The sequence below is a fragment of the Isoptericola nanjingensis genome, assembly GCF_050311635.1.
GTDB lineage: Bacteria > Actinomycetota > Actinomycetes > Actinomycetales > Cellulomonadaceae > Isoptericola > Isoptericola nanjingensis.
This window is the reverse complement of record NZ_JBNOZL010000003.1, coordinates 169,873-220,585: the sequence shown is the minus strand read 5'-3', so window position 1 is coordinate 220,585 and position 50,713 is coordinate 169,873. Positions and strand designations below refer to the sequence as shown.

General features: G+C 72.5%; 38 protein-coding genes, 1 tRNA gene and 1 pseudogene (1 of these 40 cut by a window edge). 12 read left to right on the top strand and 28 right to left on the bottom strand.

The window, feature by feature from the left end:
* Nucleotides 1–109: 109 nt before the first annotated feature.
* Nucleotides 110–1,108, bottom strand: coding sequence for a site-specific tyrosine recombinase XerD (locus ACQP6G_RS06460; protein WP_429763417.1), 999 nt, complete (start codon nt 1,106–1,108; stop codon nt 110–112).
* Nucleotides 1,109–1,164: 56 nt separating this feature from the next.
* Nucleotides 1,165–2,199, bottom strand: coding sequence for a heme o synthase (locus tag ACQP6G_RS06455; RefSeq protein ID WP_429763416.1), 1,035 nt, complete (start codon nt 2,197–2,199; stop codon nt 1,165–1,167).
* 409 nt (nt 2,200–2,608) lie between these two features.
* Here ACQP6G_RS06455 and tkt point away from each other — a divergent pair, with 409 nt between their 5' ends.
* From tkt to pgl, 5 genes are all read left to right on the top strand, one after another.
* On the top strand, nt 2,609–4,744 hold the full coding sequence (gene tkt / locus ACQP6G_RS06450) for a transketolase (RefSeq protein WP_429763415.1): 2,136 nt from the start codon (nt 2,609–2,611) through the stop codon (nt 4,742–4,744).
* A 100-nt stretch (nt 4,745–4,844) separates the two neighbouring features.
* A complete protein-coding gene (tal, locus tag ACQP6G_RS06445) occupies nt 4,845–5,963 on the top strand; it encodes a transaldolase (protein ID WP_429763414.1) in 1,119 nt (372 codons plus the stop codon).
* Between the two features lie 78 nt (nt 5,964–6,041).
* Nucleotides 6,042–7,583 carry a glucose-6-phosphate dehydrogenase gene (zwf, locus tag ACQP6G_RS06440; protein WP_429763413.1) on the top strand — a complete coding sequence of 514 codons (1,542 nt, stop codon included), beginning with the start codon at nt 6,042–6,044 and terminating at the stop codon, nt 7,581–7,583.
* Nucleotides 7,584–7,680: 97 nt separating this feature from the next.
* Nucleotides 7,681–8,631: a glucose-6-phosphate dehydrogenase assembly protein OpcA gene (gene opcA, locus ACQP6G_RS06435; protein ID WP_429763412.1), complete on the top strand. Its 951-nt coding sequence runs from the start codon at nt 7,681–7,683 to the stop codon at nt 8,629–8,631.
* A complete protein-coding gene (pgl, locus tag ACQP6G_RS06430) occupies nt 8,628–9,416 on the top strand; it encodes a 6-phosphogluconolactonase (RefSeq protein WP_429763411.1) in 789 nt (262 codons plus the stop codon). Before opcA ends, pgl begins: the two co-directional genes overlap by 4 nt.
* Before the next feature lie 4 nt (nt 9,417–9,420).
* Here pgl and ACQP6G_RS06425 read toward each other — a convergent pair whose 3' ends face one another.
* The 15 genes from ACQP6G_RS06425 to uvrA all read right to left on the bottom strand — a co-directional run bounded on the left by ACQP6G_RS06425 (nt 9,421) and on the right by uvrA (nt 27,185).
* Nucleotides 9,421–10,317 carry a phenylalanine 4-monooxygenase gene (locus tag ACQP6G_RS06425; protein ID WP_429763409.1) on the bottom strand — a complete coding sequence of 299 codons (897 nt, stop codon included), beginning with the start codon at nt 10,315–10,317 and terminating at the stop codon, nt 9,421–9,423.
* A gap of 66 nt (nt 10,318–10,383) precedes the next feature.
* A complete protein-coding gene (locus tag ACQP6G_RS06420; RefSeq protein WP_429763408.1) occupies nt 10,384–10,749 on the bottom strand; it encodes an RNA polymerase-binding protein RbpA in 366 nt (121 codons plus the stop codon).
* Between the two features lie 136 nt (nt 10,750–10,885).
* Nucleotides 10,886–11,128, bottom strand: coding sequence for a preprotein translocase subunit SecG (gene secG / locus ACQP6G_RS06415; RefSeq protein ID WP_380326827.1), 243 nt, complete (start codon nt 11,126–11,128; stop codon nt 10,886–10,888).
* A gap of 195 nt (nt 11,129–11,323) precedes the next feature.
* Nucleotides 11,324–12,091 carry a triose-phosphate isomerase gene (tpiA, locus tag ACQP6G_RS06410; protein WP_429763789.1) on the bottom strand — a complete coding sequence of 256 codons (768 nt, stop codon included), beginning with the start codon at nt 12,089–12,091 and terminating at the stop codon, nt 11,324–11,326.
* A gap of 89 nt (nt 12,092–12,180) precedes the next feature.
* Complete coding sequence (locus tag ACQP6G_RS06405; protein WP_429763407.1) at nt 12,181–13,380, bottom strand: phosphoglycerate kinase; 1,200 nt, start codon at nt 13,378–13,380, stop codon at nt 12,181–12,183.
* A gap of 174 nt (nt 13,381–13,554) precedes the next feature.
* Nucleotides 13,555–14,559, bottom strand: a complete 1,005-nt coding sequence (gene gap, locus ACQP6G_RS06400; RefSeq protein WP_429729141.1) for a type I glyceraldehyde-3-phosphate dehydrogenase — start codon at nt 14,557–14,559, stop codon at nt 13,555–13,557.
* 282 nt (nt 14,560–14,841) lie between these two features.
* Nucleotides 14,842–15,822, bottom strand: a complete 981-nt coding sequence (gene whiA, locus ACQP6G_RS06395) for a DNA-binding protein WhiA (protein ID WP_429763406.1) — start codon at nt 15,820–15,822, stop codon at nt 14,842–14,844.
* A 63-nt stretch (nt 15,823–15,885) separates the two neighbouring features.
* Entirely contained in the window at nt 15,886–16,854 is a 969-nt protein-coding gene (locus ACQP6G_RS06390) for a gluconeogenesis factor YvcK family protein (RefSeq protein WP_429763405.1), read from the bottom strand.
* Nucleotides 16,851–17,786: an RNase adapter RapZ gene (rapZ, locus tag ACQP6G_RS06385; protein WP_429763404.1), complete on the bottom strand. Its 936-nt coding sequence runs from the start codon at nt 17,784–17,786 to the stop codon at nt 16,851–16,853. The genes ACQP6G_RS06390 and rapZ overlap by 4 nt, the downstream gene beginning before the upstream one ends.
* Nucleotides 17,783–19,930 carry an excinuclease ABC subunit UvrC gene (gene uvrC / locus ACQP6G_RS06380; RefSeq protein ID WP_429763402.1) on the bottom strand — a complete coding sequence of 716 codons (2,148 nt, stop codon included), beginning with the start codon at nt 19,928–19,930 and terminating at the stop codon, nt 17,783–17,785. The genes rapZ and uvrC overlap by 4 nt, the downstream gene beginning before the upstream one ends.
* Before the next feature lie 68 nt (nt 19,931–19,998).
* Complete coding sequence (locus ACQP6G_RS06375; RefSeq protein WP_429763401.1) at nt 19,999–20,898, bottom strand: carbohydrate ABC transporter permease; 900 nt, start codon at nt 20,896–20,898, stop codon at nt 19,999–20,001.
* On the bottom strand, nt 20,895–21,917 hold the full coding sequence (locus ACQP6G_RS06370) for a carbohydrate ABC transporter permease (protein WP_429763400.1): 1,023 nt from the start codon (nt 21,915–21,917) through the stop codon (nt 20,895–20,897). The genes ACQP6G_RS06375 and ACQP6G_RS06370 overlap by 4 nt, the downstream gene beginning before the upstream one ends.
* Complete coding sequence (gene ngcE / locus ACQP6G_RS06365) at nt 21,914–23,359, bottom strand: N-acetylglucosamine/diacetylchitobiose ABC transporter substrate-binding protein (protein WP_429763399.1); 1,446 nt, start codon at nt 23,357–23,359, stop codon at nt 21,914–21,916. The genes ACQP6G_RS06370 and ngcE overlap by 4 nt, the downstream gene beginning before the upstream one ends.
* A 263-nt stretch (nt 23,360–23,622) precedes the next feature.
* Nucleotides 23,623–24,141 carry an OsmC family protein gene (locus ACQP6G_RS06360; protein ID WP_429763397.1) on the bottom strand — a complete coding sequence of 173 codons (519 nt, stop codon included), beginning with the start codon at nt 24,139–24,141 and terminating at the stop codon, nt 23,623–23,625.
* A gap of 17 nt (nt 24,142–24,158) precedes the next feature.
* Nucleotides 24,159–27,185 carry an excinuclease ABC subunit UvrA gene (gene uvrA / locus ACQP6G_RS06355; protein WP_429763396.1) on the bottom strand — a complete coding sequence of 1,009 codons (3,027 nt, stop codon included), beginning with the start codon at nt 27,183–27,185 and terminating at the stop codon, nt 24,159–24,161.
* 149 nt (nt 27,186–27,334) lie between these two features.
* Here uvrA and ACQP6G_RS06350 point away from each other — a divergent pair, with 149 nt between their 5' ends.
* Nucleotides 27,335–27,631 (top strand): YciI family protein, encoded by a 297-nt coding sequence (locus ACQP6G_RS06350; RefSeq protein WP_429763395.1) that lies wholly within the window; start codon nt 27,335–27,337, stop codon nt 27,629–27,631.
* Nucleotides 27,632–27,689: 58 nt separating this feature from the next.
* On the opposite strand, the gene ACQP6G_RS06345 is transcribed toward ACQP6G_RS06350, so the two are convergent.
* The 4 genes from ACQP6G_RS06345 to coaE form a co-directional block, all read right to left on the bottom strand.
* Complete coding sequence (locus ACQP6G_RS06345; RefSeq protein WP_429763394.1) at nt 27,690–28,811, bottom strand: TerC family protein; 1,122 nt, start codon at nt 28,809–28,811, stop codon at nt 27,690–27,692.
* Entirely contained in the window at nt 28,808–29,827 is a 1,020-nt protein-coding gene (locus tag ACQP6G_RS06340; RefSeq protein WP_429763393.1) for a TerC family protein, read from the bottom strand. The genes ACQP6G_RS06345 and ACQP6G_RS06340 overlap by 4 nt, the downstream gene beginning before the upstream one ends.
* Before the next feature lie 216 nt (nt 29,828–30,043).
* The gene (uvrB, locus tag ACQP6G_RS06335; protein WP_429763392.1) at nt 30,044–32,158 is read right to left on the bottom strand and encodes an excinuclease ABC subunit UvrB; all 2,115 of its coding nucleotides are present in this window, start codon (nt 32,156–32,158) and stop codon (nt 30,044–30,046) included.
* Nucleotides 32,159–32,236: 78 nt separating this feature from the next.
* Nucleotides 32,237–32,869 carry a dephospho-CoA kinase gene (gene coaE, locus ACQP6G_RS06330; RefSeq protein WP_429763391.1) on the bottom strand — a complete coding sequence of 211 codons (633 nt, stop codon included), beginning with the start codon at nt 32,867–32,869 and terminating at the stop codon, nt 32,237–32,239.
* Between the two features lie 78 nt (nt 32,870–32,947).
* Here coaE and ACQP6G_RS06325 point away from each other — a divergent pair, with 78 nt between their 5' ends.
* Nucleotides 32,948–34,831, top strand: coding sequence for an ABC transporter ATP-binding protein (locus tag ACQP6G_RS06325; protein ID WP_429763390.1), 1,884 nt, complete (start codon nt 32,948–32,950; stop codon nt 34,829–34,831).
* A gap of 104 nt (nt 34,832–34,935) precedes the next feature.
* On the opposite strand, the gene rpsA is transcribed toward ACQP6G_RS06325, so the two are convergent.
* Nucleotides 34,936–36,417 (bottom strand): 30S ribosomal protein S1, encoded by a 1,482-nt coding sequence (rpsA, locus tag ACQP6G_RS06320; protein WP_429763389.1) that lies wholly within the window; start codon nt 36,415–36,417, stop codon nt 34,936–34,938.
* A gap of 194 nt (nt 36,418–36,611) precedes the next feature.
* Between rpsA and ACQP6G_RS06315 the strand changes: the two genes are divergently transcribed.
* A complete protein-coding gene (locus tag ACQP6G_RS06315) occupies nt 36,612–37,433 on the top strand; it encodes a class I SAM-dependent methyltransferase (protein ID WP_429763388.1) in 822 nt (273 codons plus the stop codon).
* Between the two features lie 96 nt (nt 37,434–37,529).
* Here the strand turns inward: ACQP6G_RS06315 and polA are convergent, their stop codons facing one another.
* Entirely contained in the window at nt 37,530–40,271 is a 2,742-nt protein-coding gene (polA, locus tag ACQP6G_RS06310; protein ID WP_429763387.1) for a DNA polymerase I, read from the bottom strand.
* On the opposite strand from polA, the gene ACQP6G_RS06305 reads away from it, so the two are divergent.
* The gene (locus ACQP6G_RS06305; protein ID WP_429763386.1) at nt 40,270–40,704 is read left to right on the top strand and encodes a hotdog fold thioesterase; all 435 of its coding nucleotides are present in this window, start codon (nt 40,270–40,272) and stop codon (nt 40,702–40,704) included. The two genes, polA and ACQP6G_RS06305, sit on opposite strands and share 2 nt — an antisense overlap.
* Nucleotides 40,705–40,747: 43 nt before the next feature.
* On the opposite strand, the gene ACQP6G_RS06300 is transcribed toward ACQP6G_RS06305, so the two are convergent.
* Nucleotides 40,748–41,515, bottom strand: a complete 768-nt coding sequence (locus ACQP6G_RS06300) for a GNAT family N-acetyltransferase (RefSeq protein ID WP_429763385.1) — start codon at nt 41,513–41,515, stop codon at nt 40,748–40,750.
* 225 nt (nt 41,516–41,740) lie between these two features.
* A complete protein-coding gene (locus ACQP6G_RS06295) occupies nt 41,741–42,367 on the bottom strand; it encodes an ANTAR domain-containing response regulator (protein WP_429729957.1) in 627 nt (208 codons plus the stop codon).
* Nucleotides 42,368–42,552: 185 nt separating this feature from the next.
* Between ACQP6G_RS06295 and ACQP6G_RS06290 the strand changes: the two genes are divergently transcribed.
* The 3 genes and pseudogenes from ACQP6G_RS06290 to ACQP6G_RS06280 form a co-directional block, all read left to right on the top strand.
* Nucleotides 42,553–42,626 (top strand) — tRNA-Leu (locus ACQP6G_RS06290).
* A gap of 299 nt (nt 42,627–42,925) precedes the next feature.
* Entirely contained in the window at nt 42,926–44,302 is a 1,377-nt protein-coding gene (locus ACQP6G_RS06285; RefSeq protein WP_429763384.1) for an exo-beta-N-acetylmuramidase NamZ family protein, read from the top strand.
* Nucleotides 44,303–44,436: 134 nt separating this feature from the next.
* A pseudogene (locus ACQP6G_RS06280) lies at nt 44,437–45,954 on the top strand (serine hydrolase domain-containing protein); the annotation flags it as partial.
* A 56-nt stretch (nt 45,955–46,010) separates the two neighbouring features.
* Here the strand turns inward: ACQP6G_RS06280 and pyk are convergent.
* From pyk to gltB, 3 genes are all read right to left on the bottom strand, one after another.
* Nucleotides 46,011–47,435: a pyruvate kinase gene (gene pyk / locus ACQP6G_RS06275; protein ID WP_429763383.1), complete on the bottom strand. Its 1,425-nt coding sequence runs from the start codon at nt 47,433–47,435 to the stop codon at nt 46,011–46,013.
* A gap of 94 nt (nt 47,436–47,529) precedes the next feature.
* Nucleotides 47,530–48,996, bottom strand: coding sequence for a glutamate synthase subunit beta (locus ACQP6G_RS06270; RefSeq protein WP_429763382.1), 1,467 nt, complete (start codon nt 48,994–48,996; stop codon nt 47,530–47,532).
* Nucleotides 48,989–50,713: the 3' end of a glutamate synthase large subunit gene (gene gltB, locus ACQP6G_RS06265; RefSeq protein WP_429763381.1), read on the bottom strand. The gene runs 2,844 nt beyond the window's last position; 1,725 of the gene's 4,569 nt are visible here — the last part of the coding sequence; the start codon falls outside the window, past its right edge; its stop codon occupies nt 48,989–48,991. Before gltB ends, ACQP6G_RS06270 begins: the two co-directional genes overlap by 8 nt.

The following is a 50,713-nucleotide window of genomic DNA, read 5'->3' as shown; positions in this document are numbered from 1 at the left end:
ACCGAGCCGCACCGAGCCGCACCGAGCCGCACCGAGCCGCACCGAGCCGCACCGAGCCGCACCGAGCCGCACCGAGCCGCACCGAGCATGCCGGAGTCGTGACGGACGTTCAGCCGAGGGCGCGGGGGTGCGCCGCGGCGTACACCTCGCGCAGCGCGTCGCGCGTCACCATCGTGTAAATCTGCGTGGTCGTCACCGAGGCGTGCCCCAGCAGCTCCTGGACCACGCGGACGTCGGCGCCGCCGGCGAGCAGGTGGGTGGCGAACGAGTGCCGCAGCGTGTGCGGCGACACGTGCTGCGTCAGGCCGGCGCGTTCCGCCGCGGCCTGCAGCACGGACCAGGCGCTCTGCCGCGACAGGCGCGCGCCGCGGGTGTTGAGGAACAGCGCGGGCGTGCCGCGGCCCGCCGACGCGAGGGGCGCCCTGGCACGCACCAGGTACGCCTCCAGCGCGGCCCTCGCGTACGAGCCGACGGGCACCACGCGCTCCTTGTCCCCCTTGCCGCGCAGCCGGACGGACCCTGCGCGCGGCACACCGTCCTGCCCGCCGTCGTGCCCGCCGTCGTCGAGCAGCCCGTCGACGTCGTCGACGTCGAGGCCGACCACCTCGCTGATGCGTCCGCCGGTGGAGTACAGCAGCTCGAGCAGGGCGCGGTCGCGCAGCGGCACCGGGCCGTCCCCGGTGCCGGCCGCGTCGAGCAGGCTGGCGACCTCGTCGACCGACAGCGCGTGCGGCAGCCGGCGCAGCGCGCTCGGGGCGTGCACCTGGGAGGCGGGGTCGGCGCTCGTCGTGCCCTCGGCGTGCGCGAACCGGTGCCAGCCGCGCACCGCGGCCAGCGCGCGGGCCGTGGACGACGGCGACAGCGGGGCGCCGCCGTCCGATCCCTGCCGGACCACCACGACGTACTCCTCGACGTCCCGCTCGCCCACGTCGTCGAGCCCGGACCGCCCCGTCGTGTGCAGGTGGCGCGCGTAGCGGCCCAGGTCCCGGCGGTAGGCCGCGACGGTGTTGGCCGACAGCCCGCGCTCGACGCCGAGGTGCGCGAGGTAGTCCTGCAACGCGGCCGCCAACGCGGGCGGGAGGGGCGGGGCGGACGAGAGGTCGGGCACCCGGACATCATGCCCCGAGGCGGCGACGGCCACGGCTGCCCGGGCCCCCGGAAGCGTCAGAAGGGCAGGAAGACGTCGACAGCGACGGCGATGAACAGCACCGTGAGGTACGTGATCGAACCGTGGAAGACCTTCATCGCGCCGAGCTTGCCCCGCTCGGGGTGGCCCGCGCGGCGGAGCATCGCGATCACGAGCCAGAGGAACCAGCCGCCCGAGGCCACCGCGACGGCCGCGTAGAACCACGACATCCCGGCGAGCGGGATCAGCGCGAGGGAGCAGGCGATCATCGCGGCGGTGTGCGCGACCATCTCGACCGCGACGCGGCGGTCCGTGGCCACAACCGGCAGCATCGGGACGCCGGCGTTCGCGTAGTCCTTCTTGAACTTTACGGACAGCGGCCAGTAGTGCGGCGGCGTCCAGAAGAAGATCACGCCGAAGAGCGCCACGGCGGCCCAGCTCAGCGACCCGGTCACCGCGGCCCAGCCGATGAACACGGGCATGCAGCCGGCGATCCCGCCCCACACGATGTTCTGCGGCGTGCGGCGCTTGAGGATCATCGTGTAGCCGACCACGTAGATCGCGATGGCCGCGAAGGTCAGCCACGCCGCCGGGACGTTGACCAGCAGGGCGAACCACAGCAGCGACACGACGCCGAGCACCGTGGCGAACACCAGGGCCGCCCGGGGCGTGATCTCCCCCGTGGCCAGCGGGCGCCGCTTGGTGCGGTTCATCACCTGGTCGATGTCGCGGTCCAGGTAGCAGTTGAAGACGTTCGCGGACGCGGCGGCCAGCGTGCCGCCGACGAGGGTGAGCAGGACCAGCCCCAGCGAGGGCAGGCCGCCCTGCGCGAGGATCATCGTGGGCAGCGTCGTGACGAGCAGCAGCTCGATGATGCGCGGCTTCGTCAGCGCGACGTACGCCCCGAGGCGGTCCCGCCAGCCGGTGCCCGGCGCCCCGCTCGCGCCCCCGCCCTGCTCCGCGTCCGCTCCGCGGCGGTCCGCCCGGTCCGCATCGGCACGCTCCCGCTCGGCGCGCGCGGCCGCGCGGGTCGGCGCCTGGGGGTGGGACGTCGTGGTGCTCGTGGTGCTCACGCGCGTGCTTGTCCGTTCTCGGCTGGGGGTCCGGGGAGCTCGGGCGACGTGGGACGGTCGCCGCCTCATCGTACGCCGAGGTCAGCGTCGCGGCGGCCCGGGCGACGGCCTCCCGGCTGTGAGAAATGCCCGCGCGGACGTCATCTCCCCGGACATCCTCCGGCGCGCACGGCGCCCGGCTCACCTGGTGGGACGAACCGTGCCGGGACGGGCGTGCCGGGAATGCTCGGCGCTAGGGTGGTGCTGCACAACGGTGAACAGCGGGCCGCCCACCCCGGTCGGCCCCTCGACGCCGTGCCCCCGCCGTCGCCTCGAGGACCCCGTGCGGCGTCCGACGCGACGGCGCCCCGTACCGGCAGAGCAGCAGCAATCACCCGGGGCTCGCTCCGGGCAGGAAAGAGGCACATCTGTGAACGCGTTCGACCCCGTCGTCGCCCCGCTCGAGTGGAGCTCGCTCGACGACCGCGCGGTGAAGACCATCAAGGCGCTGGCGGCCGACGCCGTCGAGAAGGTCGGCAACGGCCACCCCGGCACGGCGATCTCCCTCGCCCCTGCCGCGTACCTGCTGTTCGGCAAGACGATGCGGCACGACCCGTCCGACCCCCACTGGGTCGGTCGTGACCGGTTCGTCCTCTCCGCGGGCCACTCGTCGCTCACGCTGTACCTGCAGCTGTTCCTCTCCGGCTACGGCATGGAGCTGGACGACCTCGAGGCGCTGCGCACCTGGGGCTCGCAGACCCCGGGCCACCCCGAGTACCGCCACACCCCCGGCGTCGAGATCACGACCGGCCCGCTCGGCCAGGGCCTCGCGTCCGCGGTCGGCATGGCGTTCGCGGCCCGCCGCGAGCGGGGCCTGCTCGACCCCGACGCCGCGCCCGGCGAGTCGCCGTTCGACCACCACGTGTACGTCATCGCCTCCGACGGCGACCTGCAGGAGGGCGTGACGTCCGAGGCGTCGTCGCTCGCCGGCACGCAGAAGCTCGGCAACCTCGTGGTGATCTGGGACGACAACAAGATCTCCATCGAGGACGACACCGACATCGCGTTCACCGAGGACACCCTCGCGCGCTACGCCGCGTACGGCTGGCACACCCAGCGTGTGGACTGGACGCAGGGCGGCACCGGCTACGCCGAGGACGTCGACGCGCTCGCCGCGGCCATCGCGGCCGCGAAGGCGGAGACCGACCGCCCGTCGTTCATCGCGCTGCGCACCATCATCGGCTGGCCGTCGCCCACCAAGCAGAACACCGGCGGCATCCACGGCTCCGCGATGGGCGCCGACGAGGTCGCCGGCCTCAAGGTCGCCCTCGGCCTCGACCCCGAGGCGACCTTCGCCGTCGACGACGAGGTCCTCTCGTACACCCGCGCCGTCGCCGAGCGGCAGGCCGACCAGCGCGCCGCATGGGACCGGTCGTACGACGCGTGGCGCACGGCCGCCCCGGAGCGCGCGGCACTGCTGGACCGCCTGGTGTCCCACGAGCTGCCCGCCGGCTGGACCGACGAGCTGCCCGTCTTCGAGGCCTCCGAGAAGGGCGTCGCGACGCGCGCCGCGTCCGGCAAGGTCCTCACCGCCCTCAAGGACGTGCTGCCCGAGCTGTGGGGCGGCTCCGCCGACCTCGCCGGCTCGAACAACACCACGATGGACGGCGAGCCGTCGTTCATCCCCGTCGAGCACGCGACCAAGAAGTTCCCGGGCAATCCCTACGGGCGCACCCTGCACTTCGGGATCCGCGAGCACGGCATGGGCGCGATCCTCAACGGCATCGTGCTGCACGGCCTCACCCGCCCGTACGGCGGCACGTTCCTCCAGTTCGCCGACTACATGCGGGCCTCGGTCCGCCTCGCGGCCCTCATGGAGATCCCGACGACGTTCGTGTGGACGCACGACTCGATCGGCCTCGGCGAGGACGGCCCGACGCACCAGCCGGTCGAGCACCTCGCGGCGCTGCGGGCCATCCCCGGCCTCGACGTCGTGCGCCCCGCCGACGCGAACGAGACGGCGTGGGCCTGGCGCGGCATCATCGAGAACACGGCCAACCCCGCCGGCATCGTGCTCACCCGCCAGAACGTCCCGACGTTCCCGCGCGGCACCGACGGCTTCGCCGGCGCCGAGGGCACGCTCAAGGGCGGCTACACGCTGGTCGACGCCACGAACGACGAGACCGGCACGCCCGACGTCGTCCTCGTCGGCACCGGCTCCGAGGTGCAGCTCGCCGTGCAGGCGCGCGAGCAGCTCGCCGCCGAGGGGATCGCCGCCCGCGTCGTGTCGATGCCGAGCCGTGAGTGGTTCGACAAGCAGGACGCCGCGTACCGCGAGTCCGTGCTGCCGTCCGCGGTGAAGGCCCGCGTGTCCGTCGAGGCGGGCGTCGCGCAGGGCTGGCGCGAGGTGGTCGGCGACGCCGGCCGCAGCGTCTCGCTCGAGCACTACGGCGCGTCGGCCGACTACCAGACGCTGTACCGGGAGTTCGGCATCACGGCGGAGGCCGTCGCGGCCGCCGCCCGCGAGTCGCTCGCCGCCGTGCGCGGCGCTGGCGACGCCGCCTGAGCGCTCGTAGATTCCCAGGGTGGGGCGTCGCCCCGCGGCGCCCCACCCGGCCCCTGTCGAGACTTCCCGCGCAGGGGCTTCCGACCTGGAAGGACGTCCGATGACGCAGAGCACCGTCCCCGCACCGATCACCGACCTGACCGGCGCCGGGGTGTCCATCTGGCTCGACGACCTGTCGCGGGAGCGCCTGCGCAGCGGCAACCTGGCGGCCCTCGTGGCCGAGCGGGGCGTCGTCGGGGTGACGACGAACCCGACGATCTTCGCCAAGGCGCTGTCCAGCGGCGACGCCTACGACGCCCAGCTGGCCGAGCTCGCCGGCTCGGACGTGGACGCCGCGGTCGAGACCATCACGACCGACGACGTACGCGCCGCCGCGGACCTGCTGCGCCCGCTCTACGACGCCACCGACGGCGTGGACGGCCGCGTGTCGATCGAGGTCGACCCCCGCCTCGCGTACGACGCCGACAAGACGGTGGTCGTGGCGGAGCGGCTGTGGCGCACGGTCGACCGCCCGAACGTGTTCATCAAGATCCCGGCGACCGTGCCCGGCCTGGACGCGATCTCCCGGACCCTCGCGCAGGGCATCAGCGTCAACGTCACCCTGATCTTCTCGATCGAGCGCTACCGCTCCGTGATGGAGGCGTTCGCGATCGGCCTCGAGCAGGCCCGCGCCGACGGCATCGACCTCGGCCCGATCGGGTCGGTGGCCTCGTTCTTCGTCTCCCGGGTCGACTCCTCGGTGGACGCCGCCCTGGAGAAGATCGGGACGCCCGAGGCGCTCGACCTGCGCGGGCAGGCCGCCGTCGCGAACGCCCGCCTCGCGTTCGAGGCCTACGAGCAGTTCGTCGGCACGGACCAGTGGCGCTCGCTCGCGGCCTCCGGCGCGCACCCGCAGCGGCCGCTGTGGGCGTCCACCGGCGTGAAGAACCCGGAGTACTCGGACACCCTGTACGTCTCCGAGCTGGTCACGGACGGCGTCGTGAACACGATGCCCGAGCCGACCCTGCAGGCGTTCGCCGACCACGGCGTCGTCGCGGGCGACACGGTCCGCGGCACCGCGGGCGCGGCGCGTCGCACGATCGAGACCATCGAGTCGCTCGGCGTCTCCCTCGTCGAGGTCACCGACCACCTCGAGACGGACGGCGTCCGCAAGTTCGAGGACTCCTGGACCGAGCTCCTGGACACCGCGTCCGCCGGGCTGAAGGCCCAGAGCGCCTGAGCACTCCCCCGGGGGCGCCACGGCGCCCCCGGGTCCGCACCACCTCCCGCCCGCACGACGAAGAACGGTGCCCACCTCGTGAGACCGGCCAAGATCACCGCCGAGCACAACCCCCTGCGCGACCCCCTCGACCTGCGGCTCCCCCGCATCGCCGGCCCCAGCGGCCTGGTGATCTTCGGGGTCACCGGCGACCTGTCCCGCAAGAAGCTCATGCCCGCCGTCTACGACCTGGCGAACCGCGGCCTGCTGCCGCCCGGCTTCGCGCTGACGGGCTTCGCCCGCCGCGACTGGGAGGACGAGGACTTCGCCCAGGTCGTGCACGACGCGGTCAAGGAGCACGCCCGCACGCCGTTCCGCGAGGCCACCTGGCGCCAGCTCGCCGAGGGCATCCGCTTCGTGCAGGGGTCGTTCGACGACGACGAGGCGTTCGAGCGTCTGCGCCAGACCGTCGAGCAGCTCGACGCCGAGCGCGGCACCGGCGGCAACCACGCGTTCTACCTGTCCGTGCCGCCCAGCGCGTTCCCGATCGTGTGCCGGCAGCTGTCCGAGTCGGGGCTCTCCAAGTCGTCCCCGGACGCGTGGCGCCGCGTCGTCATCGAGAAGCCGTTCGGTCACGACCTCGAGAGCGCGCGTGAGCTCGACGCCGTCGTCTCCCAGGTCTTCGACCCGGAGTCGGTCTTCCGCATCGACCACTACCTCGGCAAGGAGACGGTCCAGAACCTCCTCGCCCTGCGGTTCGCGAACCAGATGTTCGAGCCGCTGTGGAACAGCAACTACGTCGACCACGTCCAGATCACGATGGCCGAGGACATCGGCATCGGCGGGCGCGCGAGCTACTACGACGGCATCGGCGCCGCGCGCGACGTGATCCAGAACCACCTGCTGCAGCTCCTGGCGCTCGTCGCCATGGAGGAGCCGGTCAACTTCGACGCCGAGGCCCTCCGCGCCGAGAAGATCAAGGCGCTCTCCTCGGTGCGGCTCCCCCGCGACCTCGGGCGCCACACCGCCCGCGGCCAGTACGCCTCCGGGTGGCAGGGCGGCGAGAAGGTCGTCGGGTTCCTCGAGGAGGAGGGCTTCAACCCCGACTCCACGACCGAGACGTTCGCCGCGGTGAAGCTCGAGATCGACAACCGGCGCTGGGCGGGCGTGCCCTTCTACCTGCGCACGGGCAAGCGCCTGGGCCGCCGCGTCACCGAGGTGGCCGTCGTCTTCAAGAAGGCGCCGCACCTGCCGTTCGAGTCCTCCCTCACGTCCGACCTGGGCAACAACGCTCTGGTCATCCGCGTGCAGCCCGACGAGGGCGTCACCCTCCGGTTCGGCGCGAAGGTGCCCGGCACCGCGATGGAGGTCCGCGACGTCACGATGGACTTCGGCTACGGCCACTCGTTCACCGAGTCGTCCCCCGAGGCCTACGAGCGCCTCATCCTCGACGTCCTCCTCGGCGACCCGCCGCTCTTCCCGACGCGCGAGGAGGTCGAGCTCTCCTGGAAGATCCTCGACCCGGTGACCGCGTACTGGGCGGGCAAGGGCAAGCCGGAGCAGTACGCCTCGGGCACCTGGGGGCCGGAGTCCGCCGACAAGATGATGGCCCGCGACGGCCGCTCGTGGCGGCGCCCGTGACGAGCGCCCCCACCCCGGACGACGCCCCCCGCGCCGCGGCGAGCCGGACCCACCCGTGCCGCATCCAGCCGTGCCGCTTCCACAGAGGAGAGCCCCGATGATCATCGACATGCCGGACACGACCACGAACGCGGTCGGCAAGCGGCTCGCCCACCTGCGCGACGAGGGCGGCGCGGTGGCGCTCGGCCGGGTGCTCACCCTCGTCGTCGTCGCGGAGGAGGCCGACATCGAGGACTCGGTGCGGGCGGCCAACCAGGCCAGCCACGAGCACCCGTGCCGGGTCGTCGTCGTCGCCCCGCTGGCGCAGCGCGACCGCTCCGCCCCCCGGCTCGACGCCGAGATCCGCGTCGGCGGCGACGCCGGCGCCTCGGAGGTCGTGGTGCTGCGCGCCGGCGGGCCCATGCTCGACCACCCCGACACGCTCGTCATGCCCCTGCTGCTGCCGGACGCCCCGATCGTCGTCTGGTGGCCCACCGGCGGCCCGGACGCCCCGTCCGCGGACCCGATGGGCGCGATGGCGCAGCGCCGCATCACCGACACGACGACGGCGGCCGACCCGGTCGCGATGCTGCACCGCCTGTCGGGCGCGTTCAGCCCCGGGGACACCGACCTCGCGTGGGCGCGCGTCACCCTGTGGCGCGGGCTCATCGCGGCGGCGGTGGAGCAGCCCCCGTTCGAGCCCGTCACCGCGGTGACCGTCGAGGGCCAAAAGCAGCACACGTCGCTCGACCTGCTCGCCGCCTGGCTCGGCCAGCGCCTGCGCTGCCCTGCCATGGTCGTGCGCACGGACAGCGACGACGCGATCACCCGCGTGACCCTGGAGCGCAAGAGCGGGCCGATCGTGCTCGACCGCCCCGACGGCCGCGTCGTGTCGATCACGCAGCCCGAGAAGCCGGAGCGCCGCATGGCGCTCCCGATCCGCGCGCTGAGCGAGGCCCTCATCGAGGAGCTCCGGCGCCTCGACCCCGACGAGCTCTACGGCGAGGTGCTCACCAAGGGCCTCGAGCGTGTCGAGACCGTCCGGGCGTCGGCGAAGGTCACGGCGTGAGCGCGCCGCTCGTCGTCGTCCACCCCGACCCCGCCGTCCTCGCGGAGGCCGCCGCGGCCCGGCTGCTCACCCGCCTGCTCGACGTCCAGTCGGTCCGCACCCCCGTGCACGCGGTGCTGACGGGCGGCACCGTGGGCATCAAGACGCTCGAGGCCGTGGCCGCGAGCCCGCTGCGCACGGCCGTGGACTGGTCCGGGGTGCACCTGTGGTGGGGCGACGAGCGGTTCCTGCCCGACGGCGACCCGGACCGCAACGAGACCCAGGCCCGCGCCGCCCTCGTGGACGCGCTGGTCGCGGGTTCCGGCCTGCCCGCCGACCACGTGCACGCCATGCCGGCGCGCGGCTCGGTGGTCGACGGCGACCCCGTCGAGACGCCGGAGCAGGCGGCCGCGGCCTACGCGGCCGAGCTCGCGCCGTTCGCCGCGGCGCGCGCGTCCGACGCGGAGGAGGCGGCCGTCCCGGAGTTCGACGTGCTGCTGCTCGGCATGGGGCCGGACGGGCACGTCGCCTCGTTGTTCCCCGGGCACGACGGTCTCGAGGCACGCGGGGCGACGGTCGGGGTGCACGGCTCCCCCAAGCCGCCGCCGGAGCGCGTCTCGCTCACGTTCGACGCCCTCCGGCGTGCGCGCGAGGTGTGGGTGGTCGCGGCCGGAGCGGAGAAGGCGGCCCAGGCCGCCGCCGCCCTCGCGGGCGGAGCGGTGACCGACGTCCCGGCGGCCGGGGCCCGCGGCACCGAGCGCACGCTGTGGCTGCTCGACGCGGCCGCGGCCGGCCCGGCCGCGTGACCTGCTAGCTCGCCGACCGGTGCCGGTCGGCGAGCAGGCGGGCGGGCGTCTCGTCGTCGAACTCGGCGAAGAACTCCCCCACCCGCTCGGTGAGCTCGCTCATCCCGTCGCACGCGAACAGGGTGGGCTGGTAGTGCGAGATGTCGTACTCCACGGTGCCCATCGAGTAGAAGTCGAGCGGCAGGATCGTGGCGCCGCGGAACTCCTCGATCTCGCCGTACGACGACAGCAGGCCCGCGCCGTACGCCCGCAGCTCGCCGTCCTCGTACATCACCCCGAACTCGATGGTGAACCAGAAGACGTCCGCCACGAACTGCAGGCCCTCGGCCGTCTCGCAACGCCGCGCGGCCTCGCCCGCCCGTCGCTTCACGTCGGCGATCGCCGGGTTCGCGAGCAGGTTCCCGTGCCCGACGACCTCGTGGATGATGTCCGGCTCGGGGGTGTACAAGGGCTGCGACCCGTGTCGCAGGTACTGCGTGGAGTGGAAGACGCCGTCGGCGAGCGAGCCGTAGAACTGGTCCAGCGGCACCAGTCCTGCGGCCGGGTGCAGGCGGAAGCCGCTGAGCGGCTCCAGGCCGGCGCTCACCTCGTCGAGCTGCGGCACCCGGTCGGTCGGCAGGCCCAGGGATTCCTTGCCCTCGAGGTATCCGCGGATCGCCAGGCGCTCGTGCTTGGGGGCGAGCTCGGCGCACACGGTGCGCCAGATCTCGTTCTCCCCGTCCGTGTACTCGACGCGGGGCACCGGGTCGCCCGGCGACCAGCGCAGCGCGGGGCCGGCGATGACCTCCCGGCGGCGCCGGTACTCCGGGTCGTTCGCGCCGGGGTGGTCGTCCGCGAGGTGCACCGTGACGCCGTGCTCGTCCTCGGTGACGGGGGCGTAGAGCTGTCCTTCCTCGAACATGCGGCCAGACTACGCCACCGTCTCGACAGGTGGACACCCCTCGGGTCGGAGCCCGACCCTGCTCCGTCAGCTCGCCCGGCGCAGCCCCGTCCGACGCGCTCGCAGCGTCGCGAGCGCCTCCTCGAGGAGCGCGGCGCCGTCCTCCTCGGAGCGCCGTTCCTTCACGTACGCGAGGTGCGTCTTGTACGGCTCGTTCCGCACCGGCTCCGGCGGGTTGGCCGCGTCCAGCCCGGCGGGGAAGCCGCAGCGCGGGCAGTCCCAGAACTCCGGAGGCTCGACGTCCTCGTTCGCCGAGAAGCTCGGCGTCGTCTCGTGCCCGTTCGCGCACCAGTACGAGACCCGCATCCGGGGTGCCGCCTCGCCGCGCTCGGACTCTCCCAGCGGACCCGCGCCGACGCGCGAGCCCCTGATCGCATGACCGGCAGTAGCCACGTCCTGTCGTCCTCACCTTCGACTCAGTGGGCGTACGCCCACGGACGATCTTCGTGAAACCGTCGGACCGGGCTCGGGCCCGGTCCTGGTGCCCCCTCACCGGCCCGGGGCCGGCGACGGTCGCGGTCGTGCCGGCTCAGCTCACCTTCGTGATGAGGCCCAGCAGCACGATCACGACGAACCAGACGAGCGCGAAGCTCACCGTGATCCGGTTGAGGTTGCGCTCCGCGACGCCGGAGCTCCCGGCGGCGCTCGAGATGCCCCCGCCGAACATGTCGGACAGACCGCCGCCCTTGCCCTTGTGCATCAGGATGAGCAGGGTCAGGAAGGCGCTGGTGATCACCAGGAGAACCTGAAGGATGATCTGCAAAACGTCCACGGTGTCCTCGGCTGTCCTCGTTCGTCGTCCGTCCCGCGGGGCGGGCTTCTGTTCGTCACCCGACCAGGACGTCGTCCCGGCCGGGTCAAGAGTAAGTGACGGACGCCTCTCGAGGCGAACACCGATGTTTCCATCGGGTGACGATCCCGGGAGGCGTCCGTCGGGCGGGTCCGGGCCCGCCGTGGAGGTGTCGCGTCAGGCGACGTGCGACTGGTAGCGCGCGATCTTCGCGAACTCGACCGGGTCGAGGCTCGCGCCACCGACCAGCGCACCGTCGACGTCGGCCTGGGCCATGATCTGCGCGACGTTGCCCGACTTCACCGACCCGCCGTACAGCACGCGCACGCCCGCGGCGAGCTCCGCGTCGTACAGCTCCGCGAGACGGCCACGGATCGCGCCGCAGACCTCCTGCGCGTCCTCCGGGGTCGCGACCTCGCCGGTGCCGATCGCCCACACGGGCTCGTAGGCGATGACGACCTGCGCGGCCTGCTCCGCCGGCACGTCGGCCAGCGCAGCGTCGACCTGCGCGAGGGTGTACGAGACCTGCTCGCCGGCCTTGCGCACGTCCAGGCCCTCCCCGACGCACAGGATGGGCACGAGGCCGTGCTCGAAGGCGGCGCGCACCTTGGCGTTCACCAGCGCGTCGTCCTCGGCGTGGTACTCGCGACGCTCGGAGTGACCGACCGCCACGTAGGTGCAGCCCAGGCGTGCCAGCATCGGGCCCGAGACCTCGCCCGTGTAGGCGCCCGACGCGTGCGTCGACAGGTCCTGCGCGCCGTAGCGCACGTCGAGCTTGTCGGCGTCCACGAGGGTCTGCACCGAGCGCAGGTCCGTGAACGGCGCCAGGACGGCGACCTCGACGGCCTCGTAGTCGTGCTTCGCGTCCTTGAGCGTCCACGCGAGCTTCTGCACCGCGGCGATCGCCTCGGTGTGGTCCAGGTTCATCTTCCAGTTGCCCGCCATCAGGGGCGTGCGGGTGGTGGCCACGATGGGCTCCTCGTTCTCTCGTGCTGGGTGGGAAGGATCGGTCGGCGTCCGGCGCCGCCGGCGCGTCAGTCGGCGAGGACCGCGAGGCCCGGGAGCTCCTTGCCCTCGAGCAGCTCCAGGCTGGCGCCACCGCCGGTGGAGATGTGGCTGAAGCCGTCCTCGTCGAAGCCGAGCACGCGCACCGCCGCGGCCGAGTCGCCGCCGCCCACGATCGAGAACGCGCCCGCCGCGGTCGCGTCGACGATGCCCTGCGCGACCGCGCGGGTGCCCGCGGCGAACGCGTCGAACTCGAACACGCCCATCGGGCCGTTCCACACGACCGTCTTCGCGTCCGCCAGCCGCGCCGCGAACAGCGCGCCGGAGTCCGGGCCGATGTCGAGGCCCATGGTGCCGTCGGGGATCTGGTCGGCAGGCACGGTGCGGTGCGGCGCGTCGGCGGCGAACGAGTCCGCGGCGACGATGTCGGTGGGCAGCACGATCTCCACGCCCGACTCGGCGGCCTGGGCGAGGTAGCCCTTGACGGTGTCCACCTGGTCGGCCTCGAGCAGCGACGAGCCCACGGAGTGGCCCTGCGCGGCGAGGAAGGTGAAGACCATGCCGCCGCCGATGAGCAGGCGGTCGGCCTTCGTCAGGAGGTTCTCGATGACGCCGAGCTTGTCGGAGACCTTCGAGCCGCCCAGGACGACGGCGTACGGGCGCTGCGGGTCCGTCGTGGCACGCGAGAGCGCCTCGACCTCCTTGAGGACGAGGTCGCCGGCCGCGGCCGGGAGCAGCTTCGCGACGTCGTAGACCGACGCCTGCTTGCGGTGCACGACGCCGAAGCCGTCGGAGACGAAGGCGTCGGCCAGCGCGGCGAGCTCGCCCGCCAGCTCCTCGCGCTCCGCGTCGACCTTCGAGGTCTCACGGGCGTCGAACCGGACGTTCTCCAGGAGGGCGACCTGGCCGTCGGTCAGGGCGGCGACGGTCTCCCGGGCCGACGGGCCGGTCAGGTCGCCCGCCAGGGCCACGTCCTGGCCCAGCAGCTCGCCGAGGCGCGCAGCCACGGGCGCCAGGGAGTAGGCGGGGTTCGGCTCGCCCTTGGGGCGGCCGAGGTGGGCGGTCACGACGACGCGCGCGCCGGCGTCCGTGAGGCGCTTCAGCGTGGGCAGCGCGGCCTTGATCCGGCCGTCGTCCGTGATGGTGGTGCCGTCGAGCGGCACGTTGAAGTCCGAGCGGACGAGGACGCGCTTGCCGCGCAGCTCGCCCAGGGTGTCGATGGTCTTCATGGGGCACACCTGTCCGTCAGGGCCCGGTGCGTGCGGCGCGACCCTCTGCGTCCGCACGTCCCGGACCGGGGTGATCTGGTCCGTACATGACGACGTCCGCGTGCGCGGCCGGGGATCGGCGCGCGCACGCGGACGTCGTGACTCACGCTCGAGCGATGTCGGGCGCCGGAGTCGTCAGAGCTTCTCGCCGACGTGGACGGTCAGCGCGACGAGCGAGTTGGAGTAGCCCCACTCGTTGTCGTACCACGAGACGACCTTGACCTGGTTGCCGATCACCTTGGTCAGCTTCGAGTCGAAGATGCTCGTGTGCGGGTTGGTGACGATGTCCGACGACACGATCTCGTCGTCCACGTACTCCAGCGTGCCCTTGAGCGGGCCCTCGGCGGCGGCCTTGACCGCGGCGTTGACCTCCTCGACCGTGACCTCCTTCGGAGCCTCGAAGGTGAGGTCGGTGGCCGAGCCGGTGATGACCGGGACGCGCAGGGCGTAGCCGTCCAGCTTGCCCTTCAGCTCCGGGAGCACCAGGGCGACGGCCTTGGCCGCACCCGTGGTGGTCGGCACGATGTTCTGCGCGGCGGCGCGGGCGCGGCGGAGGTCCTTGTGCGGGCCGTCCTGCAGGTTCTGGTCGCCGGTGTACGCGTGGATCGTCGTCATGAGGCCACGCTCGATGCCGATCGAGTCGTTGAGGGCCTTGGCGAGCGGCGCGAGGCAGTTCGTGGTGCACGACGCGTTCGAGATGATGTGGTGCGCGGCCGGGTCGTACTGGTCGTTGTTCACACCCATGACGAAGGTCGCGTCCTCGTTCTTCGCCGGGGCGGAGATGATGACCTTCTTGGCACCGGCGTCGATGTGCGCCTTGGCCTTGGTGGCGTCGGTGAAGAAGCCGGTGGACTCGATGACGATGTCCGCGCCCAGCTCGCCCCAGGGGAGGTTCGCGGGGTCGCGCTCGGCGAGCGCACGGATCTTCTGGCCGTCGACGATGATGTTCTCGTCGTCGAAGTCGACCGACTTCGGGAAGCGGCCCAGCACCGTGTCGTACTTGAGCAGGTGGGCCAGAGTCTTGTTGTCGGTCAGGTCGTTGACGCCGACGACCTCGATGTCCGCACCCGACTCCACGAGAGCGCGGTAGAAGTTCCGTCCGATCCGACCGAAGCCGTTGATCCCGACGCGGATGGTCACGATTGCCCTCCTCAGGGCGCGCCGGTGAGATCCCGACGCACACGGTTGATGCCGACTTCCGCACGCCGCGAGGGGCGTGCTGATGATTCACGTCGTGACCCCGGAACCACCCGACGTTCTTCCACCGGGCGGTCAGCCTCGGGTCACGTCGTCGTCACCTGACGGAATGAGCCTATACCCGAAACCGTGGTGCCGCTGACCCTCGACGGCCTCGTGAGACATGTGGTCCGACCATATGGACGCCGTGGCTCGAGCGCCCCGTCCGCCGCCCGTCGGACGGCGTCAGAGGTCGAGCAGCTCCGGGCTCAGGCCGGCCTCGGTGTCCGGGATCCCGACGTCGATGGCCCGCTTGTCCGCCGTCGACAGGAGGCGCCGGATCCGGCCCGCGACCGCGTCCTTGGACAGCGGCGGGTCGGCCAGCTGCCCGAGCTCCTCCAGCGACGCCTGCTTGTGCGCCAGGCGCAGCTCCCCCGCCTGCCGCAGGTGCTCGGGCACGTCCTCGCCCAGGATCTCGAAGGCACGCTGCACCCGCGCGCCCGCCGCGACGGCGGCGCGCGCCGACCGCCGCAGGTTCGCGTCGTCGAAGTTCGCGAGCCGGTTAGCGGTGCCGCGCACCTCGCGGCGCGCGCGCCGCTCCTCCCAGATCTCGCGGGTGCGCACCGCGCCCATCCGGCGCAGGATCTCCCCGATCGCCTCGCCGTCGCGCACCACGACGCGGTCCACGCCCCGCACCTCTCGCGACTTCGCCTGCACGCCCAGGCGCCGCGCGGCGCCGACCAGCGCGAGCGCCGCCTCGGGCCCGGGGCACGTGACCTCCAGCGCCATGGAACGGCCCGGCTCCGTGAGCGACCCGTGCGCGAGGAATGCACCACGCCACACCGCCTCGGCCTCCGCGACGCCCGCCGACACGACCTCAGGGGCGAGACCGCGCACCGGCCGCCCCCGGGAGTCCAGCAGGCCCGTCTGGCGGGCGAGCGACTCGCCGTCGCGCACCACGCGGACCACGTACCGGTTGTTCTTGCGCAGCCCCCCGGCCTGCACCACGATCAGGTCGCTCGTGTGCCCGTAGAGCTCCGTGATCGACTGCCGCAGCCTCGCCGCGGCCGCCTCGTCGTCCAGCTCCGCCTCGATCACCACCCGGCCCGAGATGATGTGCAGCCCGCCGGAGAACCGCAGCGTCGCCGAGACCTCCGCCTTGCGGCACGACGTCCGGGTCACCTTGATCCGCGCGAGCTCGTCCTTCACCTCTGCCGTCAGCGCCATGGCGTCATCCTGCCACGCGAGGCAAGCACCCTGAGCCGTCGGCGGGGTGCCACCGAGGGCCGGTCACACGTCCCCGTAGACGCCCTCGAACACGTCGCGATAGGCCGCCGCCAGGCGCAGCGGGTCGTGGCGCGCCGTCCCGTCGCCGCGACGGACCTGCCGCATGAGCAGCCGCGCACCCATCGCCTGGGCAGCGTCGGCGAGCTCGTCGACGTCCTCGACGGCGGACGGGTCGGCCAGCACCGCGTCCACGCGCAGCCCGGGCGCGTGCCGGGACAACGCCTCGAGGTGGTCCGTCGCGGTGAGCCCCTGGGTCTCGCCACGCTCGGCGGCCAGGTTGAGCGTCACGCACACCCGCGCGTCGGTCTCGAGCAGAGCCCTCGCGAGCTCCGGCACCAGCAGGTGCACCAGCACCGACGAGTACCAGGATCCCGGGCCCAGCACGACCCAGTCCGCGGTGCGGACCGCCTCCACCGCCTCCGGGCACGCCGGCGGGTCCGCCGGCACCAGCCGCAGCTGCTCGATCCGCCCCTCGGACACGGCGACACGGCTCTGCCCGACGACGGTGTCGAGGGTCGCGACGCCGTCGCGACGCACGTCCGCCTCCACCACGAGAGGCACGGACGCCATGGGCAGCACGCGCCCCCGCGCGCCGAGCAGCCGGCCGACCCAGTCGAGCCCCGTCACCGTGTCGCCGAGCAGCTCCCACAGCGCGACGATCAGGAGGTTGCCCATGGCGTGCTTGTCCAGGCTGCCGCCCGAGACGAACCGGTGCTGCAGCAGGTCGCTCCAGGTGCGGCCCCACTCGGAGTCGTCGCACAGCGCCGCGAGCGCCATCCGGAGGTCGCCGGGCGGCAGCACGTCGAGCTCGTCACGCAGGCGCCCCGACGACCCCCCGTCGTCCGCGACCGTCACGACGGCGGTGAGCCGGTCGGACATCAGCCGCAGTGCGGACAGGCTCGCGAACAGGCCGTGCCCTCCCCCGAGCGCCGTCACCGCCGGCGCCCCAGGGCTCGCGACCGGCGTCGTCACTCCTTCCCCAGGTCGCGGGCCGTGAGGGAGACCCGCTGGCCCGCCTCCCGCAGCCGCTGGGCGATCTCGCCCGCGATCGCGACCGAGCGGTGCTTCCCCCCGGTGCACCCGACGGCGATCGTCACGTACCGCTTCTCCTCGGCCAGGTAGCCGGCGAGGACGGGTTCGAGCGCGGCCACGTACCGGTCCACGAAGTCCCGTGCGCCGGGCCGGGCGAGCACGTACTCCCGCACCGGGGCGTCGCGGCCCGTGAGGTGACGCAGCTCGGTGATCCAGTACGGGTTCGCCAGGAAGCGGACGTCCACGACGTGGTCGGCGTCGAGGGGGATGCCGTACTTGAAGCCGAACGCGAGCACGTTCACGCGCAACGCGTCGGGGGCGCCGTCCGCGATGGCGGCGCGCACCTCGCGCGCGAGGTCGTGGACCGACAGCTCCGACGTGTCGATGACCACGTCGGCGCGCTCCGCGATCGACGCGAGCGCGCGGCGCTCCTCGCCGATGCCGTCGAGGATCCGGCCCTCGCCCTGCAGGGGGTGCGGACGGCGGACGCTCTCGTAGCGCCGCACCAGGGTCTCGTCGCGCGCGTCGAGGTACAGGATCCGGTAGTTCACCCCGGCGTCGCGCAGGTGCTGCAGCACCCGGGTGAGCTCGGCGAAGTACTCCCGCCCGCGCACGTCGACCACGACCGCGAGCCGCTCCACGGACGAGCCCGCCCGGGTCATGAGGTCGACGAGCGGCACGATCATCATCGGCGGCAGGTTGTCGACCACGAACCAGTCGAGGTCCTCGAGGACGCCCGCGGCACGCGAGCGGCCGGCGCCCGACATGCCGGTGATGATCAGCACCTCCGGCTCGGACTGCTCCGGCGCGGGGGTCGCGGCCTCGATCTCGGGAATGCCCTGCGGGACGGTGATGGGGTCCGGCTCGCTCATGCGCCCAGCATGCCAGGAGCCGCACCGTCGTGGCTGGTCGGCGCGCTGCCCGCGTCCGGCGTTACGGCCGGGGAGGTCGCTCCTGAGGTCGTGTCCGGTGCGCCGCCGTCACCGCCGAGCGCGGCGACGACCGCCTCGGCGGTCCGCCGGCCCATGCCGCGCACACCGGCGATCTCCTCCACGCTGGCCGCGCGCAGGCGCTTGACCGAGCCGAAGGTGCTCAGCAGCGCCTTGCGGCGTGTCGGCCCGAGGCCCGGTACGTCGTCCAGGACGGACGCCGTCATGCCCTTGCTCCGGCGACGCCGGTGCTGCGTGATGGCGAACCGGTGGGCCTCGTCGCGCACGCGCTGCAGCAGGTAGAGGCCTTCCGAGGAGCGCTGCAGGATCACCGGGTAGTCCTCGCCGGGGACCCACACCTCCTCGAGCCGCTTCGCGAGCCCGCACAGCGCGACGTCGGTGACGCCCAGCTCGTCGAGCGCGCGCTGCGCCGCCGCCACCTGCGGCGGTCCGCCGTCGACGACCACGAGGTTCGGCGGGTACGCGAACCGCTTGCGCTCCCCCGGCTCCTCGGCGGGCACCTCGCCCGAGCGCGGACGGGCGCGGGCGGGCGCGCCGGCACCGTCGCGGCTGTCGTCGCTGTCGTCGAGCTCCACGTCGCCCGACGCCAGCCGGTCGGCCAGGTAGCGCCGGAACCGGCGGGTGATCACCTCGTGCATCGCCGCCGTGTCGTCCCGCGCCCCGTCGCCCTCGGGCCCGCGCACCGAGAAGGTGCGGTACTCGCTCTTGCGCGGCAGCCCGTCCTCGAAGACCACCATCGACGCCGACTGGTACGTGCCCTGCGTGTGCGAGATGTCGTAGCACTCGATGCGCAGCGGGGCCGACTCCAGCCCCAGCGCCTCCTGGATCTCCCGGAGCGCCTGGCTCCGTGTGGTGAGGTCGCCCGCCCGGCGCGTCCGGTGCAGGGCGAGGGCGTGCTCCGCGTTCGCCTTCACGGTGGCGGCGAGCTCGCGCTTGTCCCCGCGCTGCGGCACCCGCAGCTCCACCCGGGCTCCGCGCAGACCGGTCAGCCAGGCCGACATCTGCCCGGGATCCGGGGGCAGCACGGGGACCAGCACCTCGCGCGGGACGGCGTCGCGCGTCTCGCGCCGGGACGCGGCCCGGCCGTCGGCGTCGAGGTCCGTCTCCTCCGCCGCCGCGCGCGCGTCCTCGACGGCGCCGTACACCTGCTGCAGCAGGTGCTCCACGAGCTCCGCGTCCGTGACGTCCTCGACCTTCTCCACGACCCAGCCGCGCTGCCCGCGGATGCGTCCGCCGCGCACGTGGAACACCTGGACGGCGGCCTCGAGCTCGTCGCCCGCGAGCGCGAAGACGTCGGCGTCGGTCGCGTCGGGGAGCACGACGGCGTTCTTCTCCGTGGCCCGGCGCAGCGCCTGGATGTCGTCGCGCAGCCGGGCGGCCTGCTCGTACTCCATGGACGCGGCGGCCTCGTTCATCCGCGCGGTGAGGCGCCGCTCGAACCGCTGCGTGTCGCCGGCCATGAAGTCGCAGAAGTCCTGCGCCAGCTGCTTGTGGTCGTCGACGGTGATCCGACCGACGCAGGGCGCCGAGCACTTGTCGATGTAGCCCAGCAGGCACGGTCGGCCGGTCTGGTGGGCGCGGCGGTACACGCCGGCCGAGCAGGTGCGGATCGGGAAGACCCGCAGCAGGAGGTCGAGGGTCTCGCGGATCGCCCAGGCGTGGCCGTACGGCCCGAAGTACCGGGTCCCGGGGCGCTTGGCCCCGCGCATCACCTGGGCGCGCGGCACCTCCTCGGCCATGGTCACCGCGAGGTACGGGTACGACTTGTCGTCGCGGTACTTCACGTTGAACCGCGGGTCGTACTCCTTGATCCACGAGTACTCGAGCGCCAGGGCCTCGACCTCGGTGCCCACCACCGTCCACTCCACCGACGCCGCCGTGGTCACCATGCTCTGCGTGCGGTGGTGCAGGTGCGCGACGTCCTGGAAGTAGTTCGACAGCCGCGCCCGGAGGTTCTTCGCCTTGCCCACGTAGATCACGCGGCCGTGCGCGTCGCGGAACCGGTAGACGCCGGGCGACGTGGGGATCTCCCCCGGCTTCGGGCGGTAGGTCGCTGGGTCGGCCATGCCGTCAGCCTAGGTCAGGCCACCGACGCCCCCGGCGCCGCGGTGGGCGGACCGGGGGCCGGCGGCCGCTACTTCATCGTCCCCGCCGTGACGGACCCCTGGAGCTGGCGCTGGAAGATCAGGTAGGCGATGAGCACCGGCACGATCGTCACGACCACCGCCGCGAACATCGCGCCGAAGTCCACGGCGTACCCCGCCGACGACACGAACGCGGCCAGCCGCTGCGACAGCACGTAGTTCTGCTGCTCGGGGTTCAGCGCGATCGGCAGGATGAACTGGTTCCACAGGCCCAGGAAGTTGAAGATCGCCACCGACGCCATGCCGGGCCTCGCCATGGGCAGCATCACCTGGAAGAAGGTCCGCCAGTTGCCCGCCCCGTCGATCGCCGCGGCCTCGGCGATGTCGTCCGGGAGCCCGCGGAAGAACGCGTAGAGGAAGAACACCGTGAACGGCAGCGCGAACGCCACGTACACCACGATCAGCCCCGGCAGCGTGCCGAGCAGGGCGGCGTTCTGGAGCACGAAGAACAGCGGGACGATCGCGAGGAAGACCGGGAACGTCAGGCCCGCCAGCATGAGGTAGTAGATGGCCCGCCGCCCGGGGAACTCGAACCGGGCGAGCACGTAGGCGCACATCGCCCCCAGGAGCATCACGAGCACCAGCGCGGACCCCACCACGATGATCGTGTTCACGAAGGCCCGGCCGATCTGGGCGTCGACCCACGCGTTCTCGTAGTTCGTGAACGACCAGTGCTCCGGCAACGAGAACGGCGACGCGAAGATCTCCGCGCTCGTCTTGAAGGAGCCGATGAGCACCCAGATCATCGGAGCGATGACGAGGATGCACCAGATCACGAGGACGGTGTGCGAGACCCCGGCGGCGAGGCGGTCGCCGCCCGCCGCGCGGGCGGTGCGGGTCCGTGGGACGGCGCGTGCCGCGCGCGGCACCGCCTCGGCGTGGGCGGTCATCCCCGGCCCCTCTCGCTACGGCCGCCGGCGAGGCGGTTCACGGTGAACACCAGCGCGGCGAACACCAGGGTCACGATCGCCATCGCCACGCCCATCGCGCTGGCGTAGCCGAACTTCCCCTCCGTGAACGCCGTGCGGAACAGCTGCTGGGACATCACGAGCGTCGAGTTGTCGGGGCCGCCCTGCGGGTTGAGCGCCTGCACGTACACGAACAGGTCGAGCGCGATGATCCCCAGGTAGATGTAGGCGGTCTGCACGTTGTCCCGGATGAGCGGCAGCGTGATGGACCACGAGGTCCGCCACCGCCCGGCGCCGTCGATCCGCGCCGCCTCGTAGATCTCCGACGGGACGCCCTTGATCGCCGCGATGAAGAGCAGCATGTAGAAGCCGACGAAGCCCCACACGACCACGAACATCGTCACCGGCATCGCCGTGCCCACGTTCCCCAGCCACGCGAACGACTGGAACCCGTCGAGCCCCAGCCCCGTGAGGATGCCGTTGACCAGACCGTTGCTCGGGTCGAGGATGAGGCGCCACATGATGCCGACGGCGATCGCCGGGATCACGTACGGGAAGAGGGACACGACCCGGTAGAAGCCCGACCCTCGGACGCCCCGGATCTGTCCCCTCCCCGCTCCGCCCACCGTGATGAGGATCGCGAACGTCAGCGCGATGACGATGGTGATGAGCGGGATGAACAGTCCGAACATCACGCTGTTCCCGACGGCGTTGACGAACCGCGGGTCCTGCAGCAGCGTCGTGAAGTTCGCCAGACCCACGACGTCGAACTCGGTCGTGAAGCCCGACCAGTTGGTGAGGGCGTAGAACGCGGCCTGGACGAACGGCCAGATCACGAAGACCAGGAAGAGCGCGAGCGGGAGCCCGAGGAAGACGACGAAGAAGCTCACGGTGTCGAACGACCACCCGCCCAGCCGCCCCCTGCGGGGCCCGCGCCCGGGCCCCGCAGGAGCTCCCTCGCCGGCGGGCAGGACCTGCCCGGCGCCGGGGATGGCGGTCATGACACCTCGATCTTGTCGATCGTGTCGTCGTTCGCGATGCGGTCCGTGATCGCCTGCAGCTCCTTGGTGAGGTCCGCCACCGACTTCTTGCCGTCGAGGAAGGAGTTCCAGATCGGGAGCTGCTCCTGGTTCATGCCGTAGGTGTTGACGAAGTTGAACGTGAAGATGTCGGTCCCGGCCGCGCTGAGCATCTCGGTCTGCGACACCAGTGCCGTCGACCCGAACCCGTCGGCGGGGACGATGTCCTTCACGATCGTCGGGGCCAGCTTCGTCTTGGAGAAGTTCGTCGCGGCCTCCTTCGAGAGCATGACCCGCAGCAGCTCCTTGCCGCCGGCGACGCTCTTGGCCTGCGACGGCACGATGAACGGCTCACCGGCGGTCGAGTGCAGCGCCGTCGCCGGCATCGCCGGGCTCGCGGTGACCGAGAAGCTCGGGACGCCCTTCATCTGGAAGTCGGACGCCGTCTGGTCCTTCATCTCGTTCTCGATCCAGGAGCCCGACGGGTAGAGCAGGGCCTCCTGCTTGTTGCTCCACTGCGCCTGGGCCGCGGTGAACTGCGTGCCCGACCCGCCGGGCTTGAAGTACCCGGCGTCGATGATCTCCTTCATGATCGTGAAGGTCGCCTGGAGCGAGTCGTTGGACCAGCAGTCCGGCTTGAGGTTCTCGAGCGCCAGCCGGACCTCGTCGCCGCCCTCCTTGATGGCCGACTCGATCGCGAGGGTCTGGTAGTACGTCGCGGCCTCGGTGCCCCACAGGAAGAGGTACTTGCCGGCCTTCTTCGCCTCCGCGCCGAGGGCCTTGGCCTCCTCCCACGTGGCGGGCGGCGTCCAGCCGTTCTTGTCGAAGAGGCTGCCCGAGTACCAGACGCCGTAGACGGTGAGGACGTAGTTGAGCGCCGCGAACTTGTCCCCGTAGGTGCCCGGGGCGAGGACGCCCTCGTACAGGGTGTCGCGGATGGTCGTGCCCTCGACGTTGGGCGCGTCGATGATGTCGGTGAGGTCCTCGAGCTGGTCGAGGATCGTGTTGAACCCGATCGACTGGGCGCCCGAGTTGTCCACCAGGTCGGGCGGGTTGCCGCCGACGAAACGCGGCTGCAGCTCCGTGGCGATCTGCGTCGAGGGCGAGACCTTGACGGTCGATCCGGCGTGCAGGCCGGCGAGGACCGTTCCGGCGAACTCGACGTAGTCGACGCCGTAGCCGCCGTCGAAGATCACCGCGTCGACCGTGGTGTTCTCGGCCATGCCGAACGGGTTCTTCGCGTCCATCTCGCCACCGGGGGCGGCACTGGTGGCCCCCTCGCCTCCTCCCCCGCCCGTGGCGCACGCCGCGAGCGGGAGGCCGAACGGGACGGCGGCGGCCGTGTACATCACGGCACGGAGCACCGACCGACGGGAGGGCTGGGGGGTGATGTTGCTCTGGTCAGTGGTGAAGTTGCTGGTCATCGTCGTTGATGCCCTTCGTGTCAGGGTGCGTCGCGGGACGCCCCGTCAGCCGTGCTGCTCTGCCCCGCCCGGGGCCCTGCGCCGACCTCCTCGTCTCGCGCCACAGTGAGCCGTTGCGGCGGGTTCCGCACCGCTCACGGAAATAACTCCCATCCACCACGGGGATGGAGTGGAAAATATTCACGCACGGCCGCCACGTCAACAGCCGACACGACAGTGTGACCGGACTGGTATAGATCACCCGCTCGGGTGCGGGTGGCCCCTTACGAGGTGGGCGCCGCGAGCCGCACGGGCGCAGGCTCGACGAGGACCGCGAAGTTGACCGACCGCGCGATGAAGCACAGGGCGTGCGCGCGGTGGTGGAGCTCCGCCACCGCCTCGTCCGTCGCCTGCGGGCCCGCGTCGACGGTCACCCTCGGTCGCAGCGTGACGTCCGTGAACTGCCCCTCGCCCCGAGACTCCACCCGCATCGTGCCGGTCGTGTCGTCCACGTACTCGCGGACCACCAGGCCGTGCTCGGCGGCCAGGTGGAGGAACCACAGCATGTGGCACTGCGCGAGGCTCGCGACGAACAGCTCCTCCGGGTTGTGGCGCGCCGGGTCACCGCGGAACGCCGGGTCGGCGCTCCCGAGCAGCGGCGGCTTGCCCGAGACCAGGACCGTGTGGTCCCGGGAGTACGACGTGTAGGACGTCGTGCCCGGCCCGCCACCGGGGTCGGAGGCCCCGGCCTCGGCAGCATCGGGCCAGGCGACGGTCACGGCGTAGTTGTGGTGCGCTCCCATGGCCACACGCTAGGACGTCAGGCCGCGCTGCGCTTACCGGGACGCTTCGACGCGGTCTTCCCCTTCGTCGTCGCCTTCCCCGAACCCTTCGTCGTGCCCGTCGCCGAGCTCTTCGCCGAGCTCCGCGCCCGCGGCGCCGACGACGCCGAGGTCGCGGCGGCGGACCTCGCCCGGCCGGCAGGGGTCGCCGTCGGCACGGGTGGGTGCTCCTGGAGGATCGGCGCGAGGAACTGGCCCGTGTGGCTCGCCTCGACGTGCGCGACGTCCTCAGGCGTGCCCTCCGCCACCACCGTCCCGCCGCCGGAGCCGCCCTCCGGCCCCATGTCGACGATCCAGTCGGCGCTCTTGATGACGTCGAGGTTGTGCTCGATGACGAGGACGGTGTTGCCCTTCTCCACCAGCGACTGCAGCACGCCGAGCAGCTTGCGGATGTCCTCGAAGTGCAGGCCCGTGGTCGGCTCGTCGAGGACGTAGATCGTGCGGCCCGTGGAGCGCTTCTGCAGCTCGCTCGCGAGCTTGACCCGCTGCGCCTCGCCGCCCGAGAGCGTCGGCGCCGGCTGCCCGAGGCGGACATAGCCGAGACCCACCTCGACCAGCGTGGTGAGGTAGCGCGAGATCGCGGGGAACGCGGCGAAGAACTCCGCGGCCTCCTCGATCGGCATGTCCAGCACGTCCGCGACCGTCTTGCCCTTGAAGTGCACCTCGAGGGTCTCGCGGTTGTACCGCGCCCCGTGGCACACCTCGCACGGCACGTAGACGTCGGGCAGGAAGTTCATCTCGATCTTCAGCGTGCCGTCGCCCGCGCACGCCTCGCAGCGGCCGCCCTTGACGTTGAAGGAGAAGCGACCCGGGCCGTAGCCCCGGACCTTCGCCTCCTCCGTCTCCGCAAAGATCTTGCGGATCCGGTCCCACACGCCCGTGTAGGTGGCCGGGTTGGACCGCGGCGTGCGCCCGATCGGCCCCTGGTCGACGTGCACCACCTTGTCGAGCTGATCCACGCCCGTGACCCGGGTGTGCCGGCCCGCCACCTGGCGCGCGCCGTTGAGCTCGTTCGCGAGCACGGTGTGCAGGATCGAGTTGACCAGCGTCGACTTGCCGGACCCCGAGACGCCCGTGACCGCCGTGAGCACGCCGAGCGGGAACGACACGTCGATCCCCCGCAGGTTGTTCTCCCGGGCGCCGACGACCGTGACCTTCCGGCCGGGGTCGGTCGCGCGACGCTCCGCGGGCAGCGCGATGCTGCGCCGGCCGGAGAGGTAGGCGCCGGTCATCGAGCCCTCGGCCTCGAGGAGCCCGGCGTAGTCGCCCGAGTGCACGACGCGGCCGCCGTGCTCGCCCGCGCCCGGGCCGACGTCGACGATCCAGTCCGCCGCGCGGATGGTGTCCTCGTCGTGCTCGACGACGATCAGCGTGTTGCCGAGGTCCCGCAGGCGGGTCAGCGTCTCGATGAGGCGGCGGTTGTCGCGCTGGTGCAGCCCGATCGACGGCTCGTCGAGCACGTACAGCACGCCGACGAGGCCCGAGCCGATCTGGGTCGCGAGCCGGATGCGCTGGGCCTCGCCACCCGACAGGGTGCCCGCCGGACGCTCGAGCGACAGGTAGTGCAGGCCCACGTCGACGAGGAAGCCGAGCCGGGCGTGGATCTCCTTGAGGACCTCGGCCGCGATGGCGCGCTCGCGCTCGCCCAGCTCGAGCCCGTCGAGGAAGGTCTTGGCCTGGTCGATCGGCAGCCGGCACACGTCCCAGATCGACTTGCCGCCGACGGTGACCGCGAGGACCTCGGGCTTGAGCCGTGCCCCCGAGCACACGGGGCACGGGACCTCCCGCATGTAGGCCTCGTACTTCTCCTTCGACCAGTCGGACTCGGTCTCCCGGTGCCGGCGCTCCAGGAAGGTCACCGCGCCCTCGAAGCCGGTGGAGTACTGCCGCTCGCGGCCCCAGCGGTTCTTGTACCGCACGTGCACCTGGTGGTTGCGGCCGAACAGGATCGCGTCACGGGCGCGCTGCGGCAGCGCGCGCCACGGCACGTCCATGGAGAAGCTCATCTCCTCCGCCAGCGCGGTGAGCACCCGCTCGAAGTACTCCGACGACGTCTGCGCCCACGGCACCACGGCACCGTCGCGCAGGGTCCTCTCCTCGTCCGGCACGACGAGGTCGGCGTCGACCTCGAGGCGGAAGCCGATGCCGGTGCACTCCGGGCATGCGCCGTACGGGGCGTTGAAGGAGAACGTGCGGGGCTCGATCTCGTCGAGCGCGAGCGGGTGGTCGTTGGGGCACGCCCGCTTCTCCGAGAACTTGCGCACCCGGTCGAGGTCGTCGATGTCGGCGTCGACGAGCTCGACCATGACCAGGCCGCCCGCGAGCCGCAGCGCGGTCTCCACCGAGTCGGTGAGCCGGCGCTGGACGCCGTCGCGTGACACGAGACGGTCGACGACGACCTCGATGTCGTGCTTGAGCTTCTTCTCGAGCGTGGGCGGGCTGGTCAGCTGCACCACCTCGCCGTCGACCCGCGCGCGGGCGAAGCCCTGCGTCTGCAGCTCGGCGAACAGGTCGGCGTACTCGCCCTTGCGCCCGCGCACGACGGGTGCGAGCACCTGGTACCGGGTGCCCTCCGGCAGCTCGAGGAGCTTGTCGACGATCTGCTGCGGCGTCTGCGAGCGGACCGGCTCGCCGCACACGGGGCAGTGCTGCGTCCCCGCGCGGGCGAAGAGCAGGCGCAGGTAGTCGTAGACCTCGGTGATCGTGCCGACCGTCGACCGCGGGTTGCGGTTGGTCGACTTCTGGTCGATCGACACCGCGGGCGACAGGCCCTCGATGAAGTCGACGTCGGGCTTGTCCATCTGACCGAGGAACTGGCGGGCGTACGCGGAGAGCGACTCCACGTAGCGGCGCTGCCCCTCGGCGAAGATCGTGTCGAACGCCAGGGAGGACTTCCCCGAGCCCGACAGCCCGGTGAAGACGATCAGCCCGTCGCGCGGGAGATCGAGCTCGATGTTGCGCAGATTGTGCTCGCGGGCGCCGGAGATGACGAGGCGGTTGCTCACCCGGGCATCCTACGTCGGCGCGCCGACATTCGTACAGGCGTTCTATACCTTTCGGGGTCTTTTCGCGTGCCTGACCGGTCACACCCGGTCTCCCGACCCGCTCCTGGACGTCCCGGGCTCGCGACCGCGCGGGGTGCTTGGATGCGGCCATGTCCGTCTACGCCGTCACGTACGTCTACGTCACCGACCCCGACCGCCTCGCGGAGGTCCGTCCGGAGCACCGGGAGTTCCTCCGCGGCCTGCACGAGAGCGGCACGCTGCGCGTGTCCGGCCCGCTGCCCGCGACGCCGGACGGCGAGCCCGGCGGCGCGCTCCTGGTCGTCGAGGCCGACGACGCGACCGGCGCGCTCGAGCTGCTCGCGGCCGACCCCATGCGGCGCGAGGGTCTGGTGGCGCACCGCGCGGCGCGGGAGTTCGTGCCCGTGATCGGCGGCTTCGCCGCCTGACGCCGGACGCGCGCGGGCCCCGGACGGCGTGCCGTCCGGGGCCCGTGCGCTCGTGTCGTCAGCGGCCCGAGGACTCCGGCCCGGAGGACGCGGGAGCGGTGCCGGGCTCCGACGCCACGTCCTGCGCCTCCGGTGCCGGCGTCGTCGACGACGCCGCACCCGCGGCGTCGGCCGCGCCCGCCGGCGCCGCGTCCTTCGCGGCGACCGCGGCGGTCCGCCGCGTCTTCGCCAGGCTCGCGACCGTCGCGATCGCGATCGAGCCGAGGATCACGGCGAGGGACAGCCAGATCGGGATCTCGGGTGCCCAGGCGACGTGCTCGCCCCCGTTGATGAACGGGAGCGTGTTGGTGTGCAGCGCCTCGAGGATGAGCTTGACGCCGATGAACCCGAGGATGACCGCCAGGGCGATCGGCAGGTACACCAGCCGCTCGAGCAGGCCGCCGAGCAGGAAGTAGAGCTGCCGCAGGCCCATGAGGGCGAAGATGTTCGCGGTGAAGACGATGAACGGATCCTTCGTCAGCCCGAAGATCGCGGGGATCGAGTCGAGCGCGAACAGCAGGTCGGTCGAGCCGATCGCGACGAACACCACGAGCATCGGGGTGAACAGCTTCTTGCCGTCGACCACCGTGCGCACCTTCGCGCCGTCGTACTCCTGGCTCACCGGCAGCACGCGGCGGAGCAGGCGGATCGCCACGTTCTCCTTGAACTCCTCCTCGTCGTCGCCTCCCGCCACGAGCTTGACCGCCGTGTAGATGAGGAACGCGCCGAAGAGGTAGAACACCCACACGAACTGCTCGAGGATCGCCGCCCCCGCGAGGATGAACGCCCCGCGCAGCACCAGCGCGATGATGATGCCGACCATCAGCACCATCTGCTGGTGCCGCTTCGGCACCGCGAACCGCGACATGATGATGACGAAGACGAACAGGTTGTCCACGCTCAGGGAGTACTCCGTGAGCCAGCCGGCGTAGAACTCCCCGGCGGGGGCTGTGCCGCCCACCGCCAGCACGATCAGCCCGAACACCAGCGCCAGCGCCACGTAGAAGCCGACCCACAGGCCGCTCTCCTTCATGCTCGGCACGTGCGGGCGCCTGCCGACGATGGCGAGGTCGACGGCGAGCAGGAGGATCAGCGCCGCGAGCGACGCCCACTCGAACCAGACCGGCAGCTCGTGGATCATGCGTCTCCTTCGGAGGTGGGTGTCGGCGCGGCGACGGCACGGGCCCGACGGTCACGCCGGTCGCGCGCCAGGGAGGCGATCGTCGTGACGGCGAGCACCACCACGATGAAGCTGAGGGACAGCGTCGTCGAGATCTCGGGGATCGCCTCGACGTGGTTCCCGCCGTTGATGAACGGCAGCTCGTTGGTGTGCAGGGCGTGGATCACCAGCTTGACACCGATGAAGCCGAGGATCGCCGCGAGGCCGTAGTTGAGGTAGACGAGGCGGTCCAGGAGACCGTCCACGAGGAAGTAGAGCTGCCGCAGCCCGAGGAGGGAGAACGCGTTGGCCGCGAAGACGAGGTACGTCTCCTGCGTGAGACCGAAGATGGCGGGGATCGAGTCGACGGCGAACAGCAGGTCCGCGCTGCCGATCGCGACCATGACGATGAGCATCGGCGTGATGAACCGCTTGCCGTCGATCTTCGCGGTCATCTTGTCGCCGACGTACGTGTCCGTCGTCGGGAAGAGGCGGCGGGTCAGCCGCAGGACGCCGTTCTCGTTCCACTCCTCGTCGTGCCCCGTGCCCGAGCGGGCCTGGGCGATCGCGGTCCAGATGAGGAACGCGCCGAAGATGTAGAAGACCCAGGCGAAGTTCGCGATGATCGCGGCGCCGGCGATGATGAACACCGTGCGCAGCACCAGCGCGATCGTGATGCCGATGAGGAGCACGCGCTGCTGGTACTCGCGGGGCACCCGGAAGCTCGTCATGATCAGGACGAAGACGAACAGGTTGTCGACGCTGAGCGACTTCTCCGTGATGTACCCGGCGAAGTACTCCCCGCCGTACGTCCCGCCCCACACGACCCAGACGATCACGCCGAACACGACCGCGACCGCGACGTAGGCCAGGGACCACGTGGCCGACTCGCGCAGCGTGGGGGCGTGCGGGGTGCGCACGTGGCCGACGTAGTCGACCGCGAGCATCGCGAGGATCACGCCGACGGTGACGATCCAGACCCAGACGGGCACATCCATGAAAACTCCTCCGGTACGTAGCACTGAGCACCGGAGGTCTTCCCCACCCGGAGCGGCTGCGAGCCTGGCGTCCGGGCCGACGAGGCCGGTCCGGCATCCGTGCCGGACGTGATGACGACCTCACCGTGGGCGGGGTACTCCCCTCCAACCCGCACACCCTACATGAGACCCCGGACCCGCCATCCGCGCATGTCACGAGGGGATCTCCCGCCCCGCTCAGGCCGTCGCGGCCTGCATCTGCCGCAGCTCCTTCTTCAGCCCGCCGATCTCGTCGCGGAGGCGGGCCGCGACCTCGAACTGCAGCTCCGCGGCGGCGGCGTGCATCTGGTCGCTGAGCTCCTGGATGAGCTCCGCGAGCTCGCCCGCAGCGGCCCCGGCGAGCCGGTTGCCGGTGGTGGCGCCCTCCTTCGGCGAGCCCGGCACGGGCGCGCGCCCCTTGCCCTGCGCGGACGCGGGGGCCTTGCGGTACCCGCCGGACAGCAGCTCCTGCGTGTCGATGTCCTCGCGGGCGAGCATGTCGGTGACGTCCGCGATCCTCTTGCGCAGCGGCTGCGGGTCGATCCCGTGCTCCTCGTTGTACGCCACCTGCTTCGCGCGACGGCGGTCCGTCTCGTCGAGGGCGTACCGCATGGCCGGCGTGATCTTGTCCGCGTACATGTGCACCTGGCCGGTGACGTTGCGCGCCGCGCGCCCGATCGTCTGGATGAGCGACCGCTCGGAGCGCAGGAAGCCCTCCTTGTCGGCGTCGAGGATCGCCACCAGGGATACCTCCGGCAGGTCCAGGCCCTCGCGCAGGAGGTTGATGCCGACCAGCACGTCGTACTCCCCCAGCCGCAGCTCGCGCAGCAGCTCGACGCGGCGCAGCGTGTCGACCTCGGAGTGCAGGTATCGCACCCGCACGTCCTTCTCGAGGAAGTAGTCGGTGAGGTCCTCGGCCATCTTCTTGGTGAGGGTCGTCACGAGCACCCGCTCGTCCTTCTCGACGCGCTCGCGGATCTCGTGCAGCAGGTCGTCGATCTGGCCGGTGGTCGGCTTGACGACCACCTGCGGGTCCACCAGACCGGTGGGCCGGATGACCTGCTCCACCACGCCGTCGGACATGGAGAGCTCGTAGTCGCCCGGGGTCGCGGACAGGTAGACCGTCTGCCCGATCCGCTCGACGAACTCCTCCCAGCGCAGCGGCCGGTTGTCCATCGCGCTCGGCAGGCGGAACCCGTGCTCCACGAGCGACCGCTTGCGGGACATGTCCCCCTCGAACATCGCGCCGATCTGGGGCACGGTCTGGTGCGACTCGTCGATGACGAGCAGGAAGTCCTCGGGGAAGTAGTCGAGCAGGGTGTTCGGCGGCGACCCCTGCTCGCGGCCGTCGATGTGCCGCGAGTAGTTCTCGATGCCGCTGCACGTGCCGATCTGGCGCATCATCTCGATGTCGTACGTGGTGCGCATCCGCAGCCGCTGCGCCTCCAGCAGCTTGTTCTGCCGCTCGAGGTCCGCCAGCCGTTCCGCGAGCTCGGTCTCGATGCCGCCGATCGCCCGCTCCATCCGCTCCGGGCCCGCGACGTAGTGCGTGGCCGGGAAGAGGTAGACGCTCTGCTCGTTGCGGAGGACCTCGCCCGTGAGCGGGTGCAGCGTCTGGATCGACTCGATCTCGTCGCCGAACATCTCGATGCGGACGGCGAGCTCCTCGTACACGGGGATGATCTCCACCGTGTCGCCGCGCACGCGGAACGTGCCGCGCGTGAACGCCATGTCGTTGCGCGTGTACTGCATCTGCACGAAGCGGCGGAGCATGTCGTCGCGGTCGACCACGTCCCCGACGTCGAGCCGCACCATCCGGTCCACGTACTCCTGCGGGGTACCCAGGCCGTAGATGCAGGACACCGACGCCACGACCACGACGTCGCGCCGGGTCAGCAGCGACGACGTCGCCGAGTGCCGCAGCCGCTCCACCTCGTCGTTGATCGACGAGTCCTTCTCGATGTAGGTGTCCGTCTGCGCGATGTACGCCTCGGGCTGGTAGTAGTCGTAGTACGAGACGAAGTACTCGACGGCGTTGTTCGGCAGCAGCTCGCGGAACTCCGTGGCCAGCTGCGCGGCGAGCGTCTTGTTGGGTGCCATGACGAGGGTGGGCCGCTGCAGCTTCTCGATGAGCCACGCGGTCGTCGCGCTCTTGCCGGTGCCGGTCGCGCCGAGCAGGACGACGTCCTTCTCCCCCGCCTGCACGCGGGACGTGAGGTCTGCGATGGCGGTGGGCTGGTCTCCCGAGGGCTCGTAGTCGGACACCACCTCGAAGGGGGCCACCGCACGCTGCAGGTCGGTCACGGGTCGCATGGCACCACCGTACGGCGCGCCTCCGACACCCACCGGTGAGCCCGCCGGTGCGACGGCCGAGGGCGCGCCGCCGCGGCGTCAGGCCTCGGACGCGGCGGCGGACTCCTCGTCCACCTCCGCGCGCAGACGCTGCCAGAGCGTGTCGACCTGCTCGCGCAGCCCGTCCTCCGTGCCCGTGCCGTCCAGCACGACGTCCGCGACGGCGGACCGCTCGTCGTCCGTCGCCTGCGCGCCGACGCGCGCCCGCGCGGCCGCGTCGTCGAGGCCGCGCCCGCCCACGAGCCGCGCGACCCGCTGGTCCGCCGGGGCGTGCACGACCACCAGCAGGTGGAAGTGGTCCGCCTGGCCCGTCTCGACGAGCAGGGGGATGTCGTGGACCACGACGGCCCGGTCGTCCGCCGCGCCGGCGAGCGCCTCGCGCTCGGCCGCGAGACGGCGGATCTCCGGGTGCAGGATGCCCTCGAGGCGCGCCCGTGCCGCCGCGTCGTCGAAGACGAGCCGCCCGAGCGCGGGCCGGTCGAGGGAGCCGTCCGCCGCGAGGACGCCGTCGCCGAAGGCCGCGACGACCTCCTCGAGCCCGACCGTCCCGGGCTCCACCACCTCCCGGGCGAGGACGTCGTGATCGATCACGACGGCGCCCAGCTCGGCGAGGCGGCGCGTGACGACGGACTTCCCTGCGGCGATGCCGCCCGTGAGGCCGATGCGAAGCATGGGCCCATCCTGCCCCCGGCGTAGGCTTCCCGCCATGAGCGCCCAGCGGCACCGGGCCGGGGCGGGCCGGGAGGTGCCATGGCGGGCGGACCCATGATGCGGTCGTACCTGAACGACGCGACGGTGAAGGACCGCCGGCTCGCGGGCCCGACGCTCCGACGCATCCTCGGCTTCGCCCGCCCGTACCGGGCGCAGCTCGCGGCGTTCGTCGGGCTGCTGGTGCTCAGCGCGGCGGCCGGCGCCGTCACACCGCTGCTGTTCCGCCGTCTCATCGACGACGGCATCGCGACCGGCGACCGCGGGCTCGTGCTCGCCATGGCCGCCGCCGCGGCGTCGATCGCGATCGTCACGGCCGCGCTCGCGGTGGCGGAGCGCTGGTTGTCGTCGCGCGTGGGCGAGGGCCTGATCCTGGACCTGCGGTCCGCCGTCTTCGACCACGTCCAGACGATGCCCCTCGCGTTCTTCGCCCGCGCGCGCACCGGCGCGCTCGTGCAGCGGCTCAACGGCGACGTGCTCGGCGCGCAGCAGGCCTTCACCTCGACGCTGCAGACCGTCGTCTCCAACGGGCTGACGATCGCGTTCACCCTCGCCGCGATGCTCGCTATGTCGTGGCGGCTCACCCTGGTGTCCCTGGTGCTCGTCCCCGCATTCGTGCTGCCCGCCCGCTGGTTCGGGCGCCGCCTCGCCGGGCTGGCGCGCACCGGGTACGACCTCAACGCGGACGCCGGGCAGATGATGAACGAACGGTTCAACGTCGCCGGCGCCCACCTGGTCAAGGTGTTCGGCGACCCGGAGGCGGAGAGCGCGCGGTACGCGGCCCAGGTGCGCCGGCTGCGCGACCTCGGTGTCCGCACGGCGCTGCTCGGCACGTGGTTCCGCGTCGGCCTGACGACGCTCGCGTCCCTGGCCATCGCCGTCGTCTACGGCCTGGGCGGGCTGCAGGCGATCGCGGGCGAGCTCACCGTCGGCACCGTCGTCGCGCTCACCGCCTACCTCGGTCGCCTCTACGGGCCGCTCACCGCGATGTCGAACGTGCAGGTCGACGTGATGACCGCCCTGGTCAGCTTCGAGCGGGTGCTCGAGGTGCTCGACCTCGAGCCGGCGCTCGCCGAGAAGCCCGGCGCCGCCGACCTGCGCGCGGCGGTGGCCTCCCGGGGTGCCTCCGTCGAGCTGGACCGCGTGACCTTCCGGTACCCGCGGGCCGACGAGGTCTCGCTCGCGTCCCTCGAGTCGGTCGCGACCCTGCGCTCCGACCCCACCGGGGACACGCTGCGCGACGTGTCGTTCTCCGTGCCCGCCGGCGCGATGGTCGCACTGGTAGGGCCCTCCGGGGCCGGCAAGACGACCGTCTCCCAGCTCGTCTCGCGCCTGTACGACCCCACCTCCGGAACGGTCCGGATCGCCGGAGCGGACCTCCGCGACGTCACCGCCGCGTCGCTGCGCGGCACTGTCGGCGTCGTCGCCCAGGAGGCGCACCTCTTCCACGACACCGTGGCCGCGAACCTCCGCTTCGCGCGGCCCGACGCGACCGACGAGGACCTCGAGCGGGCGCTGCGGCAGGCCCGCATCTGGGACCTGGTGGCCCGGCTGCCCGAGGGCGTCGACACCGTGGTCGGCGACCGCGGCTATCGCCTCTCCGGCGGGGAGCGGCAGCGGCTGGCCATCGCGCGCCTGCTGCTCAAGGCGCCCGACGTCGTCGTGCTCGACGAGGCGACCGCCCACCTGGACTCGGAGTCCGAGGCCGCCGTCCAGGCGGCGCTCGACCAGGCGCTGTCGGGCCGCACGTCCCTCGTCATCGCGCACCGGCTGTCGACCGTCCGGGCGGCGGACAGGATCGTCGTCCTCGCCGAGGGCCGCGTGGTGGAGACCGGCACGCACGCCGAGCTGCTCGCCGCGGGCGGCCTCTACGCCGAGCTCTACGCGACGCAGTTCGCGGACGCCGGCGCGACGCCCGCCGAGTAGGCGCGCACCCTCCGGCCACGCACGACGGCGGCCCGCCACCCCGAGGGGTGACGGGCCGCCGTGGGCTACCGGTAGGTCGCGGACGACCCGGTGTCAGTCGCCGATCAGTTGCCCGTGAGCTTCTCGCGGAGCGCGGCGAGCGCCTCGTCCGAGGCGAGCGTGCCCGCGGCCTCCTGCGCCGGCGGGGCCGACGAGTAGGACGAGGACGAGCTGCTCGAGCTGCCGCTGGGGACAGCGTCGTTGACGGCCGCGTCGGCGTCCGCCGCGATGGCCGCACGGACCTGCTCGCGGTGCGACTCCCAGCGGGCGTGCGCCTTGGCGTACTCCGCCTCCCAGGCCTCGCGCTGCGTCTCGAAGCCCTCGAGCCACTCGTTGGTCTCCGGGTCGAAGCCCTCGGGGTACTTGTACTCGCCGTTCTCGTCGTACTCGGCAGCCATGCCGTAGAGCGCGGGGTCGAAGTCCTCGGACTCCGGGTCCATGCCCTCGTTGGCCTGCTTGAGCGACAGCGAGATGCGGCGACGCTCGAGGTCGATGTCGATGACCTTGACGAACACCTCGGCACCGACGCTGACGACCTGCTCGGGCAGCTCGACGTGGCGGACGGCCAGCTCGGAGATGTGCACCAGGCCCTCGATGCCGTCCTCGACGCGGACGAACGCACCGAACGGCACGAGCTTCGTGACCTTGCCGGGCACGACCTGGCCGATGGCGTGCGTGCGGGCGAAGGTCTGCCACGGGTCCTCCTGCGTCGCCTTCAGCGACAGGGAGACGCGCTCGCGGTCGTGGTCGACGTCGAGCACCTCGACGGTGACCTCCTGGCCCACCTCGACGACCTCGGACGGGTGGTCGATGTGCTTCCAGGACAGCTCGGAGACGTGCACCAGGCCGTCGACGCCGCCCAGGTCCACGAACGCACCGAAGTTGACGATCGAGGAGACGACACCGGGGCGCACCTGGCCCTTCTGCAGCGTCTGCAGGAAGGTGGAGCGGACCTCGGACTGCGTCTGCTCGAGCCAGGCACGGCGCGACAGGACCACGTTGTTGCGGTTCTTGTCGAGCTCGATGATCTTGGCCTCGATCTCCTTGCCGACGTACGGCGCGAGGTCGCGGACGCGACGCATCTCCACGAGGGAGGCGGGGAGGAAGCCACGAAGACCGATGTCGAGGATGAGGCCGCCCTTGACGACCTCGATGACGGTGCCGGTGACGACGCCGTCCTCCTCCTTGATCTTCTCGATCGTGCCCCAGGCGCGCTCGTACTGGGCGCGCTTCTTGGACAGGATCAGGCGACCCTCCTTGTCCTCCTTCTGGAGGACGAGAGCCTCGACGGCGTCGCCCACGGCGACGACCTCGCCCGGGTCCACGTCGTGCTTGATGGAGAGCTCCCGGGACGGGATCACGCCCTCCGTCTTGTAACCGATGTCAAGAAGGACCTCGTCGCGGTCGACCTTGACGATCGTGCCTTCCACGATGTCACCATCGTTGAAGTACTTGATGGTGGCGTCGACGGCGGCAAGGAAGTCCTCTTCGGTGCCGATGTCGTTGACGGCAACCTGCGGGGCGGACTTCGTGGTGGAGATGGTCATTGAGTAGATGCTCCGATGCGGACAGGACGTAGTGCGGACAGGGTCTGTGGCGCGAGCACCCGGGCATCGACGCGGGGACCGGTCCGCACGACGGCGGTCCGAACCCCGAGACGTCCTCAGGCGCACTGCACCGCCGACAATCTTATCGATCGTGCGGCGAGGGGTCAACGCGGCCCCCGTGCCACGATGGCCGGGTGAGCCACCATCCTCCCGCGCCCCGTCCCGTCACGCACGCGGGGTACGACGACGTCCCCGACGAGGCGGGGAACGCGGCCGCGCGGGGGTGGTGGGACGAGAACGCCGACGAGTACCTCGCCGAGCACGGCCCGTTCCTCGGCGACGCGGGCTTCCGCTGGGGCCCGGAGGGGCTCACCGAGGCGGAGGCCGGCCTGCTCGGCGACGTCGACGGCGCGCGGGTCGTCGAGATCGGCGCCGGGGCGGCGCACTGCTCGCGCTGGCTGGTCGGCCGCGGGGCCCGGGTCGTGGCCACCGACGTCTCGGCGCGGATGCTGGCCGGCGCGGCACGGCTCAACGACGCCACGGCCACGCCGGTGCCGCTGGTGCAGGCCGACGCCCGGTCCCTCCCCTTCGCCTCCGGGTCCGTGGACGTCGTGTTCACCTCGTACGGAGCCATCCCGTTCGTCGCGGACGCGGAGCGCGTGCACGCCGAGGCGGCCCGCGTGCTGCGGCCGGGCGGCCGGTGGGTGTTCTCCGTGACGCACCCCGTGCGCTGGGCGTTCCCCGACGACCCCACCACCCGGGGCCTCACCGTGCACCGCTCCTACTTCGACCGCCGTCCGTACGTCGAGACCGACGACCTGGGCGACGTGCGCTACGCCGAGTACCACCGCACGGTCGGCGACCACGTGCGCGACGTCGCCGCCGCCGGCCTCCGCCTGCGCGACGTGGTCGAGCCCGAGTGGCCGGAGTGGAACACCGCCACCTGGGGCGGGTGGAGCCCCGAGCGCGGCGCCGTGCTGCCCGGCACCGCGGTCTTCGTCACGACCAAGGACTGACCCGAGGGGCCCGACCGGTCGTCGGCGGTGACGAAGACGGACGCGGGCCAGGTGCCGTCACGGTCGCGGGACCGAGATCCATCGCCGTCCTCCCCGTCAGTGCCCGGCGTCGTGCCAGGTCGCCCCCGCGCCGACGGAGACGTCCAGCGGCACGTCCAGTTCCACCGCGGAGCCCATCTGCGAGCGCAGCACGTCCTCGGCCGCCTCGCGCTCCCCCGGCGCCACCTCGACCACCAGCTCGTCGTGCACCTGGAGCAGCAGCCGCGACGCGAGGCCCCGCTCGTCCAGCTCGCGCTGCACGCCGAGCATCGCGACCTTGATGATGTCGGCGGCGCTGCCCTGGATCGGGGCGTTGAGCGCCATGCGCTCGGCCATCTGCCGCCGCTGCCGGTTGTCGCTCGTGAGGTCGGGCAGGTAGCGCCGGCGCCCCAGGATCGTCGCGGTGTACCCCGTGGCGCGGGCCTCCTCGACCACCCCCGTGAGATAGTCGCGCACCCCGCCGAAGCGGGTGAAGTAGTCGTCCATCAGCGACTGCGCCTCGCCGGTCGGGATCGTGAGCTGCTGCGACAGCCCGAAGGCGCTCAGCCCGTACGCGAGCCCGTAGCTCATCGCCTTGATCTTCGAGCGCATCTCGGCCGTGACGTCCTCGGGCGCCACCTCGAACACCCGGGACCCCACGTACCGGTGCAGGTCCTCGCCGGACCGGAAGGCCTCGATCAGCCCCTCGTCGCCGGACAGGTGCGCCATGATCCGCATCTCGATCTGGCTGTAGTCCGCGGTGAGCAGCGTCTCGTAGCCCTCGCCGACCCGGAACGCGCGGCGGATGCGGCGGCCCTCCTCGGTGCGGATCGGGATGTTCTGCAGGTTCGGGTCCGTGGAGCTCAGCCGGCCCGTGGCCGCGATCGTCTGCTGGAACGTCGTATGGATCCGCCCGTCGGGCGCCACCGACTTGAGCAGGCCCTCGACCGTGGAGCGCAGCCGGGTCGCGTCACGGTGCGCCAGCAGGTGCTCCAGGAACGGGTGCTCCGTCTTGACGTACAGGTCCTGCAGGGACGCGGCGTCGGTGGTGTAGCCCGTCTTGATCTTCTTGGTCTTGGGCATGCCGAGCTGGTCGAACAGCACCTCCTGCAGCTGCTTCGGGCTGCCGAGGTTCACCTGCCGGCCGATCACGTCGTACGCGTCGGCCGCAGCGTCCGCCACCATCGACGCGAACTGCTTCTCGAGCTCCGTGAGGTACTCGACGTCCGCCGCGATGCCCGTGGCCTCCATCCGTCCCAGCACGGCCGTGAGCGGCAGCTCCAGGTCCGTGAGCAGCCCCGCGGCGCCGCGGTCCCCGAGCTGCCCGGACAGCGCCTGCGCCAGGTCGACCACCGCCGCCGCCCGCACGGCCGCCTGCCGCGCCCGCGGGTCCTCGTCGCCGCCGTCGAGCGCGAGGTCGAGGGCGCCCTGCCCGGCTGCGTCGGGCGCCTCCCCCGCGGACAGCTCCCGCCCGAGCAGGCGCACCGTGAGGTCGGCGAGGTCGTAGCCGCGCTGGTCGGGGTAGCAGAGGTAGGCCGCGAGCTCGGTGTCGAACGAGACGCCCCGCAGGTCGAGACCGCGCCCGGCCAGCTCGTGCCCGGCGGTCTTGGCGCCGTGCACGACCTTCGGCGCCGCCGGGTCGGCGAGCCACGTCGCGAGCGCGCGCTCGTCCTCGGGCGTCACGTCGGCCAGCTCGACGACCGTCGCGGTGGTCTCCCCGTCGTGGTCGTCGGCGAGCGCGACGTCCCACGCGTCCCCGGCCCCCGGCGTCGGCGTCCCCGTGACCTCGAGCCCGAGGGGGCGGCCGGAGCGCGCGGCCAGCCAGCCGCCCAGCCCGCCGGGCTCGAGCGCAGCGAGCGCGACCTGCACGCCCTCCGCCTCGACCGCCTCGGCCGGCTCCGCGGACGGGTCCGCCGCGAGCAGGCGGTCGCGCAGCGCGCCGAACTGCAGGGTGTCGGACACCCGGTGCACGGCCTCCCGGTCGAAACCGGCGAGCCCCAGCTGGTCCACCGACAGGGGGAGCTCGACGTCGTCCAGCAGCCGGTTCAGCTCACGGTTCAGGCGTACCTGCTCGACCGCCTCCCGCAGGTTGCCCGCGGCCTTGCCCTTCAGCTCGTCGACGTGCTCGAGCAGCGGCTCGAGGCCGCCGTAGGTCGTGACCCACTTGGCCGCGGTCTTGGGGCCGACGCCGGGCACCCCGGGCAGGTTGTCGCTGGACTCCCCCACGAGGGCCGCGAGGTCGGGGTACTGCTGCGGGGGCACGCCGTACTTCTCGGCGACAGCCTCCGGGGTCATGCGCGCCAGGTCGGACACGCCGCGCTTCGGGTACAGCACGGTGACGTCCTCGGTGACGAGCTGCAACGAGTCCCGGTCGCCGGAGCAGACGAGGACGTCGAAGCCCGCCTCGCGGCCCTCGCGGGCGAGCGTGGCGAGGATGTCGTCGGCCTCGATGCCCTCCCGCTGCAGCGCGGGGACGCGCAGCGCCTCGAGGACCTCCTTGATGAGCGGCACCTGCCCGCGGAAGACCTCGGGGGTCGCGTCACGGTTGCCCTTGTACTCGGGGAACCGCTCGGTGCGGAACGTCACGCGACCGGCGTCGAACGCGACGGCGGCGTGCGTCGGCTGCTCGTCGCGCAGCAGGTTCGTCAGCATCGAGGTGAAGCCGTAGACGGCGTTCGTCACCTGGCCGCTGGACGTCACCAGCGTGTCCGGCAGCGCGAAGAACGCTCGGTACGCCATGGAGTGGCCGTCGATCAGCAGGAGGCGTGGGCGGGTCCCGGTTCGCGCGGAGGTCGTCACGGGTGCCAACCTATCGCCCATGTCTGACACCACCGCCGACGCGCCCCGCTTCCCCCGCACCCTCGAGGAGTGGAGCGCCGCCGCGCGGGGCACGCTCATCGAACGCCTCGGGATCCGGCTCACGGAGGTGGCCGCCGAGCGCACCGCCGGCACCATGCCGGTGGCCGGGAACACCCAGCCGGCAGGGTTGCTGCACGGCGGCGCGACGGCGTCGCTCGCGGAGACGCTCGCCTCGGTCGCCGCGCAGCAGCACGCGGGACCGGCACGCGCCGCGGTCGGCCTGGAGCTCAACGCGACCCACCACCGCGGTACGCGGTCCGGGAGCGTGCACGGGGTGGCCACGGCCCTGCACCTGGGGCGGTCGACCGCCGCCTACGAGATCGTCGTCACCGACGACGACGGCCGGCGCGTCTGCACCGCGCGGCTCACCTGCATGATCCTCGACGCCCGCTGAGAGCGGGCGGGCACCGCGCGGGCCGCGGAGCCCGACGGACCGGTCAGGAGGGGACGGACTCGCTCGCCGGGTCGTGCCGCGTCGCGACACCCAGGGAGGTCACGCCGTCCGGGCCCTCCACGCCCTCGCCGCGGTCGGCGGCACGCTCGGCGGCCGCGCGCAGCGCGGCATCCCGCTCGGCCTGGAAGGCGCGCAGGTCGACCGGGCCGGTGGGCAGCCCCGCGGCCCGCGCCCGGCGACGGCGGGCGACGAGATCCTCGATCGCCGCGCGGGTCGCGTCGCGGCGCCCCGCCCGGGCCGCCGTCCGCGTCCCGCGGGGGTTCTCCTGGACCAGCCGGCGCTGCAGCGTCGCCGTGGCGACCACGCGGTGCCCCGACGTGGGGGCGAAGCCCAGCCGGGCGAGGAAGCGGTGCATGCCGCGGGCGCCCGGGGCGGGCGCGCAGTAGACGTTCTCGGCGCCCCGCTCCCCCGCCACGGCGGCCGCGGCCGCGAGGAGCGCGTGCCCGACGCCGCGGCGGCGGGCGGACGGGCTGACGAAGACGGCGTCGACGTACAGGCTCGTGGTCGTCGCGAACAGCAGCGGGTCGATGACGCGCAGCACGGCGAACCCGCAGATCTCGCCCTCGTGGCTCGCGACGAGCACCTGCCCGCCCGCACCCAGCAGCACGCTCAGGTGCTCCAGGAGGCGAGAGGCGTCCGAGGGGGTCCCCTGCGCGGCCGACGGCGACTCCTCGACGGCGCGCTCCGCAAGGCGCGCGACGTCGACCATGTCGTCCTGCTCGACCGGCCGGACCTCGACCGCTGCACGCATCGGCACCTCCTCGACGAATGACCGTCCCGTCCCGGGGCGCGGTGGGAGCCTTCCCACCCCGACTCCGAGGGCCACCCCGGCAGCCCCGGGGTCACGGTCGTTGAAGCATGAATATCACAGATTGGTCACGACACCCAGGCGACGATAGCGACCCCGTCGCCCTCGCACAATGGGCAGTGGCCCGGTCCCAGGACTCCTCCTGCGACCGGGCCACCGTGGTGCGGATCAGGCTCCGCCGACCTGCTCGATGACGGCGTCCGCGACCTCGCGCATCGTGAGGCGGCGGTCCATCGACGTCTTCTGGATCCAGCGGAAGGACTCCGGCTCGCTCAGACCCATCTTGGTCATGAGGAGGCCCTTCGCGCGGTCCACGCGCTTGCGGGTCTCGAACCGCTCGGTGAGATCGGCGACCTCGGCCTCGAGCGCCCCGATCTGCTGGTAGCGGGAGATCGCGATCTCCACCGCCGGGAGCAGGTCCGCCGGCGTGAAGGGCTTGACGACGTAGGCCATCGCGCCGGCGTCGCGCGCCCGCTCGACGAGCTCCGTCTGGGAGAACGCGGTGAGCAGGACGACCGGGGCGGCGTGCGCCTTGCCGATCCGCTCGGCCGCCGAGATGCCGTCCAGCTCGGGCATCTTGACGTCCATCACGACGACGTCGGGCTTGAGCTCGGTGGCGAGCCGCACCGCGGTCTCGCCGTCGCCGGCCTCGCCGACGACGTCGAAGCCCGCCTCGCGGAGCGTCTCGACGACGTCCATCCGGATGAGCGCCTCGTCCTCGACGACGACCGCGCGACGCGCGGGTCGCTCCGGCGTCTTCGGGGCCTCGGGCTCCTGGTCGATCAGGGGCGGCAGGTCGAGCGGCACCGTCGCCTCGGGCTTCGCGTCGTGGGGCTTCTCGTCGGTCACCCGTCCATCCTAGTGGTCGCGCGGGGGCGCCGCGTCCCGTGCCGGGTGTGACGAGTGCGACGGCTCGGCCCGCCGACCGGCCGTCGGACGGTTCGGTCGCCGCCCCGCGCGCGTGGTTGGATGGGCCGCGCGCCCCGGTAGCCCAACCGGCAGAGGCAATCGGCTCAAACCCGATCCAGTGTGGGTTCGAATCCCACCCGGGGCACCTCCGCGTCCGCACGACGCCCCCACGACACCCCTCGACCCGGACCCGGCGCGAGCCCTTGCCGCCGTCCCGCCGTGTCGGTAACTTTCAGGATCAAGCCCTTTCGGGGCAACCCTTGACCGCTCCGCACGTGTCCGGCGTCGCCGCTCCCCCGCAACGAGGCGAGGGCCCGGCGACCCCATCGCGACGGCGACGACGCCGGCGCCACCTGGCAGGACGACCGGCCACGGCCACCGACCGCGACGAGGCGGTCCGCGAGTCGCCCTGCAGCAGCACGAGGCAGGAAGGACCACCTGACGATGCGCGACGACCACACCGCCGTCGGACCCACCGCCCCACGGGAACCGCGGGGACCACGGTTCGACCGGCGCCACCTCCTCACCGGCACGCTCCTGGGCGCGGCGAGCGTCCCGTTCGCGGCGGCCGCCGCGCAGGCGGCACCCCGCCGCGCCGCGGCCCCGGCGTCCGCCGGGCGCCCCGCCCGCCCCGTCGTCCCCGGCGCCGACCGCGCGCACGCCGACGGCTGGTCGGCCCTCAGGGGCGACCGGGTCGGCGTGATCACCAACCCCACCGGCGTGCTGCGCAGCCTGCGCAACGTCGTCGACGAGATGCACGAGTCCGGCGCCGTCGACCTCGTCGGAGTCTTCGGGCCCGAGCACGGCTTCCGCGGGACGGCCCAGGCCGGCGGCTCGGAGGGCACCTTCGTCGACGAGCGCACCGGACTGACCGTCTACGACGCCTACGGGGCCGGCGTCACGACGATGACCGAGATGTTCCGGGCCGCGGAGGTGGAGACCGTCGTCTTCGACATCCAGGACGTCGGCGCCCGCTTCTACACGTACATCTGGACGATGTGGACGGCGATGCAGGCCGCCGTCGCGACGGGCTCCCGTTTCGTCGTGCTCGACCGGCCCAACCCGGTGGGTGGCACGGCACGCGGCCCGATGATGACCGCCGGGTTCACGTCGGGCGTCGGGGCCAAGGAGATCGTGCAGGCCCACGGCATGACCGTCGGGGAGCTCGCCCGGTTCTTCGACGGCGAGTTCCTGCCCGACGTCGCCGGCGCGCGCCTGGACCGGCTCGACGTCGTCGAGGTCGCCGGCTGGCGGCGCGACGTGACCTTCGCGGGCACCGGGCTCGACTTCGTCATGCCCAGCCCGAACATGCCGACCCCCGACACGGCCCTCGCCTACCCCGGGACCTGCATGTTCGAGGGCACGAACCTGTCCGAGGGGCGCGGCACCACCCGCCCGTTCGAGCTGATCGGCGCGCCGTACGTCGACCACCGCTGGGCGGCGGCCCTCACGGACGCCGGCCTGCCGGGCGTCCTGTTCCGGGAGGCCTACTTCAACCCGACCTTCAGCAAGCACGCCGGCACCGTGTGCGGAGGCGTCCAGGTCACCGTCGACGACCCGGCCCGGTTCGACCCGGTGCGCACCGGGGTCGCGATGCTCGTGGCGGCGGCGTCCCTCTACCCCGAGTTCGCCTGGCGCGAGGACGCGTGGGACCCCGAGCGGCCCTTCTGGATCGACAAGCTCACCGGCTCGCCGCGCCTGCGGCAGCAGATCGACGCCGGGGCCACCACCGACGACGTCGTCGGCGCCTGGCACGACGAGCTGGCGGACTTCGACAGGCGTCGTCAGCAGTACCTGATCTACCGCGGGCCGCGGGCGTGAGCGCCGCCCTGCGGCGGGGGCCGCGCCAGGGCCGCGTGGCGACGGCGGCCGTGCTCGCGGCCGGCCTGGTCGCGGTCCCGCTCGTCCACGCCACCTCGGCGACCGCCGACCAGCGCGGGCCCGCGGTGGGCTTCATGCCGCCGTCGACCACGCTCGCCGCGGCCGACCCGGCGGACGTCGGGCTCGACCCGGCGCCGATCGAGGAGGCCGTCGCGCAGGTCCGCGCGCACGAGGTGCCGGTGGGCTCGGCGGCCTACCCGCTCTACCCGGGGGCCGTCGGCCTCATGGGGTACCAGGGGAAGGTCGTGCGCACCGACGCCAGCGGCTGGGCCGTCGCCTACGGCGACGAGGGCGTCGCCCTGCCCGCCGACGAGCGCGTGCCGATGCGTGAGGACACCATCGTCGACCTCGCCTCGGTGTCGAAGCTGTTCACCTCGATCGCGGTCGTCCAGCTGGTCCAGGAGGGCCGCGTCGCGCTCGACGAGCCGCTCGCCACCTACGTCCCCGAGTTCGCCGCCGGCGGCAAGGGGGAGGTGACCGTGCGACAGCTGCTCACCCACACCTCGGGCCTCGTGTCGTGGCTGCCGCTGTGGAGCGCCTACCCCGACCCGGAGTCCCGGATCGCCGCGGTGATGGCGCAGCCCCTCGACGCGCCGCCGGGGACGCGCTACCTGTACAGCGACCTCAACCTCATCAGCCTCGGCGTGCTCGTCGAGCGCCTCCGGGGCGCGCCGCTCGACCAGGTCGTGGCCGACCGGATCACCGGCCCGCTCGGGATGACGGACACCGGGTACAACCCGACCGCCGTGGAACGTACGGCGGCGACGGAGTACCAGGCCAGCCCACCGCGCGGCGTCGTCCGGGGCGAGGTGCACGACGAGAACGCCTGGTCCCTGGGCGGGGTCGCCGGGCACGCCGGTGTGTTCTCGACGGCCGGCGACCTGGCGATCCTGTCCCAGGCCCTGCTCAACGGCGGCCGGTACGGCACGGCCCGCATCCTGTCCCCCGCGTCGGTGCGGCTCATGGTCACCGACCTCAACGGCGCCTTCCCCGGGGACGCCCACGGGCTCGGCTTCGAGCTCGACCAGCGGTGGTACATGGACGCCATGTCGGGGCCGCGCACGGCCGGGCACACCGGGTACACGGGCACGTCGATCGTCATCGACTTCGACACGCACTCGTTCGCGATCCTGCTGACCAACCGCGTGCACCCGTCGCGCGACTCGGGCAGCATCAACCCCGCGCGGCGGGAGTGGGCGAGCGGTCTGGCCCACGCCCAGGGGATCGAGCCCCGGCGCGGCACGGACGCCTGGTTCTCGGGCGACGAGAACGCCACGACGTCGACGCTCACCACCTCGCTCGACGTGCCCGCGAGCGGGGGCCGCCTGGCGTTCGACCTCTACCTCGACACGGAGGAGACCGACCTGCTGCACCTGGAGACCTCCGTCGACGGCGGGACGACCTGGGCGCCGCTGCCGTTCACCGTGCGGGACCGCGGCCCGGCCGAGCATCCCGACGGCACGGCGTCGGGCTCGGGCACGCGGCGCTGGGCACAGGCCCGGGCACAGCTGCCACCGGGCGACCTGGAGCTGCGCTGGCGCGTCGTCACCGACCCGCTGTACCTCGGCCGCGGCGTCCTGGTCGACGACGTCGTCGCCCGCGCCCCCGGCGTGCCGGCGCGAGGCGGAGCCGCCTCGCGCAGGTGCGATCAGACGTCGGAGTGGCTGCCGACCTGGTGCACGAGGATCGAGTTCGTCGTGCCGGGCACGCCCACCGGGGCGCCGGAGACGATCACGACGCGGTCGCCGGGCTCGGCGAGCCCGTTGGCGCGGAGCGTGGAGTCCACCTGGCCGACCATGGCGTCGACGCTGTCGACCTTCGGCACCTGGTAGGTGGTGGTGCCCCAGGTGAGCGCGAGGACGTTGCGCACGCTCTCCTCCGGCGTGAAGGCCAGCAGCGGGATGCCCGAGCGCAGGCGCGACATGCGCTTGGCCGAGTCGCCCGACTGCGTGAACGTCACGAGGTACTTCACGCCGAGCGTCTCGCCGATCTCGGCGGCCGCACGGGTGATGACGCCACCGCGGGTGTGCGGCGAGGAGCCCAGGGGGGCGATGCGCTCGCGACCCATCTCCTCGGTCGCCTCGATGATCCGGGCCATCGTCTGGACCGTGATGATCGGGTAGTCGCCCACGCTGGTCTCGCCCGAGAGCATGACCGCGTCGGCGCCGTCGAGCACCGCGTTGGCGCAGTCGGAGGCCTCGGCGCGCGTCGGCGTCGGGCTGGTGGTCATCGACTCCAGCACCTGCGTGGCGACGATGACGGGCTTCGCGTTGCGGCGGGCCAGCTCGACGATGCGCTTCTGCACCAGCGGGACCTGCTCCAGCGGCATCTCCACGGCGAGGTCGCCGCGCGCCACCATGAAGCCGTCGAAGGCCGCGACGACCTCCTCCAGGTTCTCCACCGCCTGCGGCTTCTCGATCTTGGCGACGACGGGGACCGTGCGGCCCTCCTCCGCCATGATCGCCGCGACGTCGTCGTAGTCCTTGGCGGACCGCACGAACGACAGCGCGATGATGTCCGCGCCCATGCGCAGCGCCCAGCGCAGGTCGTCGGTGTCCTTCTCCGACAGCGCCGGCACGGAGACCGCGACGCCGGGGAGGTTGATGCCCTTGTTGTTCGAGACCGGGCCGGCGACCTCGACGGTCGTGACGACGCGCGGGCCCTCGACGGCGGTGACGCGCACGCGCACCTTGCCGTCGTCGATGAGGAGCGGGTCGCCGACGCGGGCGTCGCCCGCCAGACCCTTGTGGGTCGTCGAGACGAGCTCCTTGGTGCCCTCCACGTCCTCGGTGGTGATGGTGAACGTGTCACCCTCGTTGAGGTAGTGCTTCTGGTCGCCCGCGAACCGGCCGAGCCGGATCTTCGGGCCCTGGAGGTCGACGAGGACTGCGACGTTGCGGCCGGACTCCTTCGCCGCCTCTCGGACACCGTGGTAGACGGCCTCGTGCTCCGCCTGCTCTCCGTGGCTCCGGTTGATCCGGGCCACGTCCATGCCCGCGTCGACCAGCTCACGGAGCTTGGTCGGGGACGCCGTCGCGGGTCCGATGGTGCACACGATCTTCGCTCTGCGCATGTCTCCAGCCTCGTCGTCGATCCGCCCCGGCGCGAGCCGGGGCGGGGCCCGGGTGCCCGAACGGCACCCGGGTACTGCTTCGTCGTTGTTCTTCTTATCCTCGCAGCGCGACCGTCCGCGGGCCGACCGGCGCGGGCAGCTCGGAGCTGCCCTGCAGGTAGGCGTCCACGGCGGCCGCCGTCGCGCGGCCCTCGGCGATCGCCCAGACGATCAGCGACTGCCCGCGGCCCGCGTCACCCGTCGCGTACACGCCGGGCAGGCTGGTGGCGTAGTCGTCGCCGCGCCGCACCAGCCCGCGCGTCGTGAGCTCCGCGCCGGTCTGGGCCACCAGCTCGTCGGTCTCCGGGCCGGTGAACCCCATCGCGATCAGGACCAGGTCCGCCGGGATCTCCCGCTCGGTGCCCTCCTTGGGCACCCGCCGGCCGTCCGGCAGGTACTCGGTCTCGGCGACCTTCAGGGCCCGGACGTTCCCGTCCTCGCCTCCCACGAACTCTACCGTCGAGGCCAGGTAGCTGCGCTCCCCGCCCTCCTCGTGGGACGTCGAGACCTCGAAGACGATCGGGTCGGTCGGCCACGGCTGGCTCGCCGACCGCTCGAGCGGCGGCTTCTTGCCGATCGCCAGGGTCGTGACGCTGGCCGCGCCCTGCCGCAGCGACGTGCCGAGGCAGTCCGAGCCGGTGTCGCCGCCGCCGATGATCACGACGTGCTTGCCCGCGGCCGACGGCGCGCCGTCGACGGGGTTCCCCGCCGCGGCCTTGTTCGCCGGGGTGAGGAAGTCCATCGCGAAGTGCACGCCGCCGAGGTCGCGGCCGGGCATCGCGAGCTCGCGCGGCACGGTGGCGCCGGTGGCCAGGACCACGGCGTCGAACCGGCGGCGCAGCGCGTCCCAGGTGATGTCGCGGCCGATGGCGACGCCCGGGCGGAAGCGGGTGCCCTCGGCCTCCATCTGCTCGAGCCGCCGGTCGATGTGCAGCTTCTCGAGCTTGAAGTCGGGGATGCCGTAGCGCAGCAGCCCGCCGATCGCGTCGTCGCGCTCGTACACGACGACCGTGTGGCCGGCGCGCGTGAGCTGCTGGGCGGCGGCCAGGCCCGCCGGGCCCGACCCGACGACGGCCACCGTCGAGCCCGTGAGCCGCTGGGGCACCTGCGGCGTCACCAGGCCGCGCTCGAACGCCTCGTCGATGATCGAGACCTCGACGTTCTTGATCGTCACGGCGGGCTGGTTGATGCCCAGCACGCAGCTCGTCTCGCACGGTGCCGGGCAGACGCGCCCGGTGAACTCCGGGAAGTTGTTGGTCGCGTGCAGGCGCTCGATCGCGTCGGCCCACTGGTCGCGCCACACCAGGTCGTTCCACTCGGGGATGAGGTTCCCCAGCGGGCAGCCCTGGTGGCAGAACGGGATGCCGCAGTCCATGCAGCGGCCCGCCTGCTCCTTGAGGAACGGCTGGCCCTCCTCGCGGTGGGCGTGCGTGTCCTTCCAGTCACGCAGCCGCACCTCGACCGGGCGGTTCGGCGGGAGCTCGCGCTCCCGCACCTTCAGGAATCCGCGGGGGTCAGCCACGCGCCACCTCCATGATCTGCTCCCACATCGCCGGGTCGAAGTCGTCGCCCTCGCCCAGCGTCTTCCCGGCGGCCTCGGCGTCGGCCAGCGCGGCGCGCACGCGGGCCCAGCCCGCGGGCAGGACCCGCGAGAAGCGGGCCCGGGCGCCGTCGTCCTCGAGGAGCTCGGCCGCCACGGGCGAGCCGGTCTCCGCCAGGTGCCGTTCCAGCAGACCGCGCACGCGGTCCCAGTCGGCGTCGTCCAGCGCACCCACCTCGAGCTCGCCGCTCTTCACCGCCTGGATGTTCATCGCGACGTCGCGCAGGTTGAGCACGTACGCCACGCCGCCCGACATGCCGGCGCCGAAGTTGCGGCCCGTGGGGCCGAGCACCAGCACCGTCCCGCCGGTCATGTACTCGCAGCCGTGGTCGCCCACGCCCTCGGTCACCAGCGTCGCGCCGGAGTTGCGCACGGCGAAGCGCTCGCCCACGCGGCCCCGGAGCAGGATCTCGCCCGACGTCGCGCCATAGCCGATGACGTTGCCCGCCACGACGTTCGCGGCGCCCTCGAGCACCGCCGACCGGTCGGGGCGCACGACGATCCGGCCGCCCGACAGACCCTTGCCGACGTAGTCGTTGGCGTCGCCGTACAGGCGCAGCGTGACGCCGCGCGGCAGGAACGCCCCGAGCGACTGGCCGGCGGAGCCCGTGAGGGTCACGTCGATCGTGTCGTCGGGCAGCCCGGCACCGCGGTACCGCTTGGTCACCTCGTGGCCGAGCATCGTGCCGACCGTGCGGTTGACGTTGCGGACCGGCGCCTCGATCCGTACGGGGAGCGCGTCCTCGAGGGCGGGGCGCGCCTTCTCGATCAGCTGGTTGTCCAGCGCCTTGGCCAGGCCGTGGTCCTGGGTGGCCACCTGGTGCAGCGCGGTGCCCGGCGCCGCCTCGGGCGCGGCGAGCACCGGCGCGAGGTCCAGGCCCTGCGCCTTCCAGTGGTCGACGGCCTTGCGCGTGTCGAGGGCCTCGACGTGCCCGACGGCCTCCTCGATCGAGCGGAAGCCGAGCGAGGCGAGGTGCTCGCGCACCTCCTGCGCGATGAACTCGAAGAAGTTCACGACGAACTCCGGCTTGCCGGTGAACCGCTTGCGCAGCTCCGGATTCTGCGTGGCCACGCCCACCGGGCAGGTGTCCAGGTGGCAGACCCGCATCATGACGCAGCCCGAGACGACCATCGGCGCCGTGGCGAAGCCGAACTCCTCGGCCCCGAGCAGCGCCGCCACGACGACGTCGCGACCGGTCTTCATCTGCCCGTCCACCTGCACGACGATGCGGTCGCGCAGGTTGTTGAGCACGAGCGTCTGCTGGGTCTCGGCGAGGCCGATCTCCCAGGGCGTGCCCGCGTGCTTGAGCGACGTCAGCGGGCTCGCGCCCGTGCCGCCGTCGTGCCCGGAGATGAGCACCACGTCCGCGTGCGCCTTGGACACGCCCGTCGCCACGGTGCCGACGCCGAACTCGGAGACGAGCTTGACGTGCACGCGCGCCGCCGGGTTGGCGTTCTTGGCGTCGTGGATGAGCTGCGCGAGGTCCTCGATCGAGTAGATGTCGTGGTGCGGCGGCGGCGAGATGAGGCCCACGCCGGGCGTCGAGTGCCGGGTCTTGGCGACCCACGGGTACACCTTGGGCCCGGGCAGCTGGCCGCCCTCGCCCGGCTTGGCGCCCTGGGCGAGCTTGATCTGGAT

Coding starts and splice junctions, on each gene's coding strand:
- tal (WP_429763414.1), top strand. CDS start 4,845: ATGACGCAGAGCACCGTCCCCGCACCGATCACCGACCTGACCGGCGCC.
- opcA (WP_429763412.1), top strand. CDS start 7,681: ATGATCATCGACATGCCGGACACGACCACGAACGCGGTCGGCAAGCGG.
- ACQP6G_RS06425 (WP_429763409.1), bottom strand. CDS start 10,317: ATGTTCGAGGAAGGACAGCTCTACGCCCCCGTCACCGAGGACGAGCAC.
- tpiA (WP_429763789.1), bottom strand. CDS start 12,091: ATGGCGGGCAACTGGAAGATGAACCTGGACCACACCGAGGCGATCGCC.
- ACQP6G_RS06405 (WP_429763407.1), bottom strand. CDS start 13,380: ATGAAGACCATCGACACCCTGGGCGAGCTGCGCGGCAAGCGCGTCCTC.
- whiA (WP_429763406.1), bottom strand. CDS start 15,822: ATGGCGCTGACGGCAGAGGTGAAGGACGAGCTCGCGCGGATCAAGGTG.
- rapZ (WP_429763404.1), bottom strand. CDS start 17,786: ATGAGCGAGCCGGACCCCATCACCGTCCCGCAGGGCATTCCCGAGATC.
- uvrC (WP_429763402.1), bottom strand. CDS start 19,930: ATGGCCGACCCAGCGACCTACCGCCCGAAGCCGGGGGAGATCCCCACG.
- ACQP6G_RS06375 (WP_429763401.1), bottom strand. CDS start 20,898: ATGACCGCCCACGCCGAGGCGGTGCCGCGCGCGGCACGCGCCGTCCCA.
- ACQP6G_RS06370 (WP_429763400.1), bottom strand. CDS start 21,917: ATGACCGCCATCCCCGGCGCCGGGCAGGTCCTGCCCGCCGGCGAGGGA.
- ngcE (WP_429763399.1), bottom strand. CDS start 23,359: ATGACCAGCAACTTCACCACTGACCAGAGCAACATCACCCCCCAGCCC.
- ACQP6G_RS06360 (WP_429763397.1), bottom strand. CDS start 24,141: ATGGGAGCGCACCACAACTACGCCGTGACCGTCGCCTGGCCCGATGCT.
- ACQP6G_RS06350 (WP_429763395.1), top strand. CDS start 27,335: ATGTCCGTCTACGCCGTCACGTACGTCTACGTCACCGACCCCGACCGC.
- ACQP6G_RS06345 (WP_429763394.1), bottom strand. CDS start 28,811: ATGATCCACGAGCTGCCGGTCTGGTTCGAGTGGGCGTCGCTCGCGGCG.
- ACQP6G_RS06340 (WP_429763393.1), bottom strand. CDS start 29,827: ATGGATGTGCCCGTCTGGGTCTGGATCGTCACCGTCGGCGTGATCCTC.
- uvrB (WP_429763392.1), bottom strand. CDS start 32,158: ATGCGACCCGTGACCGACCTGCAGCGTGCGGTGGCCCCCTTCGAGGTG.
- coaE (WP_429763391.1), bottom strand. CDS start 32,869: ATGCTTCGCATCGGCCTCACGGGCGGCATCGCCGCAGGGAAGTCCGTC.
- ACQP6G_RS06325 (WP_429763390.1), top strand. CDS start 32,948: ATGGCGGGCGGACCCATGATGCGGTCGTACCTGAACGACGCGACGGTG.
- rpsA (WP_429763389.1), bottom strand. CDS start 36,417: ATGACCATCTCCACCACGAAGTCCGCCCCGCAGGTTGCCGTCAACGAC.
- ACQP6G_RS06305 (WP_429763386.1), top strand. CDS start 40,270: ATGTCTGACACCACCGCCGACGCGCCCCGCTTCCCCCGCACCCTCGAG.
- polA (WP_429763387.1), bottom strand. CDS start 40,271: ATGGGCGATAGGTTGGCACCCGTGACGACCTCCGCGCGAACCGGGACC.
- ACQP6G_RS06300 (WP_429763385.1), bottom strand. CDS start 41,515: ATGCGTGCAGCGGTCGAGGTCCGGCCGGTCGAGCAGGACGACATGGTC.
- ACQP6G_RS06285 (WP_429763384.1), top strand. CDS start 42,926: ATGCGCGACGACCACACCGCCGTCGGACCCACCGCCCCACGGGAACCG.
- pyk (WP_429763383.1), bottom strand. CDS start 47,435: ATGCGCAGAGCGAAGATCGTGTGCACCATCGGACCCGCGACGGCGTCC.